The 57671-nt window shown below is 61.5% G+C and carries 49 protein-coding genes and 3 tRNA genes (1 of these 52 running past the window's edge); 11 read left to right on the top strand and 41 right to left on the bottom strand.

Translation table 11 applies throughout. The features are described 5' to 3' along the window. The 25 genes from proC to I1969_RS07335 all read right to left on the bottom strand — a co-directional run. A protein-coding gene (gene proC / locus I1969_RS07455; RefSeq protein WP_195234257.1) for a pyrroline-5-carboxylate reductase crosses the window boundary here: on the bottom strand, positions 1–463 show its 5' portion. The gene continues 308 nt to the left of window position 1, outside the view; the window shows 463 of its 771 coding nt (coding positions 1–463); its start codon is at positions 461–463; its stop codon lies beyond the left edge, outside the window. A gap of 73 nt (positions 464–536) precedes the next feature. Further along, complete coding sequence (rlmH, locus tag I1969_RS07450; protein WP_035136824.1) at positions 537–1007, bottom strand: 23S rRNA (pseudouridine(1915)-N(3))-methyltransferase RlmH; 471 nt, start codon at positions 1005–1007, stop codon at positions 537–539. Between the two features lie 6 nt (positions 1008–1013). Beyond that, the gene (locus I1969_RS07445) at positions 1014–1952 is read right to left on the bottom strand and encodes an SPFH domain-containing protein (protein WP_022094529.1); all 939 of its coding nucleotides are present in this window, start codon (positions 1950–1952) and stop codon (positions 1014–1016) included. Positions 1953–2258: 306 nt separating this feature from the next. Beyond that, positions 2259–2345: transfer RNA gene (locus I1969_RS07440), tRNA-Leu, on the bottom strand. 43 nt (positions 2346–2388) lie between these two features. Then, positions 2389–3306: a TatD family hydrolase gene (locus tag I1969_RS07435; RefSeq protein WP_195234255.1), complete on the bottom strand. Its 918-nt coding sequence runs from the start codon at positions 3304–3306 to the stop codon at positions 2389–2391. Further along, a complete protein-coding gene (gene rsmA / locus I1969_RS07430) occupies positions 3296–4156 on the bottom strand; it encodes a 16S rRNA (adenine(1518)-N(6)/adenine(1519)-N(6))-dimethyltransferase RsmA (protein ID WP_195234253.1) in 861 nt (286 codons plus the stop codon). The genes I1969_RS07435 and rsmA overlap by 11 nt, the downstream gene beginning before the upstream one ends. A 107-nt stretch (positions 4157–4263) precedes the next feature. After that, complete coding sequence (gene metG, locus I1969_RS07425) at positions 4264–5865, bottom strand: methionine--tRNA ligase (RefSeq protein ID WP_195234251.1); 1602 nt, start codon at positions 5863–5865, stop codon at positions 4264–4266. Between the two features lie 69 nt (positions 5866–5934). After that, positions 5935–6813 carry a 16S rRNA (cytidine(1402)-2'-O)-methyltransferase gene (gene rsmI / locus I1969_RS07420; protein WP_035136820.1) on the bottom strand — a complete coding sequence of 293 codons (879 nt, stop codon included), beginning with the start codon at positions 6811–6813 and terminating at the stop codon, positions 5935–5937. A 6-nt stretch (positions 6814–6819) separates the two neighbouring features. Beyond that, positions 6820–7881: a glycoside hydrolase family 5 protein gene (locus I1969_RS07415; RefSeq protein ID WP_035136819.1), complete on the bottom strand. Its 1062-nt coding sequence runs from the start codon at positions 7879–7881 to the stop codon at positions 6820–6822. A 663-nt stretch (positions 7882–8544) separates the two neighbouring features. Beyond that, a tRNA-Phe gene (locus I1969_RS07410) sits at positions 8545–8617 on the bottom strand. 123 nt (positions 8618–8740) lie between these two features. Further along, positions 8741–9025: a ribbon-helix-helix domain-containing protein gene (locus tag I1969_RS07405; protein WP_099432624.1), complete on the bottom strand. Its 285-nt coding sequence runs from the start codon at positions 9023–9025 to the stop codon at positions 8741–8743. Positions 9026–9138: 113 nt separating this feature from the next. Beyond that, positions 9139–9498, bottom strand: a complete 360-nt coding sequence (locus I1969_RS07400; protein WP_271748037.1) for a DUF192 domain-containing protein — start codon at positions 9496–9498, stop codon at positions 9139–9141. Further along, the gene (locus I1969_RS07395; RefSeq protein ID WP_195234248.1) at positions 9495–9971 is read right to left on the bottom strand and encodes a TadE/TadG family type IV pilus assembly protein; all 477 of its coding nucleotides are present in this window, start codon (positions 9969–9971) and stop codon (positions 9495–9497) included. Before I1969_RS07395 ends, I1969_RS07400 begins: the two co-directional genes overlap by 4 nt. Further along, complete coding sequence (locus tag I1969_RS07390; protein ID WP_324248654.1) at positions 9971–11887, bottom strand: hypothetical protein; 1917 nt, start codon at positions 11885–11887, stop codon at positions 9971–9973. Before I1969_RS07390 ends, I1969_RS07395 begins: the two co-directional genes overlap by 1 nt. A 220-nt stretch (positions 11888–12107) precedes the next feature. Then, positions 12108–12608 carry a TadE family protein gene (locus I1969_RS07385; protein ID WP_271748038.1) on the bottom strand — a complete coding sequence of 167 codons (501 nt, stop codon included), beginning with the start codon at positions 12606–12608 and terminating at the stop codon, positions 12108–12110. Continuing rightward, complete coding sequence (locus I1969_RS07380; protein ID WP_195234242.1) at positions 12583–12801, bottom strand: hypothetical protein; 219 nt, start codon at positions 12799–12801, stop codon at positions 12583–12585. Before I1969_RS07380 ends, I1969_RS07385 begins: the two co-directional genes overlap by 26 nt. Position 12802: 1 nt before the next feature. Then, complete coding sequence (locus I1969_RS07375) at positions 12803–13033, bottom strand: hypothetical protein (RefSeq protein ID WP_195234240.1); 231 nt, start codon at positions 13031–13033, stop codon at positions 12803–12805. Positions 13034–13329: 296 nt separating this feature from the next. Next, positions 13330–13563 (bottom strand): hypothetical protein, encoded by a 234-nt coding sequence (locus I1969_RS07370; protein WP_195234238.1) that lies wholly within the window; start codon positions 13561–13563, stop codon positions 13330–13332. A gap of 10 nt (positions 13564–13573) precedes the next feature. After that, positions 13574–14215, bottom strand: a complete 642-nt coding sequence (locus I1969_RS07365; protein WP_138339730.1) for a type II secretion system F family protein — start codon at positions 14213–14215, stop codon at positions 13574–13576. Then, positions 14212–15138 (bottom strand): type II secretion system F family protein, encoded by a 927-nt coding sequence (locus I1969_RS07360; RefSeq protein WP_195234236.1) that lies wholly within the window; start codon positions 15136–15138, stop codon positions 14212–14214. Before I1969_RS07360 ends, I1969_RS07365 begins: the two co-directional genes overlap by 4 nt. Beyond that, entirely contained in the window at positions 15111–16439 is a 1329-nt protein-coding gene (locus I1969_RS07355; RefSeq protein ID WP_195234227.1) for a CpaF family protein, read from the bottom strand. Before I1969_RS07355 ends, I1969_RS07360 begins: the two co-directional genes overlap by 28 nt. Further along, positions 16436–18085: an AAA family ATPase gene (locus tag I1969_RS07350; protein WP_195234225.1), complete on the bottom strand. Its 1650-nt coding sequence runs from the start codon at positions 18083–18085 to the stop codon at positions 16436–16438. Before I1969_RS07350 ends, I1969_RS07355 begins: the two co-directional genes overlap by 4 nt. After that, on the bottom strand, positions 18085–18744 hold the full coding sequence (cpaB, locus tag I1969_RS07345; RefSeq protein WP_271748039.1) for a Flp pilus assembly protein CpaB: 660 nt from the start codon (positions 18742–18744) through the stop codon (positions 18085–18087). Before cpaB ends, I1969_RS07350 begins: the two co-directional genes overlap by 1 nt. 252 nt (positions 18745–18996) lie before the next feature. Continuing rightward, positions 18997–19950 carry a ribosome small subunit-dependent GTPase A gene (gene rsgA, locus I1969_RS07340; protein WP_195234267.1) on the bottom strand — a complete coding sequence of 318 codons (954 nt, stop codon included), beginning with the start codon at positions 19948–19950 and terminating at the stop codon, positions 18997–18999. A gap of 457 nt (positions 19951–20407) precedes the next feature. After that, positions 20408–23089 carry a cation-translocating P-type ATPase gene (locus tag I1969_RS07335; protein ID WP_195234221.1) on the bottom strand — a complete coding sequence of 894 codons (2682 nt, stop codon included), beginning with the start codon at positions 23087–23089 and terminating at the stop codon, positions 20408–20410. A gap of 441 nt (positions 23090–23530) precedes the next feature. Between I1969_RS07335 and pyk the strand changes: the two genes are divergently transcribed. Together pyk and I1969_RS07325 are read left to right on the top strand one after the other, a co-directional pair. Beyond that, positions 23531–24991, top strand: a complete 1461-nt coding sequence (gene pyk / locus I1969_RS07330; protein ID WP_195234220.1) for a pyruvate kinase — start codon at positions 23531–23533, stop codon at positions 24989–24991. 758 nt (positions 24992–25749) lie between these two features. After that, positions 25750–26487, top strand: a complete 738-nt coding sequence (locus tag I1969_RS07325) for a hypothetical protein (RefSeq protein ID WP_138374408.1) — start codon at positions 25750–25752, stop codon at positions 26485–26487. Here the strand turns inward: I1969_RS07325 and I1969_RS07320 are convergent. From I1969_RS07320 to pheS, 6 genes are all read right to left on the bottom strand, one after another. Continuing rightward, a complete protein-coding gene (locus I1969_RS07320) occupies positions 26484–27332 on the bottom strand; it encodes a hypothetical protein (RefSeq protein WP_229028321.1) in 849 nt (282 codons plus the stop codon). The genes I1969_RS07325 and I1969_RS07320 overlap by 4 nt on opposite strands. Positions 27333–27411: 79 nt before the next feature. Beyond that, positions 27412–28182 carry an energy-coupling factor ABC transporter ATP-binding protein gene (locus I1969_RS07315; RefSeq protein WP_052044000.1) on the bottom strand — a complete coding sequence of 257 codons (771 nt, stop codon included), beginning with the start codon at positions 28180–28182 and terminating at the stop codon, positions 27412–27414. A gap of 44 nt (positions 28183–28226) precedes the next feature. Continuing rightward, entirely contained in the window at positions 28227–29063 is an 837-nt protein-coding gene (locus I1969_RS07310) for an energy-coupling factor transporter transmembrane component T family protein (protein ID WP_035136805.1), read from the bottom strand. Then, entirely contained in the window at positions 29041–30126 is a 1086-nt protein-coding gene (gene cbiM / locus I1969_RS07305; RefSeq protein WP_035136804.1) for a cobalt transporter CbiM, read from the bottom strand. The genes I1969_RS07310 and cbiM overlap by 23 nt, the downstream gene beginning before the upstream one ends. A 246-nt stretch (positions 30127–30372) precedes the next feature. Further along, positions 30373–32826, bottom strand: coding sequence for a phenylalanine--tRNA ligase subunit beta (pheT, locus tag I1969_RS07300; protein ID WP_195234216.1), 2454 nt, complete (start codon positions 32824–32826; stop codon positions 30373–30375). A gap of 162 nt (positions 32827–32988) precedes the next feature. Then, entirely contained in the window at positions 32989–34065 is a 1077-nt protein-coding gene (gene pheS, locus I1969_RS07295) for a phenylalanine--tRNA ligase subunit alpha (protein WP_055250566.1), read from the bottom strand. A gap of 504 nt (positions 34066–34569) precedes the next feature. Here pheS and I1969_RS07290 point away from each other — a divergent pair. Then, the gene (locus I1969_RS07290; RefSeq protein ID WP_195234214.1) at positions 34570–36144 is read left to right on the top strand and encodes a carboxypeptidase M32; all 1575 of its coding nucleotides are present in this window, start codon (positions 34570–34572) and stop codon (positions 36142–36144) included. A gap of 137 nt (positions 36145–36281) precedes the next feature. Here the strand turns inward: I1969_RS07290 and glmM are convergent, their stop codons facing one another. The 3 genes from glmM to I1969_RS07275 form a co-directional block, all read right to left on the bottom strand. Beyond that, positions 36282–37613, bottom strand: a complete 1332-nt coding sequence (glmM, locus tag I1969_RS07285) for a phosphoglucosamine mutase (protein ID WP_195234212.1) — start codon at positions 37611–37613, stop codon at positions 36282–36284. Between the two features lie 83 nt (positions 37614–37696). Next, entirely contained in the window at positions 37697–40009 is a 2313-nt protein-coding gene (locus I1969_RS07280; RefSeq protein WP_195234208.1) for a DUF4012 domain-containing protein, read from the bottom strand. A 149-nt stretch (positions 40010–40158) separates the two neighbouring features. After that, positions 40159–41181: a DMT family transporter gene (locus I1969_RS07275; protein WP_195234207.1), complete on the bottom strand. Its 1023-nt coding sequence runs from the start codon at positions 41179–41181 to the stop codon at positions 40159–40161. A 289-nt stretch (positions 41182–41470) separates the two neighbouring features. Between I1969_RS07275 and I1969_RS07270 the strand changes: the two genes are divergently transcribed. Both I1969_RS07270 and I1969_RS07265 read left to right on the top strand, forming a co-directional pair. Then, positions 41471–41545, top strand: a tRNA-Val gene (locus I1969_RS07270). Between the two features lie 226 nt (positions 41546–41771). Beyond that, the gene (locus tag I1969_RS07265) at positions 41772–42458 is read left to right on the top strand and encodes a DUF5710 domain-containing protein (RefSeq protein ID WP_195234205.1); all 687 of its coding nucleotides are present in this window, start codon (positions 41772–41774) and stop codon (positions 42456–42458) included. Positions 42459–42495: 37 nt separating this feature from the next. On the opposite strand, the gene I1969_RS07260 is transcribed toward I1969_RS07265, so the two are convergent. Together I1969_RS07260 and I1969_RS07255 are read right to left on the bottom strand one after the other, a co-directional pair. Further along, on the bottom strand, positions 42496–42780 hold the full coding sequence (locus I1969_RS07260; protein WP_195234203.1) for a hypothetical protein: 285 nt from the start codon (positions 42778–42780) through the stop codon (positions 42496–42498). 121 nt (positions 42781–42901) lie between these two features. Beyond that, positions 42902–43984, bottom strand: a complete 1083-nt coding sequence (locus tag I1969_RS07255) for an HNH endonuclease (RefSeq protein WP_148332384.1) — start codon at positions 43982–43984, stop codon at positions 42902–42904. A gap of 215 nt (positions 43985–44199) precedes the next feature. Between I1969_RS07255 and I1969_RS07250 the strand changes: the two genes are divergently transcribed. Next, positions 44200–44691, top strand: coding sequence for a hypothetical protein (locus tag I1969_RS07250; RefSeq protein ID WP_195234201.1), 492 nt, complete (start codon positions 44200–44202; stop codon positions 44689–44691). Between the two features lie 100 nt (positions 44692–44791). On the opposite strand, the gene I1969_RS07245 is transcribed toward I1969_RS07250, so the two are convergent. Further along, on the bottom strand, positions 44792–46258 hold the full coding sequence (locus tag I1969_RS07245) for an ATP-binding protein (RefSeq protein ID WP_195234199.1): 1467 nt from the start codon (positions 46256–46258) through the stop codon (positions 44792–44794). Between the two features lie 561 nt (positions 46259–46819). Here I1969_RS07245 and I1969_RS07240 point away from each other — a divergent pair. The 4 genes from I1969_RS07240 (at position 46820) to I1969_RS07225 (ending at position 51323) form a co-directional block, all read left to right on the top strand. Continuing rightward, positions 46820–49864 carry an insulinase family protein gene (locus I1969_RS07240; protein WP_195234197.1) on the top strand — a complete coding sequence of 1015 codons (3045 nt, stop codon included), beginning with the start codon at positions 46820–46822 and terminating at the stop codon, positions 49862–49864. Between the two features lie 155 nt (positions 49865–50019). After that, the gene (locus I1969_RS11330; protein ID WP_084591735.1) at positions 50020–50283 is read left to right on the top strand and encodes a type II toxin-antitoxin system HicA family toxin; all 264 of its coding nucleotides are present in this window, start codon (positions 50020–50022) and stop codon (positions 50281–50283) included. Further along, on the top strand, positions 50276–50605 hold the full coding sequence (locus I1969_RS07230; protein ID WP_022094981.1) for a type II toxin-antitoxin system HicB family antitoxin: 330 nt from the start codon (positions 50276–50278) through the stop codon (positions 50603–50605). Before I1969_RS11330 ends, I1969_RS07230 begins: the two co-directional genes overlap by 8 nt. Positions 50606–50726: 121 nt before the next feature. Continuing rightward, on the top strand, positions 50727–51323 hold the full coding sequence (locus I1969_RS07225) for a 5-formyltetrahydrofolate cyclo-ligase (RefSeq protein WP_195234195.1): 597 nt from the start codon (positions 50727–50729) through the stop codon (positions 51321–51323). 23 nt (positions 51324–51346) lie between these two features. On the opposite strand, the gene metA is transcribed toward I1969_RS07225, so the two are convergent. Next, positions 51347–52273: a homoserine O-acetyltransferase MetA gene (metA, locus tag I1969_RS07220; RefSeq protein ID WP_195234193.1), complete on the bottom strand. Its 927-nt coding sequence runs from the start codon at positions 52271–52273 to the stop codon at positions 51347–51349. A 210-nt stretch (positions 52274–52483) separates the two neighbouring features. On the opposite strand from metA, the gene I1969_RS07215 reads away from it, so the two are divergent. Then, positions 52484–53461, top strand: coding sequence for an L-lactate dehydrogenase (locus I1969_RS07215; RefSeq protein WP_195234191.1), 978 nt, complete (start codon positions 52484–52486; stop codon positions 53459–53461). Positions 53462–53593: 132 nt separating this feature from the next. On the opposite strand, the gene I1969_RS07210 is transcribed toward I1969_RS07215, so the two are convergent. The 3 genes from I1969_RS07210 to I1969_RS07200 all read right to left on the bottom strand — a co-directional run bounded on the left by I1969_RS07210 (position 53594) and on the right by I1969_RS07200 (position 57444). Next, on the bottom strand, positions 53594–54562 hold the full coding sequence (locus I1969_RS07210) for an SIS domain-containing protein (RefSeq protein WP_195234189.1): 969 nt from the start codon (positions 54560–54562) through the stop codon (positions 53594–53596). 144 nt (positions 54563–54706) lie between these two features. After that, positions 54707–55462 (bottom strand): GntR family transcriptional regulator, encoded by a 756-nt coding sequence (locus tag I1969_RS07205; RefSeq protein ID WP_195234187.1) that lies wholly within the window; start codon positions 55460–55462, stop codon positions 54707–54709. A gap of 2 nt (positions 55463–55464) precedes the next feature. Continuing rightward, positions 55465–57444, bottom strand: coding sequence for a RecQ family ATP-dependent DNA helicase (locus I1969_RS07200; protein ID WP_195234185.1), 1980 nt, complete (start codon positions 57442–57444; stop codon positions 55465–55467). Positions 57445–57671 lie beyond the last annotated feature (227 nt).

Here is a 57671-nt window from a genome sequence, read left to right as displayed (position 1 = left end):
GCTCGACCACCGCACCGAGTTTGCCAAGCAGATCAAGCACCACGGCGCTCTGCTCATCACTAAGCGTGGAAGCCTTCTCGCAAGCGATGACGCCCTCGCCCACCGAAACCGGTGTGTTGGGCACCGTCGAGATATGCGCGACGCCCGGCAGGACCTGCTCCCACTTGGCACTGTCCCAGGTCCAGGCAACCGACAGAACGACCTTTTTGGCAAGAGCATCCTTGAGCGGGGCGAATACCTTCTCGATCATGTACGGTTTGACCGCAGCGACCACGATATCGGATGCGGCGACAACCTCGGCGGCATCGTGGCAGGCGACCATGCCGCGCGCCTCGCAGCGCTCAACCAGTGCGTCGTAGCGACCCGCGCAGGCGCACATGTCGCTCGCAGCTACACCGGCAGCGATCCAGCCATCGGCCATAGCGCTCGCCATATTGCCAAAACCGACAAATCCAATCTTCATATCTCATAGTCCTCTCAGACACGCTCTTCAAAACGAAAGCTATTGTCCCACGCCATTGTTTCGTATTGCCGACCTATTTGTGATACGGCTCGCCACGGCTGATCTTGCAGGCGCGGTAGATTTGCTCCAGCAGCACCACGCGCGCCAAGTTATGCGGCAAGGTAATGCGTCCAAAGCTGAGCATCTCGTCGGCGCGGGCGCGCACCTCATCGCTCACGCCGTCCGAACCGCCAATCACAAAGGCGATGTCGCTGCTGCCTCGCAGCATAAGATCGTCGAGCCTCGCCGAGAGCTCCTCACTCGAACGCTCCTTGCCCTCGATAGCCAGCAGGATCACATGCGCTCGAGACGGCAAGGCAGCAAGAATCGCCGCCCCCTCCTTGTCGCGCGCGGCATCCACGCCGCCCGCCTTGGCCGGGTCAATATCGGCCACCTCGCGGATATCCACCTTGGCATAGGCGCCTAGGCGCTTGGTGTACTCAGCGCACGCGTCCTTCCAAAAGCGCTCTTTGAGCTTGCCAACACAAACGACGGTGTATTTCACGCGTGCCTACTCCTTTGACTCGTTCTGAACCTTACCGGCAGCCAGCATCTGCTCGAACATAGAGGCCGACTGCGAAAAGTCGCTCGGCAGCACGACTGTCGAGGTTTTACCCGTGCGAGCGAACTCCGTCATCATCTCGGACCACTGCGTAAACATGAACAGTTGGTTGGCCTCGTCATTGCCGACACCCGTCTCCTGGATGATCTCGAGCGAATCTTTGATACCCAGCGCGATGGCCTTGCGCTGGTTGGCGATGCCCTCACCCGCCTTTTCCATAGCCTCAGCCTCGGCGGTCGCCTCGGTGACGCGCTTGATGCGGTCTGCCTCAGCGAGCTCCTGTGCCGCAGCGCGCTTGCGCTGGGCGGCGTTGATGTCGTTCATGGAGTTCTCGACCTCGGTCGGCAGTGCGATTTTGGTGATGAGCGTCGACACGAGGGTGAAGCCGTAGGCGGCCATCTGCTCGGAAACGGTAGCGTTGACATCCTTGGCGATGTCATCCTTCTTGGCAAAGACCTCATCGAGTGTGTAGACGGGAATCGAAGAGCGCAGGGCGTCGGTGATGAAGTCACGCATCTGGTCGACGGGCTCCTGCAGCATGTAGTAGCTCTTGTAGATACCCGAATCTGCCGGGCCGGCGCCCATGTCATAGCTCACGTGGTACTGAGCAGAGACCTCAAGGCCGATGGTCACGTTGTCCTGGGTCTTAACGTCGATGCCAAAACCGTTTTTCATGGTGCGCAGACTCACCGTGGCGGCCTTGCGGTCGATCACGGGCACCTTCATGTGGAAGCCCGCGTTGACGATGCGGTTAAACTTGCCCAGACGCTCGATGATCACGGCATGCTGTTGTTCAACGACATAGCAGGCGTTAGGAAGCAGCAGCAACAAAATGATGATGGGAATCAAAAGGCTGGTAAGGGCGGCGATGATACCGGACAACAGCATGGTCTCTCCTCTGATAGGCACACGTTGGCACTAGGATACCCGCACGAAGCAGCAACGTGACATCAACAAGAGGCCCATAACAAAAAAGCTCCCATTGCTGGGAGCTCTTTCATTTAATGGTGCGGGCGAAAGGACGTCCGCGTATCCGCTTCGCGGATCCGCACCGGCTTCGGCCGCCTGCCGGCGTCCTCGCCAGCTTGCTAAAAACGCTCCGCGTTTTCTTTACGCTCGCTCCTTCACAGGTTCAAGTCCCTGTGATGGGCCCATAACAAAAAAGCTCCCATTGCTGGGAGCTCTTTCATTTAATGGTGCGGGCGAAAGGACTTGAACCTTCATGGGGTTGCCCCCATACGGACCTGAACCGTACGCGTCTGCCAATTCCGCCACGCCCGCGTGCAGGAAATAGAATAACGGAGCGCCATCGCGAACGCAAGAACTATTTTTGAAAAAGTTTGCAGGCATTTTCCCAAGCTGCTCGCGCGATTGCCTCAGCATCCTCGCTGGTACGATCGACACGGTCGTTGACCAGCGTGTTTGCCGTAATGGAGATCATTGCGGGCTCGCATTCAAGACCGCGGATGGGCTCCGGAGCCATATACGGGCAATCCGTCTCGAACAAAATTCGATCGAGTGGGGTTGCCGCAAATGCCTCGCGCACATCGTCGTTGCGCTTAAAGGTGGCCGCACCGCCATAGGCGATATAGCAGCCCAAATCCACAAAGCGCTCCATCGTGGCGCGGTCCTCGCCAAAACAGTGCAGCACACAACCAGCCTGGGGCACACCCACCTCGCGCAGTACGTTGTACGCATCAACGTGCGAGGTGCGCTCCCCATCCGAGTCCTCGTGACGCAGGTGCAGCTCCACCGGCACATTGCGGCGCACGGCAAGCTCGAGCTGGCGCGCCATGCAATCAATCTGCACGTTATGGGGTGCCGGCGCGATATCGTCGTCATAGTCCATGTGATAGTCCAGGCCGATTTCGCCAATACCGGCGCATAAGGGGTCATCAAGTGCCGCAACGACCTGTGCATGAACGTCGTCGGTATAGTCCGGCGCGCCATACGGATGCACGCCGGCAAGATACTTGATCTGCGGGATATCCTGCATCGGAAGAATCTCGCGCACCAGCCAGTCGCTATAGTCCGCCACGCTGCGCTTGTCGGCAATGGGGTCGAACATCGTCACCAACAGGTCGACGCCCGCGGCTTTGGCGCGCACGAGCGTCTCGGGCACATCCTTGCCCCAAAACGAAAGCAGATGTGCATGCGTGTCGGCAAGCGGCGCCAAGGGCACGGGACAAGCAACCGTCTTCTTTTTCTTGGTAAACGTCACGCGTTCGGCATTAGGCGTCATGGATTAGCTCCCGGGCCAGACGGACAAAGTCGGCAACATCGAGCGTCTCGGCGCGCGTGGTGGGTGCAATACCGCAAGCCTCAAAGGCAGCATCGAGCACGTCCTTGGCAAAGCCGTTGGCGCTCATGGAATTGCGGATGGTCTTGCGACGCTGAGCAAATGCAGCATCAATCACGCGGGCCACAAATTCGCGATCGAGCCCCTCGGGCACCACGCCGTCAACACGGTCGATACGCACGACGGCCGAGTCCACGTGCGGCGCCGGCATAAAGCAACGCGGCGGCACCTCAAAGCGACCCGTCACCTGCGCATACAGGCCGAGCTTTGCCGTATAGCCGCCATAGGTCTTGTTGCCCGGCACTGCGGCAATGCGATCGGCAACCTCCTTTTGCACCATGACGACGGCACGCTTGAGCGCGGGCATCGTCTGGAAGAACTGCAGGATGATCGTCGCCGCCACGTTATAGGGCAGGTTCGCGACAAATACCGTCGGCTCACCGCCCGCAGCCTGCTCAATCTGCTCCGGGCCCACCTTGAGCGCGTCGCCCATGATAAAGCGGAAGTTGGCATAGTCGGCGGCGTGGGCGTCGAGCACCGGCTCGAGCTCGGGGTCGGCCTCAATGGACGTAACGCACGCCGCTTCCTGCAACAGCGCAAGCGTGAGCGTACCAACGCCCGGACCAACCTCGAGCACGCGCTCATCGCCTACAAGCTCGGCAAGCTCGCAAATGCGCTCAATTACATGGTTGTCGATCAGGAAATTCTGGCCCAGGCGATGCTTGGTCGCAAGGCCAAACTCCTCCAGCAGCTCCCTGGTGGCCGTGGGGTTTGCCAAAGGCGAAGTTGTCATGGTTGCCTCCTCAGCATGATGGCGGCGTCTTGAAACAAAAGGGCATGGACCGTGGCGGCCATGCCCTTACAGCTAAACAGCAAATTGCCGATATGGCGCGCTGCATCTTAGCCCAGACGCGGGAACAGCGGCTCGCCCTTCTCGACAGGCTGACCGCCGGCAAGCAGGCCCCAAGCGCAAATGCCCTTGAGGTCGTCGGTCGCGGCCTCGTCCTCGCAGGACAGGCGGCGCAGGGCCTCGGCAGAGGTCTGAGGCATGAGCGGCATCAGCAGGTGGGCGGCAATGCGGATGGCCTCGAGCAGGTTGTAGATCACAAACGCCAGCTCGTCAGCCTTGGCCTCGTCCTTGGCAAGTGCCCAAGGCTCGGAGTCCTCGATGTAGTGGTTGGCGGCATGGATGAGCTCCATGACCTCGTCCTTGGCTCCGCCGTAATCGAGCACGTCCATCTTGGCCATGTAGCGGTCGACCAGACCATCGGCGATCTTTGCCAGCGGGTTGTCGAACGCATCGAACGATGCGGGCTTGGCGGGCGCGCAACCATCAAAGTACTTGCCGCTCATGTTGAGCGAACGCGAGATAAGGTTGCCCCAGCTGTTGGCCAGGTCGGCGTTGTAGACCTGCTCCATGCGATCGAAGCTGATGGCACCGTCGGTACCGGGGACGACGTCGGTCATGAAGTAGTAGCGATAGCCCTCGACGCCCAGCATGTCGATAACGTCCTGCGGAGCGATGGCGTTGCCGCGGCTCTTGGACATCTTCTCGGCCTTGCCGGTCTCGGCATTGCGCACGGTCAGGAAGCCGTGGGCAAAGACGTGCTCGGGCAGGGCCTCGCCGATGGCCATGAGCATGGCGGGCCAAATGACGCAGTGGAAGCGGATGATGTCCTTGCCCACGATGTGGAACTGCGCGGGCCAGCGATAGGCCAGCTCGGCACGCGCCTCGTCGGTGTCGACACCGTAGCCGACGGCCGTCATATAGTTGAGCAGCGCATCGAACCACACGTAGGTCACGTGACCCTCGTCAAACGGGACCTGAATGCCCCAGTCAAAGCTCGTGCGGCTCACGGATAGGTCGTTAAGGCCGCCCTCGACAAAGCTGCGAACCTCGTTCATGCGGAACGCAGGCTCGACAAAGTCGGGGTGCTCGTCATAGAGCTTGAGCAGCTTGTCCTGGAAGGCGGAAAGCTTAAAGAAGTAGGACTCCTCCTGCACGCGCTCAAGCGGACGGTGGCAGTCGGGGCACAGGTGCTGGCCGACGCTGCCGTACTCCTCGTCGCCCTTCTGGACCTGTGTATCGGTGAAGTAGGTCTCATCAGGCACGCAATACCAGCCGTCGTAGCTGCCCTTATACAGGTAACCGGACTCCTTCATGCGCTCCCACAGGTACTGCACGGCATGATGCTGGCGCGGCTCGGTGGTGCGGATGAAGTCGTCGTTGGAAATCTCGAGCTTGCTCCAAAGCTCCTTGAAGTGCGGGGCCTGGCTGTCGGTCCACTCCTGCGGCGTCATGCCATGCTTGGCTGCGGCCTCGGCGACCTTCTCGCCGTGCTCGTCCATGCCGGTCAGGAACTTGACGTTATAGCCGGCGGAGCGACGATAACGGGCCTGAACGTCGGCGATGATGGTGGAATAAGCCGTGCCCAGGTGCGGATCGGCGTTGACGTAGTAGATGGGCGTCGTGATAAAGAACGAAGGCTTGCTTTGATCCATGGGGTTTGTCCTCCAGAAAAACGTTGCATACAGAGGATGATTCTAGCGCAAGGGCTGGATATCCTCCATCTATTGCATATCGAGCACCATGGCATAGACATCGCGCTTGCGGCGCGAATACTTCTGAGACAGGCGCTTGGCCACCGCAGACGCGGGCTCCCCCTCCTCGAGCGCGGCGCGGATATCCTCGCGCAGGGCCTCGTCGGGATCCGCTGCCGCGGCGCCAACCGGCACGATACCGGCCTCCTCATCCTCGCTCGGCGGCGCGATGACCAGCGCAATCTCGCCCTTTACCTCGCCGCGAGCACGCAGCTCCTCAGCAAGCTGGGCAGCGGGCCCGCGCAAGACTTCCTCGTGCAGCTTGGTGAGCTCGCGGCAGACGGCAACCTCACGCTGGGGAAAAACCTCTGCCACGGCCTCGAGCGTCGCCACGATGCGATGTGGAGACTCGTAGAAGATGAGTGCGCCGGGAACCACGGCAAGGCGCTGCAAACGACGCACGCGGTCGCCGTGCTTTCGGCCCAAAAAGCCCTCAAAGAAAAAATGCTCACAGGGAATGCCGGACGAAACGAGCGCCGTGACGCAAGCGGAGGGCCCGGGAATAACTTCGACGGGCACATCGGCCTCACGTGCCGCCTCGACCAGCGCCTGGCCGGGATCGGACACGCTCGGCATGCCGGCGTCCGAGGCAAAGGCGAGGGTCTCCCCCGCCAGCAGACGGTCGACCAGGCCGGCGGCGCGGCTGGCGATCACATTCTCGTCGCAACGGACAAGCGGCTTGGAAATGCCCAGGTGCATCAGCAGCTTTGACGTCACACGCGTGTCTTCGCAGCAGATGACATCGGCGGCGGCAAAGGCCTCGCCAACGCGCGGGGACAGGTCGCCCAAGTTGCCGATGGGCGTGCCGACCACATAGAGTTTGCCCGTATGGGCGCTGTTTTGCGTCATATCAACCTATTCAATCATGCCACGCTCGAGCGTACCGAGCGCCGCGCGGGCGTCCCATGCTGCAATGCGCTTCTCGGTCTTCCACGTTTGGAAGAACCAACCGGCAGCCGGCGCAAACGAAGCCAGCTGATTGGCGATAAACACGCGCTCGTAGGCATTGCGGCCCTCGGGCGTAACCGACGAGTTGGCAAAAATCGCCGCGCCCGACCATTCGCCCACCAGCACGGGGAACCCAGTTGAAATCGCTTCTTTAAGCTCGCGCTTGTTACGCGAAATCGCCGTCGTCAGCCCGCGGGGGCTCGTGATGTCGAGCGCATGCTCGTCGCGGTAATGGTACAGGTGAAGGTCCATGTAGACGTTCTTGTACTTGGCGCCGCGCATAAAATGCTTCCACTCGCTGGGATGCCCCGACGACGAGAAAACGACGATCTTATCCTCGGGCATATACGAACGGACGAGCTCGTAAGCATCGCGATAGAAATTGCGCAGGTAGTGAGCAGGAATGCCATCCGTCATGGTGAAGAGGCTCTTACGGACACTCATCTGCGGCGTATCCAGCAGCTCAATGCCCAGCAGGCTCTCGGCCTCGCCGTAACGCTCGGCCAAGCGCTCGAGCACGTCAAGTGCGACATGGCGGCCGTTAGTGGACGAATGCCACTCGGCAACAGCCTCCGGCGTGGCGGGCGAATCGTTGGAATCGCCCTGGCCACCGGGCACAGTCGCCAGGTCAAGCAGCACGCGAATGTTGTACTTGGCAGCCCACTCAATCGCGCGGTCGATGTAATCGACAACCGAGATGTAGGAGGCATCGGACTCCTGTGAGCCAAAGGCATACCAAGGCACCGGCAGGCGCACGGCGTTGAGGCCGATCTGCGCCATGCGACGGAAATCATCCTCGCTCACAAACGTCTCGTAATGACGGCGCATGCGCTCGTTATAGGCGGCGGTGCCCATGGCCTCCTGCAGCTCGGCTGCGTTGGATGCACCGGTCGCCGCATACAGCGACGGGGTCACCCAAGGCTCGGGAATAAACCAGCCAGAGAGATTAACGCCGAGTATCCTCTCCATCACTGCCCCCTTCGGATCGTGCAGGCCGAGCCTGCATCGTATTGCATAGGAAAAGTATCGTTTTGAGTATACCCGCGCGTGCGGACAGACGACCGAACGGTCTGTAAAGTGGCGCAAAAGCGGGAGGAATGTCTGGGCGGGCCCGAGATGGCGCGATGAGATGTACATATGCGCCGGAAGTAGGCGGCCGGAAAGCGCATCCCGTTTTTCGCAAAAGACTGGGATGCATTTTCCGTTCGAGGCCTCAACCGGAAAATGCATCCCGTTCTGAGCGCGGGATCTGGGACGCAGTTTCCGCCAAAGACCGCAAAAGGAAAGCACATCCCATTCTGACGCCGGATTCCGGGTCGCGCTTTCCCAAGCGGCCTCAAAGCGGAAAGCGCATCCCACTCTGAAGCCAAATTCCGGGACGCAATTTCCGCAGAGCCCTCAATAAAAGAAAAGGACCCCTTTGCAGAGGTCCTAGTCAATTCAAGGTGGCGGGGAAGGGAATCGCGTCCGCGCGCCGCGCGGACGGACCGCTGTGGCGCTTACGCGCCTTGCGAGCTGCGCTGGCAAACGCTTACGCGTTTACTCAGCTCCGCGCCCTCACGGGGTTCGATTCCATGTGGAGGCTGTATAAAAGAAAAGGACCCCTTTGCAGAGGTCCTAGTCAATTCAAGGTGGCGGGGAAGGGAATCGAACCCCTGACACGAGGATTTTCAGTCCTCTGCTCTACCAACTGAGCTACCCAGCCATTTGAGGTGTGCCTTGTTTCAAGGCTTGATTAGTATAACCAAGGACGCGTTCCGGTCAACCGAGAATTTTAAAAAAGTTTTTGAGCACAGCCTCGGTTCTATAAATCGGCACGTCAGAGGCATCAGCCGGCAGCAAGAAGTTTTTCACTCAGAGCCGCACGGGCAAACTCACTTGGCGTCATCCCCTCGGCAGCCGCCCGTCGACGAATGGCCTCCTTCATTCCCAGAGGAATCTTGACCGACAGCGTTGCCGTCCCCTCACCTGAGAGCGGGGGCCGTCCACGCACGATCCCACCAACGGTGTGTTCGCCATCCGGAAACTCTCCGCGCTCGTACGACTCGCACCACGCGTCAATCATTTCATCCGTTACAACCTGACCATTAGCGGCCGTATACGTCTTGCCCATCATCGACCCCTTCCGTCAGGTGCTTTTTAGCGTTGGGATGGATCTCAACATCCATGCATCTTCTCCTCCATCTTACCCAATTTCGTATGACGAAAGTCCACTGTCGCCAATTCTTAAGCCGGCACGCGTTGGAGAGCAGGGGTCGAAACAATGATTGAAGGACGCTCTAGTACGGCCCAGGCGCCGGGGCAGGAGCACATACGCCATGGACGTACGTTTTCGTAGCATACGAGAACGTAGCCGCGTGCATCGATAAAGGCGATGTCGATGGGATAGGCCATAAAACACGTATAGACCGAAGAGCAGTGTGGAAACGCCATGACGAGCGGCAGGCCGTTGGCGGCAACCGGACGCCGTCCCAGCATGCCACGCAGGCGCACGGCAAACGACTCCGCCACCGCAAACTCGACCGGCGTCCAACCCAGCCTGTTGAGTGCCCGCGCGTAGGCGATGTAGGACGAGACCGCGGTCACATGACCACCCCCGGACGCCATGGATCGACCGTCACCGCGCGCTCGTGCGACAACGTTGTCGGCGCCCCCAGCAGAACGCCAGCGATGCTGAGAGAAGTCGGCCACGGCTCATAGTGCATGGTGCAGGTGTAGGTCCTAAACGTACCGGATAGGGAGAGCAGGCCACCATCCGATGCCTCCGCGCCTTGCTCGCTCGACACTTCGATCTGTAAGTCATAGCCTTCCATGGCATTCAGAATTTGAGTCTGGACCGTCGCCGAGGCATCGGCAGAGCTCTCGTCACCCTCCCCGCCCGGCGCCACAGCGTGCGCCAGCACGATGTCGGGCACCACGCGGTCGAAGCGCGCGACAGCGCCGGCAAAGATCATGACGTTGTACACGATGAGTGCCAGCACCAGCAAAACGGGCGTAACCACTGCCATCTCCACCGTCGCCTGGGCGCGCTCCTCGCGCAGACGCATGCGAATACTCATTACGACCCACCGCCCAGAGCGCCAACCAGCGTGGCGACATCGACGGTGAGTGGGATGGAGCCGCCGCCGGGCAGAGGAATCTCCGCAAGCGTGAACACCGTACCGCTAATGGTGCGTTCGACTTGATATTCCAACGCCTCGCAAAGCGCCTTGGGATCGGTCACGCCCAACGGAATACCTCGCAGTTTGTCTTGTGCTTGAGAGAGACCCGCAATGTCAGACCCCGGGCTCTTAATGACGTTGGCGGAATCGGTCAGCACCGGCTTTCGCAGGCGCAAGTCGCACGGTTCCAGACCCAACGCCGCCACGGACGCCGAAACGGTATCGCCGAGCCACGATGCAATGGAGCCCAACGCACCGCTGCCCCCTCCTAGGTCTTTAATCATCTCGTCCATAAGTTCGTCGGCCGAACCTTGGATATCACCGTATCCCACGAGCAGCCGTCCCCAAACATCCATGACGCCGTCGAGCACGCCGGCAACGCCGCCCGAGCGTTCCTTCAATGTCGAGAAAAATCGCGAAAGCACGTTGTTTTGCGCCGTCGCCTCATCGGGCGCCAGCACCGCGGCAGAGATAGCACCGCGATCGCCAAGCCTGACTGCCGTGTTAAACGAGGAGTTAAGTTGATCGGGGCTGGTAATATCACCCGAAACTGCAAATGCGACCACGCCGTTGCGTCCAGGTGGGGCGATACGCGGGCGCTCGCCGGAAAGCGCTTTAATGGCCTGGTCAAACGCATTGCCTGCACGGTCGGCCTCGTCCTCGGTCTGACGCTCGAGCTCGAACTCCTTGTTGCGGCATTCGACGTAGTCTTCCAGAGCCTCTTTGAACTTGTCAAAGTGGTACTCGAAGCCGTTTTCGATGAACGATGGCGGCATGAGGGCGCTTCCAAGCGTAACCACGCCGAAGCCGCACGCTTCGCATGTATCACGACCATCATAATCAGCAACAGATGCCAGCCCACTCGGAGTCCCTTTCTGATAGACGGGGCATTCGACTCCATAATGCAGGTATGTTCTGCCGTCGTTGTTGCTTACAGGCCATGCGGCATCGGTGTAAAGTTCGGTCGGCCGCACCTCGTTTGGGACACGCGGCAATAGTGGGATATAGGCAGAAAACCGTTCGCCATCATCTTTTATGTATGCTCGATCGACCTCTTCAATCGCATAGGCATAGAACGCTTTTCGAGCGGCTGACTGCGCTTTCATCTCGACGCTCGATCCCTGAGGTTTTTCATTCGCCAAGCGCTGTCGGTAATAGGTTTTCGCGCGATCGAGCGCTATTTGCGGCTCCCATGTGATGCTCGACTTTTCATGACGGTTCTGGCTGTCAGATAGTTCTGCTAGTTTTTTCGCACGCTCCCACATACACGAGTACTTGCCAATCGAACTCTCGTCCGACCCGCCACAATCCGCCAGCCAAGCGCGCTCTTTGGCCTTCGCCGTCTCCTCCGATGCTTTTTGTAGCTCCTCGGCCGCGCGTTCCAGATCTTCCGACGCATCTTTAATGGCATCGGTCGAGATTTCGGATCCTTCGAGCGCAACGAAATCTGACTCGGATGTCCTGGGCACGGCAAGCGCCGTACCGGTATAGGTCACGCCGTCGGTATCCTGCGCCGATACTGTCTGCATGGCGCGCGCGGCAACCAGATACGGCAAGGCGGTCTCGATCTTTTGCAATCCCTTTGACGCGCTTTTGGCAAACTTGTTGCGTGTTTTAATGATCTTGGTCCCCGTGTCGATGATATCGCTGCCAACGACCTCGGCGCCCGGAATGAGGATGGCGACCAAGCCGGTGCCGATCGTGGCAAACCCCGCCAGGCCCAAACTCAAAATGCTCGCATCCACCACCGTGGCGGCCGTGTGATAGGACGACACCACGTTGGCGCCCGCCAGTGCACCGCTATCGGCCGCCACCTGGGTGTCTCCGGCGCGCGACATGCTCCATATCGCCGCGGTCGACGAAAACAGCAGCGTAAGCACCACCAGAATGACAACCGCAGAGGAGAGCGTGGTATAGGCGCCGTCTTCGATAAACAAGTCGATACCGGCACGGCCCATAAAGCCGCCCCGCTTGCGGCGAGCGCCTGGTCGACGGCGGGCCGCAAACCCTTGCGTCGCCCGCAACAGGCAGCGCCTAATCCCATGCAGCAATCCATGAATCATAATCTCCCTCCAGCCATTCGGGACGCGATCGATACGAGACGTCGACCTTGAGCTCGACATAGCCGCCCTCACCCGCACTGCCCATGGCCTGCACAAATGCACCGATCACGGGCAGCGGCTTAACCTCGCCGGTAACGGACACGGACGAAACGCCGCCGGCACCGGCCCGCCCCAACTCGATATCCCACGACAGCGGCCCGCCGGCATGAAAAATCGAGACGTTGGGCACCGCGGCAAGTCTGCGGCGAGTGAACTCCTTAAGGTCATCGTCGCCCCGCACCGTCGTCGTGATCATAAGCCGCGCGGTCTCGGCGGCGGCAGACTCCATGACCGCACGCGTATAGAGCAGGCACACCGGCTGCAACGCGAGCAAGATAAGCGTCAAAAACGTCGGCAGCAAAAAGGCGGCCTCGACCGTAGACTGCGCCCGATCCTCGCACGCGATATCAATACAGAGCGATGTCCTTGGCACCCGTCGCGGCATCGATAACCGACGACGGAGCGACGCCATGAGACGCTGCCCGCTCGACCAGTGCCGCCAAGCGCCCATCAGTGCCAGCGCGCCAAAGCCCCGCAATCGCCAGCACAATCGATAACAGCGCCACGGTGACGATGGCGTATTCGACGGTCGACTGAGCAGATTCCTCACGCAGGACATCATGCATTTCACGACCCCTCCTTTGACTCCGTTGTTTGCGGAACCAGACGCACGGCACGCAGGCGGCACGAGGCATCGCCGGCATCCGCAGCAACCGTCACCATGTCGACCCAGCCTCGCCCATCGCGCACGATGGCGCCCCATACGTTGCCCTTAATATCGAGATAGCCGCTCAGGGCGAGCTGGGCCGTTGGCACCTCGCGATAGGCACGCAGCAAGTCTGCCGCTGCCTCGGTCATCGGCCGGTCCTCGGACCATGCGAGCCGAACCGCAATCGCGTTGTCTGTAGACGGCTCCGTCGCACTGGCCGCCCTCTCGTCGAGTGCCTGCAAAAAGGTCCGAGCCGTGACGGCGGCATCCTGACCGCCCGTATCTTGCGCGCCTTCCGCTTGTGACACCGCCGCCGAGCCCGATCCCAAATCGGCAGTAGCGCCTGGACGCTGCTGCCGCGCAACACCCAGCCCCCAAAACGCCACCGCTATTGCCACGAGCAAACAGACGAGCACCAGCGGCGAACCAACAGGCCGCCTGCCTCCTACAGGCTGTTGATGCCGTCTTTGATCGCGTTCCATAGTTCTTCGACTTTGCTCTTAAACGCGACGATGGCGATAATCGCGATCACTACGAGCACGCCGACCAAGATGGCGTATTCGGTAGTGCCCTGCGCGCTCTCCTCCCGCAACAGCGCCTCGGCACGCTGGCGAGCGCGGATTGCCCGGCAAAAAGCCCAGCTCCAAGCCTTGCCCGCAATGTCGGTCATCGTGTTCATGTATTCCTCCCTACATCATCCCGCCAGCTCCCAGCAGCGGGCCCAATATGGACAGAAGCAACGCCGGCAAGATGAGCGTGCCGGTGGGAATCAGCAACTTAACCGGCGCGCGCTCGATCTCGCGCTCGACTGCGGCGCGATGGGCCGCACGGATCTCGCGACTTTGAGCAGCCAGCGTCTCGGCCAGCGGAGCGCCCAGGGCAAGCGCCTGCCCCACCGTGATGGCAAAGGTCTCAAGCGCCCTCACGTCCAAATCACGCGCGGCAGCCAACAACTCGGCCTCGCGCGTCCCCACGCCCACCTGCCATGCCATGCAGGCTCGCTCAAGACGGACGGCCAGCACCGACCGACGATTGGCACAGAAAATCTCGAGCGCCGCATCAAACGAAAGGCCGGCAGAAAGCCCCAGGCGCACCACGTCGATCATCTCGGACACCTCGCCGAGCGACACCCGCGCCGGGCCGCCCGCCCCAATCGCGCCCTTCATTCGCGCGGTCAGGGCATCAATCACCGAGCAGCCCGCAGCAATGACCAGTACCGCCTCACGCTTGCACGTCTCTGCAATCTTGCGAGCATCCGCGCGCTCCAAACCCGTCGCGGCAAATACGCTCAGGGCACACAGACAGGCCGCGACCCCGACCAGGGCGCTCATAACTCCACCCGCATAATGCGCCGGATAACTACCAAGGCAACGACGTTGAGGGCAAGCCCCAGCACCACGGCGCCCGCACCAGCCGGCGTCGCAAGACCGCGGCGAAAGTCCGCCGAAAGCAAGGCCAGCACCGCGCACATGCCCGCCGGCATCGCCGCGACCATGTGTGCCGACATACGCGCCTGTGACGTCTTAACGTCCAGACGGCGTTTGAGCTCAATGCGCTCACCCACCATGCTCGACGCCTCGGACAGCAAGCCGGCAAGTGGAGCCCCGGTACGCTGCGACACTTTGAGCGCCAAGGTGACAAGCGAAAGGCCGGGGACATCGATGCGAACGAGTAGGTCATCGAGTGCGTCGGTCGCCGAGATGCCGCAATCGATTGCCGCCGCCACCCGCAAAAACTCGGTATGCACCGGCTCTTGCGCATGGGCGCCCACAAAGCGCATGCCCTGTGCCAACGAATGCCCCGAGGCAAGCGACATGGATAACGCCGTGAATGCCTCGGGCATGGCCTCTTCTACATCATGCTGTTCGCGTCGGCGATCGAAGGTGTCACGTGCGGCGCCCACGCCAAACGGCGCCACCAGCCCCAAGACAAAGCCGATGGGCGACAACGACGCAACGGCCAGCAAAACGCTGCAGATACCGCTCGACAGCAGCAGAAATGCCAGACGAGCCGCGTTATCCTCAATAGCAAGCCCAAGGCGATCTGCGGGGATCAGCGACGCCCACGAGCGGGCAATCTTTGTCAGCAGGTCGTTTTCCGCCAACTCACGGGGCAGCTTCTCCGCCATCGATTCGAGCGTCTGGCGCGCCAGCTCCGCCGGTGGCATCCGCGGCACACGAGGTTCTGCCCCACACGCCGTCGCGACAGAAAGCCCCGCCAAACCCCCTACGACGAGGGGCATAGCGATCTCCATTCGTCCACCTCCTCTTGCGTGAGCGTTCCCGACCGCAAGCCCTCCGCAATAAACGGCGGCTCGCGGTCGAGCGTCCAGGTGCGTTCGGCGGCATCGAACGTCACATAGCGTTCGAGCTCGACACCGCCCGACGCGCCGCGGTGAACCCCCGAATATGAGGCCACAAAGCGCTTGCCATCTGCATGACGCTCGGACATCACGATGCCGTCGATCGCCATGGCGATCTGCTCTTCGATAAGCTCACTCGGCAAATCGATGCCGTAGCGCGCAAGCAGCGTCAGGCGAACCACGGTCTCCTGCTCGGTACCCGCATGGAGCGTGGTGAGCGAGCCGTCGTGGCCCGTGTTCATGGCCTGCAGCATGTCGCAGCACTCGGCGCCGCGCACCTCGCCCACGACGATGCGGTCGGGGCGCATACGCAGAGCATTGGTCACCAGGTCGCGAATCGTCACCGCACCCTCGCCCTCGATTGACGCCTCACGCGCCTCCAGACGAACAACGTGTGGGTGATGTGCAAACTTGAGCTCGGCGGAATCCTCGATCGTCACGATGCGCTCGCCGGTGGAAATCTCGCACGACAGCGCGTTGAGCAGCGTGGTCTTGCCCGACCCCGTGCCTCCCGCAACCGCCAAGTCCTGCCGCAACGACACCGCGCACGACAGCAGCTGCGCATACCAAAGCGGCAGTGACCCCAACCCCACAAGCTCATCCAACGAACAGATACGGTCCGAGAACTTACGGATGGTGAGGATTGGCCCGTCGATCGCCACGGGTGGAATCACCGCGTTGACGCGATAGCCCGTCTTGAGGCGGGCGTTGACGATGGGGCTACGCTCGTCGATACGACGGCCGAGCGGCGAGATGATTCGGTCGATGAGCACACGGATCTGCTCGTCGTCCTCAAACGCGTGCTCGATGGGATACAAAACGCCACTGCGCTCAAAAAAGGCAGAGCGACAGCCGTTGATCATGATTTCGGTAACGGTGTCGTCCTCGATGAGCGGCTGCAGCGGTCCCAGGCCCACCACGTCATCCAGGATCTCGTCGATGATGGTCTCACGCTCAGGCGTCGCCAAGTCGGTCGGCTCTTCCACGTTGAGCGCCGCTTCCACCGCCGGACGTAGCTCAGAGCGGGCAAGGGCCGAGTCGACGTAGGCACTGATGCGCGCCACCTCGTCGTAGCCCATGCGGTCCATCACCGCACGCTTGGTGCGGCGTTTAACGGCACGGCGGCGTCCCGCATCAACGGGGGCAGCCGCGGCGACCGCGCCAGCGGCTTTAATCCTCGTCTGCAGACTCATCGCGAATCACCCTCACGCGACCAGGGAAGACGAATGCGTGGGCGCTCGGTGCGGGTCGCGCGGTCGGCGACCATATCGCTCCAGGGACCGACGGCACAGCCCAGCTCCACGAGCATCTCGCGCGTGGCCTCGCGCACGCTGGTCGCAAAAGCGCTCGTCTGACCCACTGCCTCGTCGGCGCGACCGAATGCCATGAGCGCGGCCAAGTCCTGACCGCCATCGGCAATGCGGATCTTGGAGCTCAGTGCGCAGGCAATCTCAAAGCGCATGGCGACGTCCTCGTCGGCACCGCGCGCACCAAACCGGTTGAACACGGCGCTCATGCGCGTGCGTGGCACGCCCACGCGGCTCGCCAGCTCAATGACGCGCGAAGCGGATGTCGCGGACGATACCGCCGCATCGCCTACGACCAGGCAACGGTCGCTCGCCGCCACCGCGGCGGCCACGGCATCACCCCAAAAGACCGAGGTGTCGACAAAGACCACGTCGGATTCGCGACGCAAAACATCGAGCAATAGCTCCACCGGACGTGCCATGAGCTCGGCCTTCTCGGGGGCCGCGACAGGCCCCCAGAGCGTGACGCCCGGGGCGACGCGCATCGATGCGGCCACGATATCCGGCTCGGCAAGTGCGCCCGCCGCCGACGGCTCGATAAGCGTCGCCATATCGTGCGGGGCATCGACACCCAGCAGATCGTATAGGTTTCCAAACATGAGGTCCAAGTCGAGCACGGCGGCACGCAAACCCAACAGCGACGCCGCATGCGCCATGGTGGCAACGATCGTCGACTTGCCGCAACCGCCCGAACCCGAGACGGCGCAGACGACCGGCGCCCGACGCGGCGGAATCGAAGCGTCCGCCGACGGCGCGGGGGCCGACGGTGCAGGAACCGGCGACACGGACGTGGGCGATAACATCCCCGTCTCCCCCGCCGCGGTCACGCGCTGAGCCCAAGCCGGCATGGCAGGCTGCCCGGGCTGCGATTCCGAAGCCAAAGACGCAGCGGCACACGGCTCGTCAGCCCCGGCAAAACCCTCGACCTCGTCGAGCTCATCGGCCAGATTTACGCCGTGCACGTATCCCATGTCTTCAGCCAGAACGTCATCGCCATACGGTACCGGCCTTCCAGCGTCATCGTATGCAAGGGGGTCCCGGAGGCGCCGACCATGCTCGGCTTCCGCTTTTCCATATTCATCAACACGCGGGCCTCTTGTAGCGCGAGGCGCCCCGGGTTCCCTATCAACAAAAGCATCGGGCTCAATCGTCATGCGCCGATCGGAATCAACCGTTCCCTCGCCCGCGCGCCCGTTGCCGCACAAACTGTGCGCAGCGATGACCTCGGTCGCCCCCGCGCGAAACAGCCCCTCGATATCCGACGGGTCGAATGTCTCGATCAACACGACGACGCGGCTCACACGGCCCTCGGCCGTCAGGCACGCAACGGTCTTCCGCACGTCTTCGGTATCGAACAGAGACGCCGCGATGATGGCGGCACCGCGGCGCGACGGAAACGCCCGCGCCATGGATACCAGCCCGTCCAGGTCGCCCACGCGAAGCACCTGCGCACCCACATCGCGACCCTCGACTTCCTGCTGTAGCAGCCCGTAATCGCCGCACACGCAGCACGCAAGCCAGATCGCCTTCATCACTCGTCGCCTCCGCTCTTTTTGCCGCGCGCCGTGGCGGGAATCGTCAAGCTGACCGTTCCCTTTCCCGAGGCTCCCAGCAATTCCTTGACGTCTTCGGGGTCTGCCGCCAGCGTCACCCACTCGATCTTGCCTTCACGCGTGGTGCCGGCATCTTCGCTGGTATCGATCACGTACGCGCCGCACAAACGATCGGTCACGCCATCTTTTTGCACGTACACATCCACATAGCTGCCCACGCCCGTGGCGCCGCCGACCGAGTGCTCGGCATCGACCGCCACCGAAACGGCAACCTTGCCTTTAGGCACCTCGAGCTTGTGGCTTTCGGCCTTGGTGTAGACATTGCAGATCACGGCGTTTTTGGGAATGCGCGAGGTCGTCACGTCGCCGCGCACCTGACGCAGCTCGGTCGCCGCATCACGCGGCAACAGACTCGCCAGCCATTCCTGAGTTATGACATTAGTCTCGTCGAGGGTCTCACCCGCATCGATATCGCGCGCCGCGACGCACACCTCAACGCGGTCGCCGCCGTATTTTGCCAAAGTATCGGCCTGGGCCTGCTCGGCTTGCGAGCGGATCGACGAGCCGTAGACCATGCAGAGCGCCGCGGCAAGCACGCCCGCGACCAGACTGATGGCGATGCGCTTGCTCTTGTTCACGGCCGCTCCTCTCAAGGTAGCACCGGGCAAATGCCCGTACCACCATTGTCTGGGCGACCAGGGCGCAAAGCGGCGCAATCGCGATCTTGGTTTTAGGTGTCAAACCAATTGCTGACCAAAAGCTGACCAGCCCGTCAAGCTCGTGGCAAGGTTTTGGTCAGAACGTCGGCAAAACGCATATTTCGAGACGCTTTGGCAGCAAAAAAGCCGCCTCCCAAGCAGTTGGGAGGCGGCTGTCATAGGAAAAATCAATTACAGATGGACATCGGGATCGAGCATTTGGGCACTCACGCGCATGGATGACGCCAGGTTTTGGAACGTCTCTAGGCGCAGGCTGTCGATCTGCCCCGTGTCCTCGGCCTCGCGAACGGCGCAACCCGGCTCGTGAGTGTGCGTGCAATCGCCAAACCGGCACGCACGCGACGCCTCGATGATCTCGGGGAAGGCACGCGCCAGACCCCGCTCATGTCCCACGAGCGGCAGGCTGCGCAGGCCCGGAGCATCAGCGATCACGCCGGCGTCGCCCGGCAGCGCCACCATCACGCGCGCAACCGTGGTGTGGCGACCTTGGTCGTCACGCTCGCGCACGCCGCCAGTGGCCAGGGTGTCGTGGCCCAACAGCGCGTTGAGCAGCGTTGACTTGCCGGCGCCCGACTCGCCCAAGATCATGGCACAGCCCCCAGCCGGCACGCAGGCGCGCACCTCGTCCAGGCCGAGGCCCTCGGCAGAAGACGTCACGATCACGCGCACGTCCGGACCCACCAGACGGCGCACGCGGTCCAGATCGCGCTCGAGCTCATCGGCCTCGCAGCGGTCGGCCTTGGTGAGCACCACTACCGGCTCGGCATCGCAATCGAGCGCCAACACCAGTGAGCGCGCCACGCGATCGAGCAGCACCTCGCCGGCGCCGAGCGCCTGCACGATCAGCACGCTGTCAACGTTGGAGCAGAGTACCTGGCGCTCACCGCGGGCACGGCCACGCCAACGCTCAAAGCTCGTACGGCGCGGCAGTACGCACTCGATCACGCCCATGTCGTGCCCGGGAGCACGGCGAACCGCCACGCGGTCGCCCACGGCGGGCAGCAAGACCTCGTCCTCGCCACGCGACTTGGCAAACCCTACGGCATGCTCGGCACGAAACGTGTCATCGGCAGTCGCCACCAGCGGAAACCCGCGGTCCAGGCGCACCACGGCACCGAGCTGCATCTGCTCGGGCTCCTCGGCCTGTGCGCAAAAGTCGTCAAATGCAGCCCGCTGAGCCGCATCGACCGGCAGGCCATCGAACGCCGGAACATCCTGCAGTGCGTCAAGCCCCGGTACACTCGCCAGCAGCTCCTCAGCAGACGCAGGGGCTTCGGTCGCAATCTTCCGACGACGGTCACGCTTAGCCCGCGCCCCCGTCGTCTTTTTCTTCGCCTTAGCCTTAGCCTTGCCCACAAGCGCCTCCCAGCACAAAACCACACAACTGAGCAGGTATTTTAAATCAAAAAGAGCTGGCCGGGCAAAGCCCGACCAGCTCACACACTTTCCCTCAGCTTACGGTCCCGAGAGGCTATCCGAAGGCCCGCCCGCCGGGAGGAGTTTCTTCTGAGCGATCCCGCAGCGCGAAGCGCGAGGACCAGCGAAGAAGAAAACACGCAGGGGCGGGCCCGGACAGGTTAGCTTACTCCTTCTCGACCGCGCGCATGATCGCCTTGTAGATCTCCATCAGCGGGATGATCAGGAAGGCCAGGCCCAGCGCGGCGATAACGCCCTTAAGCTCAAGCGTCACAGGGCCAAAGAACATCTCGGCAAGCGTCGGCTGCACGGTCACAATCACCGTCAGCACCAGCGCCAGCGCAGCCGAAGCCCACAGCCACTTGTTCTGCTTCTTCATACTAAACAGCGACGCACGACGGCTGCGCATATTGAAGCAGTGGAAGATCTCGACCATGTTGAGCGTGATAAACGCCATCATCACGCCTTCCTCGTCGGCATTGCCGGCGATCATATCGGCGATGTGGATGTAGCCCATGTCAAAATACACGCCCACAAAGAAGCTCGCCAGCACCAGCACGGTGATGATCAGGCCCTGGACCACGCAGTCCAGGCCCATGTGACCGGCAAAGACGCCGTCCTTGGCGTTGCGCGGCTTGCGCTTCATGATGTCGCCCTCGGCATCCTCCATGCCCAGCGCGAGCGCGGGGAAGCAGTCGGTGACCAGGTTCACCCACAGCAGCTGCACCGGCTGGAAGATGGTAAAGCCGATAAGCGTGGCGATGAATACCGAGAAGACCTCGGCAAGGTTGGCCGAAAGCAGGAACTGAATGACCTTGCGGATGTTGTCGTAGATGCGACGACCCTCTTCGCAGGCACCGATGATGGTGGCGAAGTTGTCATCGGCAAGCACCATGTCGGCGACGTTCTTGGTGACGTCGGTGCCGGTGATGCCCATGCCAACGCCGATGTCGGCGCGCTTGATGGACGGAGCGTCGTTGACGCCGTCGCCCGTCATGGCCACGATCTGGTCGCGCGACTTCCAAGCCTCGACGATGCGTGTCTTGTGCTCGGGCTGGACGCGGGCGTACACGCCGTAGTCCTCGATGTGCGCGTCGAGTTCCTCGTCGCTCATGCGATCGAGGTCGGCACCGGTGATGGCATGGCTGCGATCGGTGACGATGCCCAGCTGCTTGGCGATGGCCACGGCGGTGTCGATGTGGTCGCCCGTGATCATGACGGTGCGGATACCGGCGTCATGCGCCTCGCGGATGGCGTCGGCGACCTCGGGGCGGACCGGGTCAATCATGCCAGACAGGCCGCAGAAGACCAGGTCATGCTCGAGCGCGGCGGGACTGCAGTCGGCCGGGACCTCGGTGTAGGTGCGGCTTGCCAGCGCCAGCACGCGCAGGGCCTCGTCGGCCATGGCCTTGTTGGCGGCCACGAGCTCGGCACGACGCTCCTCGGTCAGCGGAACGACCTTATCGCCCTCGTAGATGTGGGTGCACAGGCCGATCACCACGTCGGGCGCGCCCTTGGTGTACTGCTCATACTCGCCGTCCAGGGTCTCGACGACCACGGACATCATCTTACGGCCCGAGTCGAACGGGGCCTCGCCCACGCGCGGGTGCTCGGCAGTCAGGCCAGTAAGACCAGCTTTGCCGGCATCGTTGACGAGCGCGCACTCAGTCGGCTCGCCCACGGCCTCGCCCAGCTCCTCGTCCCACTGGGCATCGGAGCACAGAGCCATGCCGGCCAGGAACTTCTCCTTAGGCGCGGCGAGCTCGTGCTTGACGACGGTCATCTTGTTTTGGGTAAGGGTACCGGTCTTGTCGGAGCAGATGGTCTGTGTGCAGCCAAGGGTCTCGACGGCGGAAAGCTTACGGATAATCGCCTGGCGCTTGGCCATTTTGGTCACGCCGAGCGAAAGCACGATAGTCACGACGGCGACCAGGCCCTCGGGGATGGCAGCGACGGCGAGCGAGACAGCGACCATAAAGGTGTCGAGCAGCGCGGTCGGATCGGTGAGAACGTTGCCCACGCCGTGGCGGATGATGTCGACACCAAAGATGACGACGCAGATGACGATAACCATGATAGTGAGGATGCGGCTGAGCTCGGCAAGCTTCACCTGCAGCGGCGTGAGCTCTTCCTTGGCCTCGGCCAGGGCGCCGGCAATCTTGCCCATCTCGGTGTTCATACCGGTACCGACCACGACGGCGCGACCGCGACCGTACACCACGGTGGAACCCATGTAGCACATGTTCTTGCGGTCGCCGAGCGGCACGTCGTCGGTGCCGGTGGCGAGCTCGATCACGTTGGCATGCTTCTCGACAGGCACGGACTCGCCGGTGAGTGCAGCCTCTTCGATCTTCATCGTGGCGCTCTCGAGCACGCGGCAGTCGGCCGGGACGGAGTCGCCCGCCTCGAGCATAATCACATCGCCAGGCACGAGCTCGGCACTCGGCAGGTGCACGAGCTTGCCGTCGCGCAGAACCTTGGACTGCGCCGCGCTCATCTCCTGCAATGCCTCGAGAGCTTCCTCGCTCTTGGCCTCCTGAACCACGCCCAGCACCGAGTTGACGATAACGACGAACATGATGATGGCGACGTCGGCAAAGTCCGCCTCACCCTTGACCATGCCCGTGAGTGCACTGATGACGGCGGCAACGATCAGCATGATGACCATGGGGTCGGCCATCTGCTCAAAGAAGCGCTTCCACAACGGCGTCTTCTCGGCTTCCTCGAGCTTGTTAGGGCCTGTCTTGGCGAGGCGCGACGACGCCTCGTCGTTGCTCAGGCCGAGGTCCTCATCGACACCTTGGTCGCTGAGTACCTCCGCCGCGGCGGACAGGTATTCCTTTTGCATATAGAGTCCCCTCCTGGGATTCGGGCCACTCAGCAGATTGATGCCCGATCATAATTCCCAGGAGAAGGGCAAGGGCTCATCAAGGCTGCCGTGCTGAGCGGCAGTTGATAGTGGAGCTATGGTACCCCAAAGCGGCGCGTCTAGCCAAAACATTCCAATTGGAAACACGGCTCGAGTGCAACGATGCAGACCGTGTGATGCTCAACATTGATAAAACGTTTTTTCTTCGGCGCATCGTCAAACTGAAATATCGCCCAGATAGCAGCGGTCAGAACGGTTGGTAAAGTTTTTGCATATACCGTTTTTCCGCAAAAAATGAACTTCTAATTCGGCATACGGTCGATTTTTTGGGGTATTCGGTCGGCATTTCGTTATAATCAACTCGGTTTTATTTCTTATGGTTTATCTATCAGCGCAAGACGATGTCAGATGGAGGTCTGAATGTACAAGCGCACCAAGATTGTATGCACCATGGGTCCCGCCTGCGATAGCGACGAGACCATCCGCGAGATGATCAAGGCGGGCATGAACGTCGCCCGTTTTAACTTCTCGCACGGATCCTACGACGAGCACCACGGTCGCATCGAGCGCGTCCGTCGTATTTCCAAGGAGCTCGGTATGCCCGTCGGCATCCTGCTCGACACCAAGGGCCCCGAGGTCCGCACCGGCCTTCTGGTCGACGGCAAGAAGGTTGCCGTCAAGACCGGCGACAAGATCGTCGTCACCGCTCAGCCCACGACCGAGGATTTCCACGGCACCTCTGAGCACATCTCCCTCGACTACCTGGCTCTGCCCTCCGAGGTCGAGAAGGGCTCCCTCATCCTGATCGATGACGGCCTGGTTGCCCTCGAGGTCGAGTCCGTCGACGGCCAGGACATGACCTGCGTCGTTAAGAACGACGGCCTGATCGGCGAGCGCAAGGGCGTCAACATGCCCAACGTCAACATCTCGCTGCCCGCCATCACCGAGCGCGATCGTCAGGACATCCTCTTTGGCCTGACCGAGAACATCGACTACATCGCCGCTTCCTTCATCCGTGACGGCGAGTCCGTCCGCGGCATCCGCGAGCTTTGCCGCGAGAACGGTGGCGAGCACGTGACGATCTTCCCGAAGATCGAGTGCGCCCTGGGCGTCGAGAACTTCGACGAGATCCTCGAGGCTTCCGACGGCATCATGGTCGCCCGTGGCGACCTGGGCATCGAGATCAAGCCCGAGCTCGTTCCCCACATCCAGAAGGAGATCATCGCCAAGTGCAACGCGGCCTACAAGCCCGTTATCACCGCTACGCAGATGCTCGACTCCATGCAGCAGAACCCGCGCCCGACGCGCGCCGAGGTTGCCGACGTTGCTAACGCCATTTACGACGGCACCGACGCCGTTATGCTCTCTGGCGAGTCCGCTGCCGGTAAGTACCCGGTCGAGGCCGTCAAGATGCAGGCCAGCATTGCTCTCGAGACCGAGAAGTACCTCCCGGCCCACGCTCCGCTCGAGGTTCCGGCCGACGCTCATGGCACCCGCGTTGTTAACAACGTTGTGGGTATGTCCGCTGTGAACATGGCCACCACCGTTGGCGCCAAGTGCATCACCGTGCCGACGACCACCGGTCGTACCGCTCGCCTGATCTCGCACTTCCGTCCCAACATGCCGATCTGCGCGTTCTCCCGCCACGAGTGGGCCGTCCAGCAGATGATTATGTACTGGGGCGTTATCCCGCACCAGGCCGAGATTACCCAGGGCACCGTCAACGGCACGATCGTCAAGGCGATCGAGACCGCTAAGGAGCTCGGCTACGTCAAGGCCGGCGACCTGACCGTCGCCACCGCTGGCGATCCCCGCATGAGCGTCCAGCTCGAGGACAAGGTCTCCTCGACCAACGTCGCTTACGTCGCTCAGGTGCGCTAAGTCGTACTTGCAAGCACACTTGCATCGCAAAGGGCCCGGAAGGCGAAGCCTTCCGGGCCCTTTTTCTGTGCCAATGCCGGCGCACGGCAAAACACACACTCATTTCTTTACCAAAAGCGCGAAATCCACCCTTCGAGACCCAATGAATAAAGTCCCAAGCGCTAAAAGTGTTCGCCCGGTGGCAAACCCACACCTTAACCGACGCTGCTAAATCGTTTTAGCAAGAGCCGGATTGACCTGCTTTTCGGAAGTATGCGGCAAATTCTGATACCTCCGAGCACACCCCGTTTTTTCGCAACAAAATGCCTGATAAACTAGCCTCAAAAGCCAGGTCTGCTCACAAGGTTTAGATTTTGCCGCATACTTCCGAATTGACACTGGCATCGCACGGTCCAAAAGCATATTTCGACCAGGAGGACGTCATGGACCTGACGCTATGCGGTCAATCCGCTTTTTACTATCACCGTATCCCGCCACAGATATTAGGCCTTTACCCTGCCATTAGCCTTGGCAATATGGATCGCAGATGTTGCGGCCTCGGAAGTCATGCAGTTGTAAAAGACCTGCTTCACGCACCGCTTCACAGGATTGTATTCACTCGGGCACAATCCGGGTCGCGAAGCCTGTTTAAATCGCACCTCCTGACCCAAGAGCCGCCTCCCGGGTCGTTTAGGCAAACCGAGCATGGGTTTGATGTCACATCGCCCGAGTTCACACTGCTCAACCTTGCTACGCAGGTCTCACGCAACCAGCTGCTTATGGCGTGTTATGAGATGTGCAGCTCGTTTGCTGTGTATACACCCTGCAAACGAGCGCAACGGCAACTTGATGAAGCTATTTCGCTTAAGCTCATTCCACCCAACTGCGGCTGGGAGCGGGTTATCGACGTCAACGGCAAGGATACCAACCTGTGGAAGCGCACGCCGCTTCTTTCCGCAGCGGATATCGCCGCGTTCGCCAAGCAGGCCGCAGGCCTGCGCGGTGTTAAGCAGCTCCGCTGGGCCGCCGAACGCATGACAGGACAGACCGCCTCGCCCTTCGAAGTACAGACCTCCATGCTTATCTCGCTCCCCCGCGACGAGGGCGGCATGGGCATCAACATCGCAAACAACGTGCGCATCCCACTCAGCGACGCCGCGCGCTCGCTGTATGACAAAACCTGCTGCTACGCCGATATCCTCATCGAAAGCGCCACCGACAGCATGGGTGTCATCCTTGAATGCCAAGGCCGCTCCGCCCACGACAGCGAAGCCGCGAGCCTCTCCGATGCCGAGCGCGCCACCGCGCTCACAAGCATGGGCTACGACGTCATCCAAATTACCTTTGGCCAGATTAAGGATAAGAAGAGCTTCGACCACATAGCCGAGCTCATCCATAAAAAGGCTGGACTTTCCTACACCCCAAAGACCAAACAGGAGCGCGCCGCCGAAGTCACCCTGCGGCAAGAGCTACTTGTCAATTGGGTTGAGCTATTCACCGCCAAGCCGGCCAGCTAGCAGCTAGCAATCAGGGGAAGCGCAGGCATATCGGGCGATTCGACGCGAGCCGCAAATCCCGCCTCGGTTAGCTCGATGACCTCGGTAAACGTTGTATCGAAAAACTCCTCGGTTAGCAGGCGATACGGCGGATGATCGGACTCGCCGGGGTTTTCGCGTACAATCTCGTGCATAACGCCGATGGTCTTGAGCACATACTCCTTATGGATGGGATACTGACCAAAACGGGTCGCCGCAGTATACAGGCGATCGGTCGCGCGCGGTATCGAAACGATGCCGAGTGTCTTGCCAAACCAGTCAAAGTCGCCTTGCTTTTTAATGCGGAATTCCTCGCACGGCTTGCCGCCGTGCGCCTCCAGGTACTGATTCACACGCGTATTCCATACGGTATCGGCCACCAGATGCGACCAAACGCCCAGCGTCAGATCGAGCAGCGACTGCGCCACGTCATCGGGCGCGAGCGAAAGCTCGCTAGCACCGGGACCGGCGACCGGCTCGGCGTCCTTGTAACGTTGGGGATAATGCACCCGATTGAGTCGCTCGCGCTCCTCGACAATCGAGGTCGCGGCAGCTGGCGCACCGGTGGGCGAACTTTTAAGCAACGGTGCCATATAGGTATCCCAGAACTCATGCTCACGAGGCTTAGGGATAGGCTCGGGCTTTGCAAAGTGCGTAATGCGGTACGGGATGGGATCGGCGATGCCAGGGACCATATAGCCCACGAAGATATCCGGAACCACGCAGCCAAACAAAAAGGCATTGCGGTCGCGCACGCTATTGGCAAGCGCACCGGTGCGCTCCAGCAAACGCTCCGTCTGAGCGATATGAATGTTCCAGCTTGGCATAGCCACCCCCATAAAAACCTGGATAACTATACCATCACGGCAAAGCCGCGCGGGCGGCTACGCACGCTCCACGCAGCAACTATTCCACAACGCCGCTCTCGGTTCCATACGACGATACCGGCGCCTCGACCACATGGTGATATCGATCGATAAAGATTGCACGGGCACCCAGGCGTCGTACCAAATCCTGATGGTGCGTGCTCATCAAGACCGTCTTACCGGCAGCAACATAGGCCAGTAGAAAGTTGACCACGATGTCGCAAGAGTCCTCGTCAAGTCCGTTGGTAGGCTCGTCGAGCACCAGGATATCCGGGTTCATCGACACGACGGCAGCCAGCGCCACGCGCTTCTTTTGCCCGCCCGAAAGCTGATAGGGCGAGGCATCGACCAGATCGGCAACCTGGAACAGCTCCATGGCGTCGCGGACGCGACGCTCGAGCTCGTCTGCCGGCAGCCCCATTTGAGCCGGGCCAAACGCGACCTCCTCGCCCACCGTGGCGCAAAAGAGCTGCGCATCGGCATTCTGGAACACAAAGCCCACGCGCTGATGGAACCGCTGGGCCGTCGCGGAATCCTTGAGATATGCCGCATCGACCGCATGCCCGTCAAACAGATACGCACCCGCGTCCACAAGTTCAAGGCCGTTGATAAGGCGCATGATCGTCGTCTTGCCGCAGCCGTTGGGACCGAGCAGAGCAACGAGCTCCCCACGGTTCACCTGCAATGAAATGCCGTCGATCACCGTATGACCCGCATAGGAAAACAGCACGTCGCGAAACTCGATGATCGGCGTGACCTCGGTGCCGGCAGCACCGCTCGCACCCATCGCGTTATTCGTATCGTTTGCCAAAACGTCGCCCTTCCCTACTCACATCGACGGTTCGACCGTCCGCGCTACAGCACCGCGCACAACACGGCGAGCAACGCAACGCCGGCCGCGTAAACCGCATCGCGCCAGCCAAAGCCGCTCCGTGCAGGCGCCGGATACACGCCGGCGAAGCCGCGGCACAGCATGGCCTCGTCCATCGCGCGGCTGCATTCCATCGCCTTGATAAACGTCATGCCCATGATACCCGCCAGCGAGTCGGTACGCGAAAAACCCGCGGGCGCGGAACCGACGCTGCGCAGCATGACCGATTCGCACAGATCGTGCGCCGTGCGTCCCAGCACCTCGATATGCTTGAGTGCCATATCAAACGTAAAGATAACCTCGTCGGGCAGGTGCAGCATTTTGAGCGCCGCCGACATGCGGCTCCAGGTAAGCGTCCACGAAACACCCAGCACCAGCGACACATTAATAAACGTCTTGAGCGCGATCTTGAGCATGGCGCCCGTGGCAGACGCGCCCAGCAGCAGGGCAGGCAGTGCCAGAACCACGGCAAGCCCCGTGGCGCCGAGCGCCGGTACAAAGGTCGCACGCAGCCCGCGTGCGGGGCGCACCGCGACCAGCACCAACGCGATTGCCGCCATCAGCATCAGGTACAGCGGACTCTGCGTCAGGCACACGCACAGGACGCAGACGAACATCCCCACCAGGCGCACCGGAGCCGAAACGCAAGAAAGGGCGCGGTCGACCATCGACCCGCCCTCGTGCGCGCCTCCACCCAGGCGAACCCGCTCAAGCAGGCTCGCCAGGTGCAGGACATTCTTTTGCATCACACGATGCCGAGCCCCCGCGGGCTCGTAACGCTGCTCGGTCGCAAGCCAGCTAGGCAGCTCGGCTATTGCCATGAGCACCGCTTTCCTTGACCGTCAGCGAGATCAGACGGAATGCGATGGTGAGCACCGCCACGCCAATCACGCCGGACAGGATATACATGGCAGCCTGACCGGCAAAGCCAAGACCCTGCTCCTCGGAATAAGCCTGCAGGTAATCACCCGTGGGCAGCGCGTCGGCAAAGGTCGGGGTATCGAGGCCGACCGAAGCCTGCAGGCTGTCGTCGCCAGCCTCCTGAACGGCGGTCGCGGCGCCCTCGGCGTCCCACTCACCCCAGGCGTCACCGGTGGCAAGCAAGCCCAGCGGCGTGGCCACCACGAGCACGGCGACCAAAATGAGCGTGGGGACCAGCGAGGTCTTCTTGGCAGCAGCGCCCTCGGCAGCAAGCTGGCCATCGACGGCCTCGGGCCCGACGATAATGCTCGGCGCCGTCTTCTTAATGAAACCGTAGATGGCGGCCGTCGCCACGCCCTCGATCACACCGGCAACCAGCATATGCGGGATCAACATGGCCGGAATAGCCACGGACAGCGGGAAGGGGCAGTACAGCGGAGCGCCCGAAGCGTTGGTGAAGAGCATCGGCTGAATACCGAACTCGACCGCCGCGCACAGGGCCGCCAGGCACAGGCCAACCCAGCCGCTCACGATGGCAGAAACCGAAGTGCCCCAGCTCTTGTCGTGCAGACGGCTGTTGAGCGCACGAAACACGATAGCAGCGACAAACGGCAGCACAAAGGCCATGTTAAAGCAGTTGGCGCCAAACGACAGAACGCCGCCGTCGCCAAATAGCAGCGCCTGCAGCGCCAGCGCGACCGAGACAGCGATAGCCGCGGCCTCGGGGCCCAGCAGCAGCGCGATGAGCGCGCCGCCGACGGCGTGACCTGTGGTGCCGCCGGGCAGCGGCACGTTGAACATCATGAGCAAGAAGGAGAATGCGGCGCAGATGCCCAGGAACGCCATATGCTCGCGATCGAGCGTGGCACGCACCTTCTTGATGCAGTGAACCCAAACGGGCACCATCGCCACCGCCATGACGGCATCGGTCTGCGGGGACAGATAGTTATCTGGAATGTGCATGTACGCCTCCCGGTTGTCGGCGCACAGAATTGCAACGCCGCTTAAATCACCTTGACAGTGTTACGTATTGTCAAATTCGTAACACGACGCGGGCTATCATAGCAAAACGGCGCACTGCCGACAAAGCAGCACGCCGTTATGTAATGCGCGTGTCATATATACAGGCTCAACGGTGCCTCATACCGAGCATAGCGGTCACGTAGGACTCGGCGGCAGCCACCGCCGACCCATATCCCAGTGCAGGACCTATCCGCGGACCTCGCCGTTTACGCCCTTGCACACCTTGGTGACGATCTTCTGGTGTGCTTTTTCGACCTCTTCGCTGGTGAGTGTGTGGTCGTCGGAGCGATACGTAAGCGCAAAGGCCATGGACTTCTTGCCCACGCCCACGCGGACCGGATCGCGGTAGACGTCGAACAGACGCACACCCTCGAGCAACTTGCCGCCGGCGCTGGTAATGCGGCGCTCAAGGTCCTCGCAGGTCACGGAGTTATCGACCACGATAGCAAGGTCGTGCTCAACGGCAGGGTACTGCGAGAACTCGCGGTAGTTCTCCTGGTTGCGGGCGCCCTTGATCAGCTTGTCCAGATCGAGCTCAAAGGCAACGACGACCTCATCGATGCCCATCGCCTCGCGCGCCTCGGGGTGAATCTCGCCGACCCAGCCCAGCACGGTGCCGCCGGACAGAACCTCGGCCGCACGACCCGGCTGCAAGAAAGCATAGCTCTCTCCCTCGACGGGACGGAAGCGAACCTTCTCGATGCGCAGCTGGGCAAGCAGCTCCTCGACGATGCCCTTGCCAAAGAAGAAGCGCAGCTTGCGGTACTTCATGTTCCAGGACTGCTCGCTCCACTGGCCCGAGAGCACACCCGCGACGGACTTGGTCTCCTTGGGCAGGCTGGCATTCTCGCGACCATGGAACAGGCTGCCGACCTCGTACAGGTGCACGTTGGGCGTGCCGTGGGCCTCGTTATAGGCAACGGACTGCAGTAGGCCCGGCAACAGCGAGCGGCGCATCTCGGTCTGCTCGGCCACCAGCGGGTTCATGAGCACCACGGGGCAGCCGCGGCCCTCGGTGGACATGCCGATCTTCTCCAGGTCGCCCGGGGCGGCAAAGCCAAAGGTCGTGGTCTCGTTAAGACCGCAGGCGCGCAAGATCTCGCCGACCTTGCGGGTGAGCTTTTGCTCGCGGGTCAGGCCGCCGATGTGGTTCTTGGCAGCCGGGATGGTCGCCGTCACGCGGCCCATGCCCCATAGGCGCAGGACCTCCTCGATCAGGTCAATCTCGCGCGGCAGGTCTGGGCGGAAGCTCGGCGGGGTAACCATAAAGTCCTCACCGTCGCGTTCGACGGTGCAGCCCAGACGGGTGAGCGAACGCTCGATAAAGTCGGGCTCGATATCGGCACCGCAGATGGCGTGCACGCGGGCCAGGCGCAGCTTAATGCTGTCGATGGTCTTGGGCGCGGGGAAAACGTCGACATAACCGGGAGCAACCTCGCCGCCGGCAATCTCCTCGATGAGCGCGCAGGTAACGTTGGCGACATCCACGCAGCCGGTCTCATCGACCTGGCGCTCAAAGCGAATGGAGGCGTCGGAGATCAGCGACAGATCGCGGCTGGTGTGCGAGGTGCGACCGGCGTTGAAGCAGGCACTCTCGACCATCACGTCGACGGTGTCGTCCTCGATCTCGGAATCCATGCCGCCCATAACGCCGGCCAGCGCCACAGGGCGCTCGCCGTCGGTGATAAGGCCCATGCCGGCGTCGAGCACGCGCTCCTCGCCATCGAGCGTCGTGAACTTCTCATCCTGCTGGGCGGCGCGAACCACCACGCGGCGGTGACCATCGCGCTCGGCAAAGGTGTCCAGATCAAAGGCGTGCAGCGGCTGACCGGTGAGCATCATCACATAGTTGGTGATGTCGACGATGTTGTTGTGCGGGCGCACGCCCAGGGCGTTAAGGCGCTTGACCATCCAGTCGGGCGACGGGCCGACCTTCACGTTGCGCACGATGCGGGCAACGTAGCGGTCGCACAGGCCCTCGTCGGCAATCTCGACGGAAAGCTCGTCGTCGGTCGCGCGGCCGGTCTCCGCCTTGATAGCGGGCAGCTCAACGTGGAAATCGCGATCGAAGATGGCGCCGGTCTCGCGGGCCATGCCGATCATGGACAGGCAGTCGGGGCGGTTGGGCGTGATCTCGCAGTCGAGCACGGTGTCGCTCGAGCCCACGTACTCGGCAAACGGCATGCCGCAGGGCGTATCCTCGGGCAGGATCATAATGCCGGAGTGGTCGCCGCCCAGGCCGAGCTCGCGCGCGGAGCAGTTCATGCCCATGGACACAACGCCGCGAAGCTTGCTCTTCTTGATCTTGACGTCGCCGGGCAGAACTGCGCCGATCATGGCCGTGACGATGTGGTCGCCGGCCTCAAAGTTCTGCGCGCCGCAGACGATCTGCAGCGGAGCGGGATTGCCGTCGGCGTCGAGGTTCTTGTCACCCACGTCGACCGAGCACACATACATGTGGTCGCTATCGGGGTGCGGGGTCTTGGTGAGCACCTTGGCGGTCACCACGTGGTCGAAGGACTCGCCCACGGTGTCAATCGCTTCGACCTCGGTGCCGGTACGGTTATATTCGTCCGAAAGGGTCTTGGGATCCTCCGGAATATCGATCATGGTCTTGAGCCAGTCGTAAGAAACGCGCATGTAGCTCTCCTAGTTCTTAATCTCCGCAAAGGGAGGAATATCAAATGAAGACGTTCGCCTTAGGGTTGTCCAGGTGCCCCAGGTTGGCGTGAAAGAGGAGCGACGCGTACTACAAGTACGCGAGCGACGGTTTGAACGCCAAGATGGGGTGCCTGGGCAAGCCTAAAATTGGTTAAGGAAGCGCATATCGCCAGTCATGAGCGTTCGCAGGTCGGGCAGGTCGTAGCGCAGTGCCGCGACGCGCTCGGCGCCAATACCAAAGGCGAAGCCGGTGTACTTCTCGGGGTCGATGCCGCAGTTGATCAGGACGTTGGGGTCGACCATGCCGCAGCCCAGGATCTCGATCCAGCCGCTGTGCTTGCAGAAGTTGCAGCCCTTGCCGCCGCACACGTGGCAGCTCACGTCCACCTCGCAGCTGGGCTCGGTGAAGGGGAAGAAGTGCGGGCGATAGCGCGTCTTGCGGTCCTCGCCAAACATGCACTTAACAAAGTAGTCGAGCGTGCCCTTAAGGTCGCCAAAGGTAATGCCCTCGTCGACGACCAGACCCTCGATCTGGTTGAACTGCGGAAGGTGGCAGGCATCGGCCGTGTCGGGACGGTAGACGGTGCCCGGGCAGATCATGTAGATGGGCGGCTTTTGCGACTCCATGGTGTGGATTTGCACGCCCGAGGTCTGGGTGCGCAGCAGCACGTCGGACTCGCCGTGGGCGTGGGCCTCGGGGTGCGCGACGCTGCCGGGGTTATTGTCGACCACGTAGAAGGTATCGCGGGCCGAGCGGCTCGGGTGATCCATGGGGGCGTTGAGCGCGGTGAAGTTGTAGTAGGAGGTGTCGACCATGGGACCGGACTCGACGGTGTAGCCGATGCCGCAGAAGATGTCCTCGGCCTCCTCGATGATCTGCTTGATCAGGTGCTGGTGGCCGATCTGCGGACGGATGCCCGGCAGCGTGATGTCGACGGCGTCGTGCTCGAGTGCGCGCTTGAGGGCGGCGGCCTTCATCTCGGTGTTGCGCTCGTCGAGCATGCCCTCGATCAGCTGGCGCATCTCGTTGGCGCGCTTGCCCATCACGGGACGATCCTCGGGGGCGAGCTTGCCCATCATGCGCATCAGGCCGGTGATGCGGCCCTTGCGGCCGAGCAGCTCAACGCGCGCAGCCTCGAGCTTGGCTGCGTCGTCGGCGCCTGCGACGAGCTCCTTGGCCTCTTCCTCGAGTTTGACCAGATCATCAATCAGACTCATGTCTTCCCTTTCGTCTCTCGCGCTCTCCGTTTGCCGAGGCGGCTGCCGCCGTCTGACGTTGCGAAAACGCGGCCCGGTTCGGTAATAAAAAACCGTCCTCGGGCATGTGCATTGCCCAAGGACGGTTGAATTCCGCGGTACCACCTTGTTTGACCCGGCGGATGTCTGGCCCGCCGTGCCCACTCTGCGCCCCTTATCGCGAGGCTCACGGCTTCCCTACTGGGGCTTCGCCGCCGCTGGCCGCGCGCCCGTTGAGGTCGCTGCTCGGGAGTGAACGCTTGGCCCTTGCCACCGCAGGAAGGCTTGCAGCCCATGGCCTTCCCTCTCTTGCCGGCGACGCGGCGGGCAAAACCCTCTCCGTCAACGCATTGGGCTACAGGATAACACATTCTGCGAGCATATCGCCGCGTTCCGTTTTGTCCGCACTGGGTACAAGGCAGGTGGCTGTGCAAACTGGCCGAACGCCCACCCGTGGCGTCCGGTCTGCGAGATCAAGGATATGGTATGGGTAAGAAGCACGATAAGAAGGCCAAGCCCGCAGTGGGCAAGACGCCCAAAGGCATGAAGGTCGATAAGGCCGTCAAAAAATTCCGCAAGCTCGAAGGCAAACTGTGGACCCGCGAGTACCTGCTCAAGATTGCCGAGTTCGATGGCGCGACGATTGCTCCCGCCAACGGCGCCGCGGCCCGCGCCGATGCTATGGGCACCCTTGCCGGCGAACATCACAAGCTCCTGACCAGCAAAAAGTCCGTTGAGCTCGTGCGCTCTCTCGCGCGTGAGACAGTCGCGGGCGAAAAGATCGACGACCCGCAGCTGCTCGACGAGATTCGCGTGCTCGGCCGCGACCAGCGCGAGGCAAGCGCCATTCCCACCGAAGAAGCCGAGGCCTGGACCAGGCTCACCTGCGAGGCCGATGCCGTGTGGCACAAGGCCAAGACGGCCAATGACTGGGCGAGCTTTGAGCCCTATGTGGACAAGATCGTCTGCCAGCTTAAGCGTCAGGCCGAGCTCATGGACCCCAAGCGCGACCCATACGATGTTTGGCTCGACCAGTACGAACGCGGCCTTTCCACCGAGAGCTTCGACGCGTTTTGCGACGAGGTCAAGGCCACCGTCGTGCCGCTCGTTCACGCCATCGGCGAGCGCGGCCAGCAGCCTACTGCCGACTTTTTGCACGCGCATGTGCCCGACGCCGCCCAGCGTGCCATGAGCTTCGACCTGATGAAGCTCGTCGGCCTTAACCTGGACGATACCACGCTCGCCTTTACCGAGCATCCGTTTAGCGAGGGCTTCTCGGTGGGCGACGCGCGTATTGCCACGCACATCTATGAGGACGACTGCATCTCCAACGTCTACAGCATCATCCACGAGGCGGGACATGCCATGTACGAGCTGGGCGTCAATCCCGCTTATGCGCGCACGTGCCTGGAGGGCGGCACTTCCATGGGCATCCACGAGAGCCAGAGCCGCTTCTTTGAGAACACCGTTGGCCGCAGCCGTGATTTTATGGGCCCGCTGCTCGAGGTGCTGCGCCGTCACGCGCCCGAGGTCTACGGCAACGTGGACGAAGATACGCTCTACCACGCCGTGAACATCGCCCAGCCGTCGCTGATCCGTACCGAGGCCGACGAGCTCACCTACCCGCTGCATATTATGGTGCGCTACGAGATTGAGCGCATGCTGTTTGCCGGCGAGGCCACGGCCAAGGACATCCCCGCACTTTGGAATCGCTTTATGAACGAGTACCTGGGCATTCCCGTTCCTGACGACACGCACGGGTGCCTGCAGGATACACACTGGAGCGGTGGCTCGTTTGGTTACTTCCCCACCTATGCGCTGGGCAGCGCCTACGACGCCATGTTCGTGCCGGCCATGTGCCGCGACGGCATCGACCTTACCGGTGCCTGCGCGAGCGGCGATCTGGCGCCCGTCCGGGCCTGGCTGGGCGAGCACATTTGGCAGTGGGGCCGCGCCAAGGACGCGCCGGAGCTCATCAAGGGCGCCTGCGGCATGGACTTTGACGCCCGCTACTACTGCAGCTACCTGCAGGACAAGTTCACCACGCTGTACCAGCTGTAAGGCATAACCGACACGCCAACGCAAAGGGGGCGCCGCGGAACCAATCCGCAGCGCCCCCTTTTTTTCACCTAGTCGTTTAAGAACGTCCTCAATGACTACAGCGTCGAGCAGTTACGCGGTTTGGTAAAACCGCGTAGCTATAAAGCCTCGAGCGCGTTGGCGATGCGCTTCATGGCGGCATCGGCGGATGCTTGGTCGGGCGCCTCGGCCAGCACGCGGATAACCGACTCGGTTCCGCTCTTGCGCACGAGCACGCGGCCCTCGCCCGCCAGCGCGGCCTCGGCCTCGGCGATCGCATTCTGCACGCCCATGTTCTCGAGCGCGGCGTCCTTGTCGGCCACGCGCACGGCAACCTGCGCCTGCGGCAGCAGCTTGCACGGAGCCGTGAGCTGCGAGAGCGTCTCGCGCTCGGCGCGAATCACTTCCATAACGCGCAGCGAGGTCATAATGCCGTCGCCCGTGCGCTCGATATCGCCAAAGATCGTATGGCCCGTCTGCTCACTGCCCAGGCTGTAGCCGCCCTCGCGCATCTTGGCATACACGTGACGGTCGCCCACGCCGCTGGTCACGGCGCTCAGACCGGCAAGCTCCAGCGACTTGACAAGGCCAAAGTTGCTGGCGATCGTCGGCACCACGGTACCGCCCGAGAGGCGCCCGTGCTTGTTCAGATACACGCCGCACACGTACAGGATCTGGTCGCCGTCTACCACGCGACCGCGCTCATCCACGGCCAGGCAGCGGTCGGCATCGCCATCGTAGGCAAAACCCACGTCCAGGCCCTGCTCCACCACATGGCGCTGCAGGCGCTCCATATGCGTGGAGCCGCAGTCGACGTTGATGTTAAAGCCATCGGGCGCGGCATTGATCACGCGCACGTCGGCACCGAGCGCGTCAAACACCGGCTTGGCCACCGAGGAAGCCGAGCCGTTGGCGCAGTCGATACCGATCTTGACGCCCTGCAGCGAAAAGTTCGCACTTGCAATGAGCGAAGCAATGTAGCGGTTGCGACCCTGCATGTAGTCCACCGTGGCGCCGATGTGGTTGCCCGTGGCCAGCGGCACCTCGCTCTTGCCATCGATGTAGTCCTCGATGAGCTCCAGTACGTCCTCGTCCATCTTAAAGCCGTCGCTGTTGACGAGCTTAATGCCGTTATCGCAAAACGGGTTGTGGCTCGCGCTGATCATGATGCCGCAATCGAAGCAGCCCTCCACGGTCTGATGCGCCACGCCCGGCGTGGGGATCACGTGCAGCATATAGGCGTCCGCACCGCTCGCGACCAGACCGCTCACCAGCGCCGCCTCGAACATATAACTCGAGCGACGCGTGTCCTTGCCCACGATGACGCGTGCCTTGCGCTCGCGGTTGGCGCCGTAATACCAGCCCACAAAACGGCCAATCTTATAAGCGTGCTCTACCGTCAGCCCAACGTTGGCCTCACCGCGAAAGCCGTCGGTGCCAAAGTACTTCATGCGCTCTCCTTACAAAATAGGGGCGGACAGATTGCCTGTCCGCCCCAAAATGGTACTCGATTATCTGCGCTACCAGAAAAACCCTACGCCGACGCGCTGTCGCGAGCCGCCTGGCATGTAGGGGTCTGACGCAGCGTAAGAGACTTGTCCCCCGCCTCGGCCGACGTGGTCAGCGTATACGTGATCGTCGTCGTCTCGCCAGCATGCAGGTCAACGGTGCCCGAATAGAAGGGGATTCCATGCCACGTAGCGGCACCAAGACCAAACTGGGTACCCTCAACCGTAAGGTCACTGATGTTGCCACCCGTCGGGGCAAACAACGAGACATTCAGACGCTCGTCGTCACGCGCGGCATCGGGCGCGCTCGCCGCAACGTAGTCGGGCAGCTTGCCAGCCTCCTCCTGCGTCATGATGTTCGTCAGGGTAACGGTGATGCGATAGGAACACGTGCCGTCGCCGTTCTTCACGCCCTGACCAATCTGAGTGTCGGCGTTCAGATACCAGTCGAGCTTGGAGAAGCTCAGGTTGTTAAAGTAAACGCCGGCAACGGGATCGGCACTCGGATCATCCGGATCGGGCAGCGAAGCGTCAATGCCCGTCTCTTTGATGGCATTCTGCTCATCATCGTTTCTCATCCACGCGATCAGGCGGCCCTCTTCGGCACCGCGCTCAACGGCGCTGACAAGCTTCGTAACATCGACATCGCCGATACCGCCAAGGACCTTGTCGAAGGCAGCGCTGGCGACGGATGCAAAGATGCCGTCCGACTCCTCGACCGGATAGTTCCAGTACACATCGTGCATGAGGACCTTTGCGGCGTTGGTGCCGTCGACAACCGTTCCGTCGGGCAGTGACACGTTACCGACCAGGCCCAGCAGATACTGCAGGAACACCGGGTCGATACCGATGACGCCATCAACGTCCTGTCCATACTGGGACTTCCACAGCGCGGCGACACGCTGCGAGTTGCGGGGCCAATCAGGCGAATAGGTATTGCCCGAGTTGTACAGGTTGCTGTGGTTGCCGAACAGCGCCTCATCCTCTTCGTCGACGCTCTCGACCGCCTCATCCTCGCTGAGTCCAATGCGGGGAACAAACTCGCCAATCGACATCTGACCGTCGGTGACCGAAATCAGGCCCTGCGAACCGCCAAAGCCGCCGCAGGCACGAATCTCGACGTTGTTCATGGCGTACATAAGGTAGTTGCGCGTCTGGCCGTTGGCGCCGAGCATCTGGGGAAGGACGGGGGCGACCTTCTCCGCCGCGTCAACCGCGCCGTTGAGGGTGGCAAAGCCGTCCTTGGCCTTATCGACCAGCTCGGTCACCTGGGAAATATGAGTATCGCCAATGCCCTGGACCTTCTCGTTGGCGCTCTTGAACACCTTCGAGCTGCTGGAAAGCGAATCGGCGACCGCCTGCAGCGCGGACACGTTAATCATGCCGTCCTGGAACAGCTTGCCGGGCGTAGCCTGCGAAAGGTTGTCGGCCATGGGAACCAGCGCATTGCTCGAGACATCGGACAGGGCGTCAATCATGGTGCGGGCCGCATTGATATCGCTGCCATACACCGGGATAAACGAAGCCGCCGTCCACAGCGGGCTCGAGGTCTCCGCCTTCATGCTGTTACAGAGCTCATCGATCTTCTTCGCGTCGTCAGGCAGCGTCGAAAAATCGCCCGACGTGACCTTGTCCTTAAGGCCACCGACGATCTCGACAGCCTCCTTCGCTTCGCTCTTTACGGTCTTTGCCGAGTTAAGCAGCATCAAGCCGCTTGCGCCAAGCGCAACGAGAAGCACCGCGACTACAGCGGCAATAATGGCGCCAGTATGACGCTTTTTGCGCTCGCCCTTGCGATGGCGATGACGGACCAGACCGTCAGAGGTCGAACTCGACGAAGCGTCACTACCGTAGTTCAAGCCAAAATCGTAATAATCTTCCTTGGAACCCGAGCCCGCAAACTCGGCACCGCTATCATCCAGGCGGGCGAACGTGCCAGTCTCGGAGGCGCCGGTGTAGATCGTGCCAAGGTTACCCGTAAGCCCCGCGCCACCGGCAGAGGGAGTATTGTTGTCGGCCTTGCCGGTATTAACGTTGCCGGCGGCATTCGCGGCGTTGGCAGCACCTGCGCTGTTCGCAGGTGCCGAAGGAGCTCCGCTCGGCTGCGACGCGGAGGTTGCACCGCCCGCAAAGACATTCCCTCTTGCACGGCCGGTCTTTTTTGCCTTTTGAGACTGCTCGTACAGAGCGGTAAACATCGCCGTCTCGCCCGGGGACACGCGCTTACCGGAACCGCCCTGTCCAGCGCCGCCCGGCGTGCCGGCCTTACCAGCCCCGTTCGGACGCGGCGGAACTGCAGGGCGGCCGCTATCGCTGCCCTTAAAGTGATTACCAGCCATAAAGAAATCCTCGCAATTGAGTCGCAATGAAAAAGTCCATAACGTTACTAGTTTATGGCATTTTGAGCATCGACAGCTAAACTCCAGACACGGACATCAATTGGCGAAAATGCGGCACAACACCTTTTCTGTCTTGGCGGAGGCGCCAGCTACACCGTGAGGAACATCATCACGATGATCATGGCAAAGCCGATAAGGTCGGTCGGCAAAAACACCGTCCCCAGCATAACGGCGCTGGTGATGGTCGCCGAAACCGGCTCCACAGTTCCGATGAGGCTCGCGCGCACCGAGCCGATGTCCTTAACGCCCTGCATATAAAGCATGTAAGCAAAAAACGAGCCGATAACCACGAACACCGCGAGCGCCTCGATGCCGGCAGCGTCGAGCGCCGGCATATGCGCCCAGGGCTGCACGAAGACGCACGAGACCACGCCCGCCGTGAGCATTGCCGAGCCCGTGACGATGGGGCTGCCGTATTCGGGCAGGATCTTGGCGGGAATCACCGCCATACACGCGGCGCTGACCGCACACATAAGACCTGCTGCCAGGCCAAGCGGCGAGATATTCAGGCTGGTGGGGTCGCCGCCGGTGGCGATTAAAAAGGTTCCACCCAGAGCCAGGCCAATGCCGATGACTTCGCGAGTACGCGGCATACGGCGATCGGTCACGCAGGCGTAGCCCATGATGATAACGAGCTGCAGGCACTGGAGCACCGTCGCGGTTCCGGCGTTCGTCAGGCGCACGGCCGAAAGATAGCAAAACTGGTTGAACAGCAGGCCAAAAGCGGTAAAGAGCAGCAGCTGCTTGCGATCAGCGGGCGTCGTCCAAAGCTTGACCAGGCGTGCGCGGTCGCGCGTGACAACCACAGCCATAAAGAGCAGGCCGGCGAGAATCTGACGCACGCTCATAAGCCACAGCGTATCGACATGGTAGGTATCGAACAAAAAACTCGCGCTGGTGCCCGAGAAGCCCCAAAACGAACCGCCCACCAGCGTAGCCAAGACGCCCGTGATCATCTTGCGCGTCGAAGCGCTGTTCAGGCGGTCGCGCCATGCGCGACGGGTGTTGCGGCTGAGCTCGTCGGTGCCCTCGGGCACATCAATGTTCGATATATCGGTCATCGGCACCGAAGCCCCTGCGCCTTCGACCTGCTCGACACACTCTTTGCTCATTCCACTCCCCCGAAACAGCCTGGAAACAATTCGGCTTACCTTACCACGGCGAAGGCACCAGCTGGAGGCTTGTCCGCTTATCGGTAGGACAATTCCGCAGGCGTCTTTCCATAGCTCGATACCGCAATGGCCTTGCATTATGCGACAGCCAAATCGCGGCAGCAGGCACTTTTGAGATGGATATGACAAAGCCCCCGAATTCCACAATGTAAGCGATTTTTAAAAATGTTCTTGCCACCGAGTTCAGGCTCCGTTATATTATCCCTTGCGCGCTTGCGCACCCTTGATCGGGCGTTTAGCTCAGGGGGAGAGCGCTTCCCTGACACGGAAGAGGTCAGAAGTTCAAATCTTCTAACGCCCACCAAATGTTCGCAGCTCAGAGGCCATGTCCTCTGGGCTGTTTTGTTTTATGTCGCTAAATCCGCCGGCAGTTCCAACCGCCCAACTAGCCAAAAGCCGACCATCTACTTGCCGATCCATCCATCGGCATAACCAATCAGTCCGCACCGCAACTTCTCAGCAAAACGCCGCGATGTCTGCGCCCTGCGGTATCCTTGAGCCACTTGCACCTGCAGCACCAAGGAGCCGCCATGCGCACCGAGCTCGATGTCCCCTTTTCGCACAAAGAAGAAGCCAAGGCGCTGGGCGCCAAATGGGACCGGACCAAGAAGATCTGGTATGTACCCAGCGGCGTCAACCCCGAGCCCTTTGCCGAGTGGCTGCCCGGTGTTGACCGATCCGACCCCTCAGCGCCGTATATATATCTAGTACTGGGCAAGCGCGAGTGCTGGAAGTGTCACAAAGAGACCTCGGTCGCGGCCTTCGGCATTCCCTATCGAACCGATAACGACGAGAGCATCGCCATCGCGCACGCGCCCAACGAATCCGGGCACATTGCCATCGACACGGCCAACGCCAACGCACTCGCCATCGTGCCCGCTCTTGGCTGCGTGCCGGGCGAGATCCGCGACTACCTTCATAAGCGCTGCGGCTACAAGCCCGTAGGCGCGCGAGCCTCCAAAGCCCCGTCGCTCGGCAACACGTGCACCAGTTGCGACGCGCTGCAAGGCAGTCGCTATCTGTTCGAGGAGCCCTCGTCCCCGTTTGCCCTCACTGCCATCAACAAGCTGCCGGCACTGGAGTTTATACGCGTCGAAGTTGCCGGCGTCTTTGGCGTCCCGGCCACGCGTACCAATTTTGACCAGGCGCTCTTTACCTGGGCACGCGACCATCACGCCGAGTTCCACAAGCAACTCGGTGAGGGGATTTATTTGTAGAGGCAAAAGACACTCACAGCCAACTCCTCCGCATCACCTATTCCTCGTCGCCGGCGTCGTACACGATATCGAGGCCACAAACAGGGCATTTCTCCGGATACACCGGCATATGAACGCCCGTACGTTTCCTCACTTCGTCGCTGAACCTGTCACGTGCATCGATGAACCGAATGTCGAGACACGGTATTTGCGAGCCGCAGCAAGGGCAGGCGACGACAAACGACCCGCAATCAACTTCTACGCCCGGAAACATATTGTTGTCGATAAGGGCACACGGCAGTTTTCCGTACTTCCCCATCGCAATATCGCCTCGCCAGCTCATACATGCCCCTTCTCGCTATACAAATCAGGAAGAGCATGCACCGGCGGGCGGGCGCGAGATTGCATCGCCACGCGATCCGATCAAACAACACGATCGTCAAAGAATGCCAAAGCCAAATACGCTAATACGGCAGAAGCCCCGCCTTTTCACGCTTCTTTTCCGAGCGATCGAACTCAATGCGATGGGCCTCAAGAAACACCGTATCGGGTCGCCACTGACGCTCATTCGGCTGCCTTAGCGTCGCACCCGCAAAGGAAGCGTAGTCGGTCTTATCCAGCAGGTACGATCCGCACAGCCGATATTCGCCGCAAACAGGCTCAAACGAAATCAGGTGAGCATCAAATAGGGAATGAAGATCGCGCCGAAGCAGAATGCCGTTGCTGGCAACCTGCGATTTGGGTCCCGAGTAATTCTCGATATGTGCAGCCTCCAGAGCTTCGCTGACGCCGCAGTCCGACACCGCGCAACGGCCATCATAGGCGGCAACGAGCTGTTTGCGGAACCATTGCTGCCCCAATCGCTCGCGCCTTAACGCATAGCGGACCTTTTCGTCGTCGGTCGTACCCTGTCCGGTAAACTCAATATCGACGGGCATGTGCTTCAGATAACTCATGTCGGGTGCAAAACGAGGGTCCGGTCCGCCTTTATGAACAGGACCGTGCAGAACAAACCATCCGTTTTCGGGCTCGAACCGCTCAACAAACGCAAGGCCGAGCACCTTGTAGCCCACCTCGGTTGCAAATATGACTCCGACTGGAACGCCACATTCCATGCAGTTGAGCATTTTACGGTTGTAATTCTGGTCTCGAAAACCAACGGTACCCGGCGCTTGAACCGAGTACTTAATGACCCACGTACCATCGTCCAAATAGAGCGGAGGCACATCGGTGTAGAAGCTCTTTTTAGAGTTATGGACCGAAAGCGCAAAGATCTTATTGGGATCTTGCTTCACCCGATCCTGGCCCGGCCAGAAGATCCCTGAATCCCGCGTTACGGGAAAGAAGTCCGAGCCAATTCTCAAACGATACTGATACTGAGGGCTATCTTCCTTGGTGTGGTGCGGAAGGCTGGTCCAAACGCCGCCGCGCTGTTCCTCACCCAGAAACCACTCCCATGCCTCAACGTATTCGGAAGGCACGAGACTGCAGGCACGGTCATAGCTTGGTCCATCCATCAACGGAACAGCAAGGTCAATGTCGTTCATCGCCAGCACCTACAACCATACGAACGCGAGTCATGCCCCTCAATAATATGGCCGAGAGTCAATTATTACGAGATCTCATTCCGCGATCGGCACGTCGTTGATGCTCTCGGTTTGCCGTTGGCGCGCTTGTACTCCGCTACCCCACTCCCCCGTATACTGATGTAGCACGTGTTTCATCCGAGCTTGTTGGGCCGGATTGTTCATGGGAGGGTCTTGTGGCTGCTTCGAATCCGCCTAAGGGAAGCGTTTCTTCTTCGTCCATCAAGCCGGTTACGCGCAAGGCCGTGCGTTGCCAGCGCGAGGTCGCTTGGCTTGTCACGCAGGCGGCGGGCAGGCTTGTGGCGACCACTCAGGATGTCAATGCGCCTACGCCGAGCTTTGTGTTAGCGGCGGCGCTAGATTTTGTGCGCCAATTGGAGCTTGCCGCACAGGATGCCAGCGGCCACCTCGACTACCAGAATGTTATGGAGCCCGACCTGCAAACGTTCTGCCACATGGCCAAGTTGCCCGCCGCGCCCAATGCGCTTTCGGACGCAGGCTACATGTTTACGCTTTCGGGCGCGGACCTTATCCGCGACATCTATGCATACTGCAGCGAGCTCGCCGAGCGACACGTCTTTGACGCGGCAGAAGTCAAACCGGGAAATGTCATCAAGCTGGTTCTTAGGCTGTTCTTGATAGACGGGTTCGGGGCCATGCCGGCGTAAGCCGAGTCTTTAGCATCACCGTCGATTGGGCAACAACCGCTTTACCTTAATGGACGCCAATCGAGGGTCGATTATTGGGTCGCCTCGTCCACTAACGCATCTATCCCACGCGCTCCGACAGTCGATACTTGCGGTTGCGGCTCGTCGCCGGCGCCGTGGGCTCAAGCTCGCCTTGAGCAATGAGCGCGTTGACGCGCGACCTAACCTGGGAAATTGTGAGCCCTGTGCGCTCTGCCAGCTCGCGCGTCCCCAGCTCGCCGTAGTGTTTGAGTGCCGTCACAATTAAGCCCCCGCCATGATCGACCGGCTCGATCTTTGAACGGTAAAGTACGACCTTGAACCGATCGAATCCCGGGCAGAACAGGGGCTCGGCCAGACCATGCGCGCGCATGGCATCGATCATCATCGGGATGCCCGAGCCATTGCCCTCAGCCGGCGAACCTGCGCCATCCGGCAGCGGGACAATCGACATGAGCTTCACAAGCGTCGCGTTACGGCATCGGGAGCTGCCGTCAAACAAGTTCTCGCGAGTCTTTCCCCCGTAAAGGCCGCCAGGATTCGTCACCTCGACACGATCGTCAAAGACGTCGACGGCAATCGATTGTCCACAGAACCGATCCCCGTATTCTCGATGGATTACGGCGTTGGCGATTGCCTCGCGCAGAACCTCCTCGGGAATCTCAAGCGAGTCGACACGCGAGACGCCTTGGACGGTCGAGGTTCGCCGCAAATTCTTGGCGACGGCTGCGACGGCATCCGAGATCATCTCGCCCAACGTTCCCTCACAGATTGTGCGGTCCATGAACCTCAGCGACCCCGCCATGCCCTTCTGAGTTCCCGCATGGACAGCCACGTCAATGAAGAGCTTGGGATAGAACTGCTGAGGGTAGGTGCCCACAACTAGGAGTCCAGCCTTGGTGACATTGCCCTGGGAATCAAGGATATTTAGGCGCTCCAGCTTCGTTTGTTTGTCCGGCGCGCCGCGCATTGCCCGGGGCGTCAACGAGAAAGCCCGATCTATCGTACGGTCGACCAGCGTCTCGTCGAGATTGTCCGCGCCCGCACCCGCCACCGCGTCGCGATCGCTCGGAGTCGCTCGACCGTATGACGCCAATGCGAGCACCTCAGTCGATGAAAGCGGCACATCTTTGTCATCGATGCGCTTGTAGCTGCCGCCCTGGGCGCCCCGCTCTATGACATAGCAGGGCTTGCTCGACGGATCGAGCTCCTCAATCGTAATGACGAGAACGATGACGCCCTGAAGCTCCACTCGCTCGATCGTGTATTTAGGCGGATTGGCCAGCTTTCCTCGACCGCCCGCATCACCCATGCCTGACACAAATTGGTTGAGCACTTTCTCGGTCTCGAAGTTCTCAACCGGGACAAAACCTGCGCGCTCACTCACTCCGAGCACGATGATTCCGCCGGCAGTGTTCGCGAATGCGCTCACCGTTTCCCATACGTCGCGGGAAAGCGTCGTGGCGCTCTCCTTCACTTCGACGTTAAGATCATCCGAGCCCATACGCCTTAAAGACTCAAGCAGACCGGTCAGCTCGTTTTCGTTCATCTGCACGTCCTTTCGCTCGGTCCTGCGGAGAATGCCGCGGATAGATTTCCCTCGTCTCTCAGTTATCTCTCGTAATTATCTCTCATTTATCTCTCTATCTCTCGGCTTAGAGATAAGAGATAGATAGAGATGGAATGTCTACCATTTGCTTCATTTATACATATTTTGCTGGTAGAACAATCGGTATTGAGATAATACCATGATTGCTTGTCTCTTTGCTGCTCAGTTATCTCTCATATTTATCTCTCGTCTTTCTGTTATCTCTCGTATTCGTGACGAATGAGAGATGTGCGGGCGGCGGATGAGTGTGGATTTTGGACGGTCGGGAAATGAGGGTGGATATTTGGACGGTATTTGGGCGTTTTGAGGCTGATTCCGTCCGAAAATCCACTCTCATTCGATAGGCGTCCAAGTTTCCACGCTCGCGCGGCGGGCACGCGGGGCCTTTACCCAATCCGCTGGCATCGTCTCCAGTTCGCCGCAGGGTCGCGGCCCCATATGGGTATACTCTCGTGGATTCGACTCGATTCGCCCCCGCTGGGGCGTCAAAGGAGACTGCATATGCCCACTACCTCAACCGACCCGCGCGCCGCAGCCGCTGCACTGCTGGTGCCCGGCACTACCTGCCACGGCTTTGCCGTCGAGCGCTGCGAGACCGTGCCCGAGCTCGACTCGGACGCCTACGTGCTGCGCCACACTGCCTCGGGCGCTCGCCTGCTGTACCTGGCGTGCGACGACGAAAACAAGGCCTTTGCCATTGGCTTTAAGACGCCGCCAGCCGATTCCACCGGCGTGTTCCATATTCTTGAGCACTCGGTCCTGTGCGGATCGGCCAAATTTCCCGTCAAGGAGCCGTTCGTGGACCTGATCAAGAGCTCCATGCAGACGTTCCTCAACGCCATGACCTACCCCGACAAGACCATCTACCCCGTTGCCACCACCAACGAGCAGGATCTGTACAACCTGATGGACGTGTACTTGGACGCGGTGTTCAACCCGGCCATCTATACCAAGCCCACCATTTTTGAGCAGGAGGGCTGGCACTACGAGCTGGACCTGCCGGAGGGCGCCGAGGGTGAGGGCGACGGCAGCTCCGCGAACCTGCGCGAGGGCACGCTGCGTTATAACGGCGTGGTGTTCAACGAGATGAAGGGCGCGCTGTCCGATCCCATGAGCGTGCTGGACGATGCCGTCAACGCCGCGCTCTATCCCGACACCGCCTATGCGCACGAGAGCGGCGGCGACCCGCGCGCGATTCCCGCGCTCACCTACGAGCAGTTCCTGGACACGCACGCGCGCCACTACAATCCCTCTAACTCCTACATCACGCTCTACGGCGACCTGGACGTGGACCGCGCACTGGCCTTTTTGGACGAGCGCTATCTGTCGCAGCCGAGTGCCGCGAGCCGCCGCATGGACGCTGCCGTTGCCGCCGGCGAGGACCCGTCCACGCTGGCGCCCAATCCGTTGGACGCGCAGGCGCCCGTGACCTGCGAGTACAAGCGCATCGAGATGGCCACCACACCCGAGAACGCCCTGGTGGGCCTGGGCCTTGTGCTGGGCAGCGCGCTCGACCGCAAGCGCACGATCGCGGCGGATATCCTGTTCGAGGCGCTGCTGGGCTCCAACGAAGCGCCGGTTAAGAAGGCCATTCTGGCCGCCGGCCTGGGCGGCAACGTGGTGAGCTACACCGCGGCCGAGAGCCTGCAGCCCTACGAGCTCATCATGCTGCAAAACGCACAGCCCGGTGTGGCGCGCGAGCTGCGTCGCGTGTTCCAGGACGCCTGCCGCGACCTGTGCGAGCACGGAGTTCCGCGCGAGCGTCTGGAAGCCATCATCAGCAGCAACGAGTACGACCTGCGCCAGCGTGACTATGGCATCGCCGACGGCGTGGCCATTGCGTGCGACGCGCTGAGCACCTGGCTCTACGATGACGACGCCGCGACGCTGGCGCTCAAGTACGGCCCGGTGTACGAGGAGCTGCGTAGCGAGCTGGACGGCAGCTATTTTGAGGACCTGCTGCGCGAGCTGGTGCTGGAAAACGACCACATGGCACTGGTCGAGCTGGTGCCGGTGGACGCCGCCGAGGGTTCGGAGGGTGCCGAGGCCGCCGAGCTGGCAGCCAAGCGCGATGCCATGACCGATGCCGAGCTGACCGACGTGGTCGAGCGCACGGCCGCGCTGCGTGCCGCGCAGGAGGCGGAAGACACACCCGAGGCCAAGGCCACGCTGCCGCGCCTGCGCGTGTCCGACATTGGCGAGGCGCGCCCCGAGCCGCCACTGATCGTGGACACGACCGTGCCCATCCCCTGCCTGCGCCACGGCATCCCCACCAACCGTCTGGCCTACGCCATGCAGTATTTCGACCTGAACTGCGTCGCGTTTGAGGACCTGCCCTATGTGACACTGCTCTGCCGCCTGCTTAAGCAGCTGCCCACGCGCGAGCACTCGGCCGAGGAACTCGACAACTTGCTCGCTGGCAAGCTCGGCTTTTTGAGCTTTACGACCGAGGTCATGACGCAGCCCGAAGTGGACGGCGTGCGCCCCTACCTGCTGGTGAGCGCCGGCGCCCTGTCCGAGAAGATCGATGCGCTGGCGAGTCTGCCGCGCGAGGTATGGTCGAGCACGCTTTTGGCAGATGCCGACGCCGACCGCGTGCGCGACGTGCTCACACAGATTCGCATTGGGCTTGAGCAGGGCTTTATCAACAACGGCCACTCGGCGGCGCTCGGTCGCGCGATGAGCTACAGCTCGCCTTCGGCCGTGGTGCGCGAGCAGCTTTCGGGCGTGGACTTCTATCTGTTCCTGCGCGACCTGCTCGACCACTTTGACGAGCGCGTGAACGGGTTGCGTACCAAGCTTGCCGAGCTGGCAGGCCGCATCTTTGTGGCCGATGGCTGCCTGGCGAGCTTTACCGGCAGCGACGAGGACTTTAACGCATACTGGGCCGCCGCGGGCGACCTGGAGCTGGGCGCTGGCGACGGCGCCGATGCCGGCCGCAACGCGCTCGTGGTGCCGACGCCGTGCGACCGCCACGAGGCCTTTGTCATCCCCAGCGACATCTGTTTTGCGGCAAGCGCGTGCGACCCGCGTCGCTTGGGCATCGACGTGACGGGCGCCTGGGCGGTTGCCGCCAACGCGCTCTCCTACGACTATCTGTGGAACGAGATCCGCGTTAAGGGCGGCGCGTACGGCTGCGGATTCCGCGCGGCCGGCGAGCGTCAGGCGGCGTTCTACACCTACCGCGACCCGGCAATCGACCCCTCGATTGAGCGCGTGGCGCGCGCGGGCGAATGGCTCGGCAGCTTTGATCCCGACGAGGCCGCCTTTGAGGGCTTTATCGTGAGCTGCGTGAGCGGCATGGACGCGCCGGTGAAGCCGTACGCGCTCACCAAGCGCCGCAACACGACCTACCTGGCCGGGCTCGATCCGCATGCGCGCGAGGAGCGCCGCGCCCAGATGCTCGCCGCCACGCCCGGTGAGCTTCGCTCGCTCGGCGCCGACGTGACGCGAATCGCAGCCAAGTCGCCAACGTGCGTCTTTGGCGGCCGCGACGTCATCGCAAAGAGCAACGCCAACTTCAACGTAGTCGACCTGCTGGGCTAAGGCACGGCAAGCAAAACTACCACGAAGGGCGCAGTTCACAGGCGCCCTTCGTGGTAGTTCGAACACTTGTTCTATACGCACACATGTTCTATAGTAGAGGTGCTTGCATCGAACTGAAATTGCAACTAGAATATAGTTGCAGAATGTGAGGCGGGATGACTCGATCCGATAAACTCATCGCCCAGCTGCTTAGCTGTCCTTCAACGTATAGATTTGCTGACTTTCTTAAAGTTATGGCTTCATATGGCTTTGAAATGGACAGCAAAGGCAAGACGTCCGGATCGCGCGTTCGCTTCTACAGGCCATCAGATGGCAGGATGTTCGTAATGCACGCGCCTCATCCATCTGACGAATTGACAGCGGGGACCATTCGAAACATCGTTCGCTTTCTGCAAGATGTCGGAGGTAGTCATGAGTAACGTTTTGGCATACAAGGGTTATTTCGCCCCGGTCGAGTTCGATGCCGAACAGCATGTGCTAACAGGTATGGTCGCCGGCATTAGGGACGCAATCGTATTTGAAGGCTCCACGGCTGAAGAAGTGGAGCAATGCTTCCACGACGCCGTCGACGATTACCTTGAGTTTTGCGCCGAGAAGGGCAAGGAACCCGAGCGGGCTTTTAAGGGCTCGTTCAACGTAAGAACGGGTTCCGAGCTTCACAAACAGGCGGCACTGGCAGCGGCAAAGAAGGGTGAGTCACTCAATAAGTTTGTGACTGAAGCAATCGCTGCGGCGCTGTGAAGCCAACGTCGAGTCGAGGCCGCCACAAAGGGCACCTTTGTGGCGGCCTCGACGTTTGCCCAGATAAAACCTGCCAAAATAAACCTGTCCCTTTTTGGCAGGTTTGCTAGAGGAGGCTGGGATGGATAAGGCTGAGTTGCGGAGGGCGGTGATTGCTCGGCGCGATGCTCTCGATTTGAATGTGCGGGCAGCGAAGTCTGCTGATATCTGTGCACGGCTGGTTGAGCTGTCGGATCGCTTGGATGCCGCGGCGTCGCGCACCGTTGCCGTCTATGCCGCAATGGGTTCCGAGGCAGACCCTGCCGCGTTTGCCGCTGCGGCCGCCAAACGCGGCTGGCGCGTGGCCTATCCGTGCATGCTCTCGGCAATTGATGCCGCAGCTTGTGGCCAGCGCATGTGCATGCGGGCAGTTGCCGCCGACGATGCGTCCGTGGCACCGTTTATCGTCCACCCCACGCGGGCCTTCGCAGCCACGGACATCGACAGCAGCCGCTTCCCTATCGTGCCTGCCGAAGCATTCGACATGATTGTTGCGCCGCTCGTGGCCTTCGATCAAACCGGCGCGCGCCTGGGCTACGGCGGCGGTTGCTACGACCGCTACCTGCCCACGCTCTCGGCATCGTGCCACATCATCGGCATCGCCTTTGAGGAGCAACGCGTCGACCGCGTCCCCGCCGACGCCCACGACCTGCCGCTACCCAACATCATCAGCGCCTAAATGCCGGCGCGTCTCTCGGCAGCCTAGTGCTCCTCGCCGGCTCGGGCTAGGTCGTAGGGCGTGGTCTGGTAGACGTAGTAGTTGAGCCAGTTGGTGTAGAACAGCTGAGCCTGGCTGCGCCAGACGTTGCGCGGCTCTGCCGTGGGGTCATCGCCCGGGAAATAGTTCGCCGGAACCTCCGGGTTGAGCCCGCGCTTCACGTCGCGCTCGTACTCCAGGCGCAGCGTGTCGGTATCGTACTCGGGGTGACCAAAGACAAAGAAGCGGCGGCTGTCGGTCGACTTGACGATGTACAGGCCCACCTCGTCGGACACGGCCACGACCTCGAGCTGCGGCTCGGCCTCCACGTCCTCGCGGCGCACGTCGGTGTTGCGCGAGTGCACGGCGTAGAAGCGGTCATCGAAACCGCGGACCAGCGGGCTTTGCGGCTTTACCAGATGATGCTCGAACACGCCGCTCGCCTTAGCCGGCAGGTCGTGCTTCTGAATACCGTAGTGGTGATACAGGCCCGCCTGCGCGCCCCAGCAAATGTGCAGCGTGGAGTGCACGTGCGTGGTGGACCAGTCCATGATCTGGCAGAGCTCGGGCCAGTAGTCGACCTCCTCGAACGGCATCTGCTCCACCGGCGCGCCCGTGATGATCAGGCCGTCGTAGTGGATGTCGCGGATGTCGTCGAACGTGCGGTAGAACGTCTCCAGGTGGCCGGCGCTCACGTGCGTGGCCTCGTGCGTCTTGGTGCGCAGCAGGTCCACCTCCACCTGCAGCGGCGTGTTGGAGAGCTTGCGCATGATCTGCGTCTCGGTAGCGATTTTGGTGGGCATGAGGTTGAGGATGAGCACGCGCAGCGGACGGATGTCCTGGTGCAGCGCGCGGTACTCGGTCATGACAAAGATGTTCTCGCTCTCGAGCTGCGCGGCGGCAGGGAGGGCGTCGGGGATGCGAATGGGCATGAATGCTCCTTACGAGTCAGTTGCAGTTATGGTACAACGACCGGCCCCATCCGCGCGAGCACATCGCCCGGCGATGCCGTCAGCGGCCCAAATCACTCCAAAAGTAGAGATTAAGGCATGCCCAAAAATCTATGGCGCTTTAGCCTAGCAAAGTGGCAGCAGGACGCTACAATGGTTCGACGCGAAAAACTCGGCCGAAAGGATACATATATGTACCAAACGCGTAAGATCGGTGTGGTCGGCCAGGGCCACGTAGGAGCACATGTTGCCAACAGTCTGCTCATGCAGGGCATTGCCGATGAGCTGTACCTGTGCGATATCAACGAGGCCAAGGTGACGTCCGAGGTCCAGGACCTGCGCGACTCCCTTTCGTTTGTCCCGTACAACACCAAGATCGTCAACTGCTACGACCACTACGAGGAGCTTGCCTGCTGCGACGTCATCGTCAACGCCGCCGGCAAGGTTGCGCTGGCCGCCGGCAACCGCGACGGTGAACTATTCTTTACCACCGACGCCGCCCGCACCTTTGCCAAGCGCATCGTCGACGCCGGCTTCGACGGCATCTTTGTAAGCATCTCCAACCCCTGCGACGTCGTGTGTACCGAGCTGTGGCACCTGACCGGCTACGATCCCAAGAAGATCATCGGCTCGGGCTGCGGCCTGGACTCCGCCCGCCTGCGCACCGAGATCTCCAAGAAGGTCGGCGTGAGCCCCAAGTCCATCGACGCCTACATGATCGGCGAGCACGGCTTTAGCCAGCTGGCCGCCTTTAAGGCAGCAACCATCGCCGGCAAGAGCCTCAACGAGCTTCAGGCCGAAAACCCCGACAAGTACGCCTTCGACCACATGGAGGTCGAGGAGCTCGCACGCAAGGGCGGCTATGTGACCTACGCCGGCAAGCAGTGCACCGAGTACGCCGTCGCCAACTCCGCCGCTCGCGTCTGCGCCGCCCTGCTGCACAACGAGCACGCCGTGCTTTCGGCATCCACGCTCATGACCGGCCAGTATGGCGAGGAGGGCATCTTTACCTCCCTGCCGTGCGTGATCGGTGCCGAGGGCGTCGAGGAGGTCTACACGCTCGACCTGTCCGAGCACGAGCTCGAGGGCTTCCACAAGAGCTGCCAGCACATTCGCGACAACATCGCCCAGCTCGACTGGTGGGATGCCGAGGCCTACGACGCCAAGTAAGCGTCGGTTGCCGCGACACCTCGCTCATACGGACGCCATGCAAAGCGGGCCGTGCCGGAAATCCCCGGCACGGCCCGCTTTTTGACTCACACGACACGCTTGCGAATCGAAGGTGAATACTTTTCCCGTTACCTAGTACTGCTCGATGCCCATGTAGCGACGAACCTCGGGGCTGTGATCGAACACCTTGCCGCGGGCGGCGCGCAGCTCGCAGCTCATGTTGTAGAAGAAGATCGGCTCCAGGAACGAACGCACGCTGGCAGGCACTTCGCCCACGCCGTACTCAAGCGCATCGAGCACCATGACTGTATCGGTGTGCGCGTTGAGGAACGCAAGAGCGCGCTCCTCCATGGGACGGCACTCGCCCGCGCCAAGCTGCACAAAGTAGAACACGCCGGGCTCGGTGGCTTCGAACGGGCCGTGGAAGTACTCGCCGGAGTGGATGTAGCAGCAGTGCTGCCACTGCATCTCCATGAGCGAGCAAATTGCCATGGCGTAGGTCTGGCTAAAGTTAGGGCCGGAGCCCAGGATATAGAAGAACTTGTGCTGCTGGCAGAGCTCGGCAAAGCGATCGCCCAGCTCGGCGTTGACCTTCTCGCGGGCGGCGGGCAGCAGCGCATCCATCTGCTTGAGGCCCTCGTACATGTCGGCGAGTGCCTCGTAGCCTTCCTGCTGGTCGAGCAGCTCGGCAGCGATCAGAGCGCCGATGCCCTGCGGCACCTCGGCCTGCGGCACGCCCTCGCCCCAGGGGTAGACCCAGGTGGTCCACTTGCCGTTGTCGATCTTGGAGCCCTCGCAGTCGGTCATGGCGACGACCTCGGCACCGGCAGCCAGTGCCATCTCGCAGCCGTCGACGACCTCCTGCGTGTTGCCGCTGTGGCTGCAGGCGATGACGAGCGACTTCTCGCCAAGACTCTTGGGGGCCGTCAGGCAAAACTCGCGTGCCGTGTAGACCGTCGAGGTAAACGTAGTGGCCTCGCGCTTGAGCAGCTCGTTGGCCGGCATCAGGTCAATCATCGAACCGCCGCAGGCGATCCAAAAGACGTTCTCAATCTTGCCCTTGCGCTCGATGATTTCCTGAACCAGATCATGTGCGTTCATGGTGATGTTCCTCCTTGTGGGGCGGCTTTGAGCGACGACGGCTCGTACCTGCTGTCGTTCTATGTTGTCCTATTTATAACACGCACGGCAACGCCCGTGAAGTCATTTCACCAAAGTTGTTCTATGTTGTTCTATCTGTGGACGTTAGATGTCGAAGACGTAGCGCGAGCCCACGATCTTTTGGCGGCCGAGCAGTAGAGGGCGCCCGCCAGCGTCGGTAAAGTACGCCTCCATATAGAAGAGCGGCTCACCGACCGGCACCTCCAGCAGCGGGGCCGTCTGAGCATCGGCAAGCGCAATCTCCACGGTGCAGGGGTCGGACTTGAGCGGCGCGCGACCCGAATGCTCGGCAACGAGCGCAAAGATTGAGTTATCGGTGAGGTCCTCGTCGGCCAGCGTCTGCAGGTAGGGATGGTCGGCGAGCACAAAGGCGTTGTTCTCGAGCATGACGGGGATGCCGTCGGCCGTGCGCACGCGCTCGACCACGATAAGCTCGCAGCCGGGCTCCACGCCAAAGAACGCCGCATCCTCGTGCGTCGCCGCGACCACCGTGCGCGACACCAGACGCGCACCCGGCACCATGTCGTTGGCAGCACAACCCTCAGTAAAGCTCTGGACGTCACCCTTCTGGCGAATCTTGCGCTTGAGCTTGGGAGCGCACACAAACGTGCCCCTCCCCTGCTGGCGGTTGAGATACCCCGCGCGCGACAGCTCCTCGATGGCGCGGCGCACGGTGATGCGCCCCACGCCGTAGGACTTCGCGAGCTCTATCTCGGCAGGGATGCGCGAGCCGGCTGCGTACACGCCGCGCGCGATCTCGCCCTTTAGGTCGTCCATAACCTGCTGGTACAGCGGCACGGCGGGCACGTCAGTGCGGTCGGTTTTATCGTCGAATGCCATCGTTACGCTCCATCCCGCGCATGCTCGGACTCAAACTCTTCAATCGCCGCCATAAACTGCTCGCCAAAGGCGTCGGCTTTTTTCTCGCCAATGCCGTTGACCTGGATCAGCTCCTCGCGCGTCTGCGGACGCAGGCGGCACAGGCCGCGCAGGGCCTTGTCGGAAAAGACCATATACGGCGCCATCTCCAGCTCCGTCGAGATCTCCTTGCGGAGGGCACGCAGGCGCTCGAACAGCTCGGCATCGTCGCCAACGCGCGGGCGCTGATCCAGCTCGGCCTCCTCGCGCAGCAGATCGACGGCGCGGCGGGCGCGGGCCGAGGCCTTGCGCTTGGACGCGCGACGCTTAACGGTAAAGGCGAACGCCTCGTCCTCGACCTCGCCGGCACGCGGACCCAGTCCCACGACTGGGTACTGCCCCTGCGAGGTGGCCAGATAACCGCGGCCGCACAGCTGGCCGATGATATCCTTGATGCGCCCGACCGATTCGCTCGACAGCTCACCGTAGCCGCAGTCCTCGTCCAAATGCATCTGGCGAATGCGCTCGGTGTTGCCGCCGTGGAGCACATCGGCGATGAGCGACTTGCCAAAGCGCATGGGACGCGTGGCCACGTAGCGCACGGCGGCGCGGGCCATATCGGTGACGTCCTCGACCTCGAACTGCGTGAGGCAGTTGCTGCAGTTGCCGCAGCTCTCGACGTCGTCCGCGGCGGTGCCGCCCGTACTGGCCGCGGCATGCTCGGCCGCGGCCTCGTCGCCAAAGTAGCGCAGCATGTATTCGCGCAGGCAGCCGGTGGTATTGCAGTAGCCCTCCATCTGGCTGAGCAGACGATATCGATTCTGGAGCGCCCACGCGCGCTGCTCGTCGTCGAGCGCCTCATCGGCAGCATCGCCGCGGTCGATCAGAAAGCGGCGCATGCGAAAATCGTTGCCGTTCCACAGCAAGTAGCAGCTGGCCGGGTCGCCATCGCGGCCGGCGCGGCCCGCCTCCTGGTAGTAGGCTTCGATGCTCTCGGGCACGTTGTTGTGGATCACGTAGCGCACGTTGGGCTTGTCGATGCCCATGCCAAAGGCGTTGGTGGCAACCATCACCTGGATGTCGTCGTCGATAAAGGCACGCTGGCTCTGGCGGCGGGCGTCGTTGCCCATGCCGGCATGGTAGCGCCCCACACGAATGCCGCTGGGGCCCAGTGCCTCGGCAAGCTCCGCGGCCAGCGCATCGACCGTCTTGCGGGTCGAGCAATACACGATGCCGCTCTCGCTCGAATGCGCGATCACATAGTCGCGCACCCACGCGGTCTTGGCCTTGTCTCCCATCTCCTCGCAACCAAAGTAGAGGTTCTTGCGATCGAAGCCCGTCACCACCGTCGCAGGATTTTGCAGACCGAGCATCTGCTGAATGTCCGCACGCACGCGCTCGGTCGCCGTAGCGGTAAAGGCCGCCACGATAGGGCGCTGCGGCAGGGAATCGATGAACTCGCGAATCTGCAGATAGGCGGGGCGGAAATCCTGGCCCCATTGGCTCACGCAGTGGGCCTCGTCAATGGCCACGAGCGGCACGCCGATGCCGCCGTCCGCCGCGGCCTCCTGCGCAAAAGCTAAAAAGCGCGGCTCGAGCAGGCGCTCGGGCGCCACGTACATAAGCTGGTAGCGGCCCTCGCGCGCCCGCTTGAGCACGGTGTTTTGCTGGGCCGGGGTAAGGCTGGAGTTGAGATAGCTGGGGCGCGCACCCGCCGCGAGCAACGCACGGGTCTGGTCCTCCATAAGCGACAGCAGCGGACTCACCACAAAGGTGATGCCGGGTAGCATGAGCGCGGGCACCTGGTAGCAAATGGACTTGCCGGCGCCCGTGGGCATAACACCCAGCGCATCGCGACCGGCAAGGATCGCATCGACCATGCGGTCCTGTCCCGGGCGAAACGAGGTGTAGCCAAAATAGGCGCCGAGCGTGTCGAGCGCCATCTGCTGCATGCTATCGGTCATGGTTTCCTAACGTCCAAGTCATCTGCCGCCGATTATACGCCGCCACGCGGACAGCAGCACACGGCCGCCGCCCAGACTAGTCGTTTAAGAGCGTCCCCAATGACTAAGGAGTGTCCCCAGGTGCCGACAGAGACGATATGAGCAGGACATAAAACATTGAGAGCCCCTGCTGCATGAAAGACCGCGGATTAGGCCGACAATGGTGAGTGTCTAATTCAGCCGCGGCG

Source organism: Collinsella aerofaciens (assembly GCF_015548375.1).
Classification (GTDB): Bacteria; Actinomycetota; Coriobacteriia; order Coriobacteriales; family Coriobacteriaceae; genus Collinsella; species Collinsella aerofaciens_AB.
The sequence above is the reverse complement of the archived record's forward strand: the minus strand, read 5'-3'. Positions and strand labels throughout refer to the sequence as shown.

Excerpts from the sequence above, each read along its gene's own strand:
- I1969_RS07445 (WP_022094529.1), bottom strand. The coding sequence starts at position 1,952 with ATGCTGTTGTCCGGTATCATCGCCGCCCTTACCAGCCTTTTGATTCCC.
- I1969_RS07435 (WP_195234255.1), bottom strand. The coding sequence starts at position 3,306 with ATGACGCCTAATGCCGAACGCGTGACGTTTACCAAGAAAAAGAAGACG.
- rsmA (WP_195234253.1), bottom strand. The coding sequence starts at position 4,156 with ATGACAACTTCGCCTTTGGCAAACCCCACGGCCACCAGGGAGCTGCTG.
- metG (WP_195234251.1), bottom strand. The coding sequence starts at position 5,865 with ATGGATCAAAGCAAGCCTTCGTTCTTTATCACGACGCCCATCTACTAC.
- rsmI (WP_035136820.1), bottom strand. The coding sequence starts at position 6,813 with ATGACGCAAAACAGCGCCCATACGGGCAAACTCTATGTGGTCGGCACG.
- I1969_RS07415 (WP_035136819.1), bottom strand. The coding sequence starts at position 7,881 with ATGGAGAGGATACTCGGCGTTAATCTCTCTGGCTGGTTTATTCCCGAG.
- I1969_RS07405 (WP_099432624.1), bottom strand. The coding sequence starts at position 9,025 with ATGGGCAAGACGTATACGGCCGCTAATGGTCAGGTTGTAACGGATGAA.
- I1969_RS07395 (WP_195234248.1), bottom strand. The coding sequence starts at position 9,971 with ATGAGTATTCGCATGCGTCTGCGCGAGGAGCGCGCCCAGGCGACGGTG.
- I1969_RS07380 (WP_195234242.1), bottom strand. The coding sequence starts at position 12,801 with ATGCATGATGTCCTGCGTGAGGAATCTGCTCAGTCGACCGTCGAATAC.
- I1969_RS07375 (WP_195234240.1), bottom strand. The coding sequence starts at position 13,033 with ATGACCGAGGCAGCGGCAGACTTGCTGCGTGCCTATCGCGAGGTGCCA.
- I1969_RS07370 (WP_195234238.1), bottom strand. The coding sequence starts at position 13,563 with ATGAACACGATGACCGACATTGCGGGCAAGGCTTGGAGCTGGGCTTTT.
- I1969_RS07365 (WP_138339730.1), bottom strand. The coding sequence starts at position 14,215 with ATGAGCGCCCTGGTCGGGGTCGCGGCCTGTCTGTGTGCCCTGAGCGTA.
- I1969_RS07360 (WP_195234236.1), bottom strand. The coding sequence starts at position 15,138 with ATGGAGATCGCTATGCCCCTCGTCGTAGGGGGTTTGGCGGGGCTTTCT.
- I1969_RS07355 (WP_195234227.1), bottom strand. The coding sequence starts at position 16,439 with ATGAGTCTGCAGACGAGGATTAAAGCCGCTGGCGCGGTCGCCGCGGCT.
- I1969_RS07350 (WP_195234225.1), bottom strand. The coding sequence starts at position 18,085 with ATGAAGGCGATCTGGCTTGCGTGCTGCGTGTGCGGCGATTACGGGCTG.
- rsgA (WP_195234267.1), bottom strand. The coding sequence starts at position 19,950 with ATGCAGCTCGGTGCCGTGGTGCGCCTGGACCGCGGGTTTCCGCTGGTG.
- I1969_RS07335 (WP_195234221.1), bottom strand. The coding sequence starts at position 23,089 with ATGCAAAAGGAATACCTGTCCGCCGCGGCGGAGGTACTCAGCGACCAA.
- pyk (WP_195234220.1), top strand. The coding sequence starts at position 23,531 with ATGTACAAGCGCACCAAGATTGTATGCACCATGGGTCCCGCCTGCGAT.
- I1969_RS07325 (WP_138374408.1), top strand. The coding sequence starts at position 25,750 with ATGGCGTGTTATGAGATGTGCAGCTCGTTTGCTGTGTATACACCCTGC.
- I1969_RS07320 (WP_229028321.1), bottom strand. The coding sequence starts at position 27,332 with ATGCCAAGCTGGAACATTCATATCGCTCAGACGGAGCGTTTGCTGGAG.
- I1969_RS07310 (WP_035136805.1), bottom strand. The coding sequence starts at position 29,063 with ATGGCAATAGCCGAGCTGCCTAGCTGGCTTGCGACCGAGCAGCGTTAC.
- cbiM (WP_035136804.1), bottom strand. The coding sequence starts at position 30,126 with ATGCACATTCCAGATAACTATCTGTCCCCGCAGACCGATGCCGTCATG.
- pheT (WP_195234216.1), bottom strand. The coding sequence starts at position 32,826 with ATGCGCGTTTCTTACGACTGGCTCAAGACCATGATCGATATTCCGGAG.
- pheS (WP_055250566.1), bottom strand. The coding sequence starts at position 34,065 with ATGAGTCTGATTGATGATCTGGTCAAACTCGAGGAAGAGGCCAAGGAG.
- I1969_RS07290 (WP_195234214.1), top strand. The coding sequence starts at position 34,570 with ATGGGTAAGAAGCACGATAAGAAGGCCAAGCCCGCAGTGGGCAAGACG.
- glmM (WP_195234212.1), bottom strand. The coding sequence starts at position 37,613 with ATGAAGTACTTTGGCACCGACGGCTTTCGCGGTGAGGCCAACGTTGGG.
- I1969_RS07280 (WP_195234208.1), bottom strand. The coding sequence starts at position 40,009 with ATGGCTGGTAATCACTTTAAGGGCAGCGATAGCGGCCGCCCTGCAGTT.
- I1969_RS07275 (WP_195234207.1), bottom strand. The coding sequence starts at position 41,181 with ATGAGCAAAGAGTGTGTCGAGCAGGTCGAAGGCGCAGGGGCTTCGGTG.
- I1969_RS07265 (WP_195234205.1), top strand. The coding sequence starts at position 41,772 with ATGCGCACCGAGCTCGATGTCCCCTTTTCGCACAAAGAAGAAGCCAAG.
- I1969_RS07260 (WP_195234203.1), bottom strand. The coding sequence starts at position 42,780 with ATGAGCTGGCGAGGCGATATTGCGATGGGGAAGTACGGAAAACTGCCG.
- I1969_RS07255 (WP_148332384.1), bottom strand. The coding sequence starts at position 43,984 with ATGAACGACATTGACCTTGCTGTTCCGTTGATGGATGGACCAAGCTAT.
- I1969_RS07245 (WP_195234199.1), bottom strand. The coding sequence starts at position 46,258 with ATGAACGAAAACGAGCTGACCGGTCTGCTTGAGTCTTTAAGGCGTATG.
- I1969_RS07240 (WP_195234197.1), top strand. The coding sequence starts at position 46,820 with ATGCCCACTACCTCAACCGACCCGCGCGCCGCAGCCGCTGCACTGCTG.
- I1969_RS11330 (WP_084591735.1), top strand. The coding sequence starts at position 50,020 with ATGACTCGATCCGATAAACTCATCGCCCAGCTGCTTAGCTGTCCTTCA.
- I1969_RS07230 (WP_022094981.1), top strand. The coding sequence starts at position 50,276 with ATGAGTAACGTTTTGGCATACAAGGGTTATTTCGCCCCGGTCGAGTTC.
- I1969_RS07225 (WP_195234195.1), top strand. The coding sequence starts at position 50,727 with ATGGATAAGGCTGAGTTGCGGAGGGCGGTGATTGCTCGGCGCGATGCT.
- metA (WP_195234193.1), bottom strand. The coding sequence starts at position 52,273 with ATGCCCATTCGCATCCCCGACGCCCTCCCTGCCGCCGCGCAGCTCGAG.
- I1969_RS07215 (WP_195234191.1), top strand. The coding sequence starts at position 52,484 with ATGTACCAAACGCGTAAGATCGGTGTGGTCGGCCAGGGCCACGTAGGA.
- I1969_RS07210 (WP_195234189.1), bottom strand. The coding sequence starts at position 54,562 with ATGAACGCACATGATCTGGTTCAGGAAATCATCGAGCGCAAGGGCAAG.
- I1969_RS07205 (WP_195234187.1), bottom strand. The coding sequence starts at position 55,462 with ATGGCATTCGACGATAAAACCGACCGCACTGACGTGCCCGCCGTGCCG.
- I1969_RS07200 (WP_195234185.1), bottom strand. The coding sequence starts at position 57,444 with ATGACCGATAGCATGCAGCAGATGGCGCTCGACACGCTCGGCGCCTAT.